This window comes from Legionella drancourtii LLAP12, assembly GCF_000162755.2.
GTDB classification, from domain to species: domain Bacteria; phylum Pseudomonadota; class Gammaproteobacteria; order Legionellales; family Legionellaceae; genus Legionella; species Legionella drancourtii.
In genome coordinates, this window is sequence record NZ_JH413849.1 from 46,205 (window position 1) to 103,875 (window position 57,671).

Genomic DNA, 57,671 nt, shown 5'->3' on the forward strand with positions numbered 1-57,671 from the left:
CCATAATTTATCGAGGATACAGCCAATTAAGGGCTGTGCTAAGGCAATACCAATCATATTCATCATATTCATGAAGCTTAAACCGGAGGCTACGTATTTTTTATTGCATAATTCTTTGGCTACAGTGAATGCGGGTAAGAAACCAGCTGAAAAAATACCAAAGGCGAAGAGTAAGATTTCCATTAAAATGGATGAGCTAATTGGTGCGAAGATGAAAAGCACAGAACAAATAAGAGCGCCAACACATCCTATGTACATTGGTGGTTTACGTAAGCCGATACGATTTGAAAAAATTCCCCATAAAGGACTGGCAATTGCCCAACCAATAAATACGAGAGAGATGTAGTTTGCTGCGGCTGCTTTTGTAAGCATCATTTTATTCATTAAGAAGGGAACGCCCCAAAGGCCACAAAAAACAGGGGTTGCCATATACATTAAACCGCCATAACAGGCGACCAGCCACAGTTGCTTGTTTTTCATTAAGGCCATTAAACTTGGCATTAATAGCTCTTCTTCTTCAGCATGATGATGTGCTTCTGGATCATAGTTTTTAGGGGTATCTTGCGCAATAAAAAACAGCAATACCGCAAGAACAAGACCAATTGCCCCCATAATCAGCATGCTTTGTCGCCAGCCAAAGCCGTCGATCAACAGGGCCAATGGGGCTTCACCACCAATCGCACCTAACATACCAATAGTAACCATCAATCCGGTAAGTAACGCGAAGCGTTGTGCAGGGAACCAGTTTGCTGCCAATTTCATGGTACCTACCGCTGCAAACGCAGAACCAAAACCGATCATTAATCGCGCAATACAAGCCATAAAAAAATTATCAGTCATACCAAAAGCAATGGTACTGCTAGCACAAACTATAGTTGCTAACGTTAACAGGCGATGGGGACCGAAATAATCCATTAATACACCGCCGGGTAATTGCATGGCTGCATAAGAATAAAAATAAACTCCCGATAAAATTCCCAGGGTTTGACTGGTTACTGAGAAGTCCCTCATTAATTCATTACTCATCACACCAGGAGAAACTTGTAATAGACACTCATAAAAATAGAATAAACAAGCCAATCCCCATACTATCCAAGGCATTAGCGATTTATCCTTTGAACCTTCCATTGTTCCAGATTGTGTATTGTAGTGTGCCATTATTTTATCGTTCTCCAGGTTTATCGTATTGCGTTGATTTAGGTAAATTAAAAACTGGAAATAGCACCGTCGTTGGGCTATAAATGCAACAATATATTTTGATTTTATTGCTGGTGCCAGAACACATGCTGGGATATTTGCTTATCCTACGCCTGTAGTGCAGTTTTTTTAATCATAAAGTCAACCGCTAAAGATAACATATTAGAACTTGAATTTCACTAAATAAAATAGTGTCAGGTTGTTTGGTAATTATCTATCGTTCTCTGGTGTCATCAGGGGCATCGACTACAACACGAGTTCCTAGCATTCCTCCACCAGGAAGATCGACAAACTCTTCATTTAGCCAGCGTGCGTCCTCAATAAACATTCGTACACAACCATGACTCGCTCTATAACCTGGTACATCATAACTGCCGTGTAAGGCATAGCCGCGGAAAAAGTGCATGCAATAAGGCATTAAGGCACCACCATTTTCACCATCTGCTCTTTGGGGAAATACAGTGGAAACACAATCGATGTCTTGTTTGCGAACAATACGAAATGAACCTGTCGGTGTGGCGCAGCCACCACGCACACCAGGACATTTACCAAGACCAGAAGAAATTGGTCCCCACCAGAGTAATTCGCCATCAACATCATAAGCCGCCCAGGCTAATTTTTTTTTGACTGACATAGATTGTTTTTTCACCAGTTGATTCAATGTACCTAGGGAAGGGAGATACGTCATAGATGGTTAGGCGGTCAATATTTTTTGGCACGGCAATCGTCATTCCGCGACGTAAAGTCACGTTCATGCGATTAATGCGTCGAACCATATCGCGTTCCTCTGCATCAGGAAAAAGGTTATCCCAACTTTCACCTGTTTTAATTTTGATGCAGAAATAATCAGGTGAGTTGCATAATGACTCCCCATACCGTGTATAGGCAAATGTAAACTGTGTGTTCAGCAGTAGATAAGCTGAGACTGCTATTGATATTATTTTTTTCATAATAACGATCTCAATTTAGGGCTTCATACGTTCTTTAGCGGCATTATGAAAAATAACTTTATTTATTCGTGGATGTCTGAAAATTAAATATTATTTAACTTTAGTTCGAGATAAGAAATACCCATCCATGAATTGGCATTATAGCCAGTGAGGAATGGATCCCCGCCTACGCGGGGACAACAGGACTCTGAGAAATTTGAAGCATAAAATCATTAACTTAATGGCAGTGGCTCCTGCCCCCGGGCTATAAGCCTTTAGTCAAAGAGGGATTTATTGATTAAAAAGGAAATTAGTTTAGTTTGCTTTTGGTTTATTGGGCGCGATTTCTTTCCATGCATCATGTATTTGCGTTAACAATGAACTTGATTGAATTAGTAGCTCTGCATCGTTTTTTAAATTAGCTTTTAAAATTAAGCGTTCAATATAATCATAGAGTTTGAATAAATTTGCCGCTATTTCGCCGCCTTCTTCTTGATTTAAACTCGATTTCAATCCAGCTATAATGCTTAATGCTTTGCTAAGATGTTCCCCTTTTTCTCGAAGCTGCTTGCGCGCCATATTACCTTGAGCTGCGGCAATATGATTTCTTGCTCCTTGCAATAATAAATTAATTAACTCATGTGGGTCTGCTGCATCAACACGAGTTTTTAATTCGATTGTTTTATACTCATTTACTACGTGGTTGTATGGATTTTTCATAAAGTAAAATCTCTTAATATTTAGTTTTTAAACTTTTAATTGAGATAAATTAGTTAATAACTGGGTAAGCATGCCGCTAGTGCTTTGTAAGTCTGAAATTAACAGATCAACCGCATTCCATTGTTTCATGTATTTTTTTGTAAGTGTATCGCTACGCGCAACGATTTGTTCTTGAGTTTTAGCTAATTGAGTCACTTTTTTATCCAACGTTTGGGTTCGTTGATCAAACTCTCCTTGTTTTCCGATGTACTTATCTAACATCTGATCCATTAAAACGGCTAGGCCATCATTAACCAGAATTTGGCCGCGATTACCGACATTACCCGCAAGAACGCTAATAGATAATGAGCTTAAATTGCCACTTCCTATTAATGTTACACCATCTGTTGATGTGGCAGGTAGACCGCCAATGCTTCCAGACATACTTACTCCTGGCGTAAACTCACTCAAGAGCACATCATAGGCTCCTGCGGATGCTTTAGTATCTACTGAATTAACTTTAATAGCAGGATCGGTTGCATTAACTGTTTTAGCAAATAGCGCGCCAATAGATGCGTAATTAGTATCGACTGCTGTGCTAAATGCCTTTTCATCGATTTCGAGCAGACATGTTTTGGTTGTATTAATCCCTATATCTGCCAGAGTGAGCAGCTCACTCGAGCTGCTGCTGGCTGATTTAAAATTAGCGATTGTTTGATACAAATTCAATTTTAGGCTTTTAATTTGACTATCACCTTGAAAATAACCAGGTGTCTTTGTTTCTTTGTTGTAATTAGTTACATTATTTAGAAATGTCATCACATCATTGTATTTTTTTACAAAGTCACGAACCGAGCTGGTTAACTGTTCTTGATTATTTTCAACAGTCAAACTTATGGTTTGATTCGTGTCAGCCTGTTTTAAATTTAGTGAAATGCCAGTGACCGCGTTGTCAAGCTGATTACTGTTTTGGTTTAAGATCATACCATTAATTTGTACCAGGCTGTTTTGTGCGGCCATAGTCTGTGTTAATGCAGTATTACTTGTTGTTGGATCATAATTTAGTGCCGCGATATCACTGGTAATTTGCATGGCATAGTTAACGCCTGTTTTGGAGGTTAGACTTAATCTTGAACCTAAACTGTCTTGCACAATGCAAGCACTCACATCCGAATCAGCGGCATTAATTGCATCACAAATTGCAGTAAGACTATCACTTCCTGAGGCAATCGTAATGCTGGCTGGCGTGGCATCAGTATTTGCAGTAAATGTACTCTTGTCACTGCTGTATGTGCCGAAGTTAATTGTAATGTGACCACTGCCTACAGTAGTAGCATTATTTGCAAAATATCCACTGGCAAGGCTTTGCGCCTGAGCTAAGGCTTGCACCTGTATTTGATAAACACCGGGGGGGGCTTGATCAGTAACGGTAGCGGAAAAATAACCTGGTTCACTAATGGAATTTTTCATCTTATAAAATTGACTGATATTTGATAGGTCAGACAGGGTCGTTTGTAAATTAGATAAAGAGCTTTTTAACTGGCCTATTGCTGAAAGGTCGGTATTTACGCTCTCCAATTTTTTATCATGGCGTAACTGTGGCTTCGCTATGTCTGCTTTTACTATAGCTTCAACCATGCCTTTAACATCTAATCCTGATCCTATACCTGGAGATGATAAACCCATAATGTCCCTTAATTTATTGATTGATGCAAAAATTAGTATTAATAAGTAATTTTTATTTAGACTCGTTTGTTAATAGAACCATTAACTATTTCATCAAGCAAGCTTAATAAATGCAAATATTCATCTGATGGTAGTTTACGCAATACTTTATCGGAAATCTTTTCTATAACGATACTTTGTAATAAACCGGTTGCATCATCCACTACTTGCTTGACATCCATATCTAAATTTTGGCTGGATGTGGCACTTTTAGTTAGTGGTTTAATATTTTTATCATTTAGTTTTACTGAATCTGTTTGAAGCAATTTATTTGCTGGAGGTATCGATTCAATTGACATTTCTTACTCCTTTTATCACTAAGGGGCGTAAGTAAAAATCGAAGTACAGCAGAAACTGTACTTCGATTTTAATACCGCAATTATCTTAATAATGAAAGAACAGATTGTGGCATGCTGTTTGCTTGCGACAACATTGCTGTTCCAGCCTGTTGCAGGATTTGGTTCTTAGTTAAGTTTGCCATTTCTGCAGCATAATCAGTATCCTGAATACGGCTGCGAGCTGCTTCAGAGTTATCTGAGATATTTTGCAGGTTTGCAATGGTTGCATCAAAACGGTTTTCCATCGCACCCATAGCAGAACGGTTTTCTGTAATGCTTGATAAAGCAGAGTCAATTCGTTGGATTGCTGTTTGAGCACCAGATTGAGTGGTAATATCAAGAGTATTGATACCAACATTATCGGTCAGAATTGTTGAAGAAGTAAAGCCTATATTAGCAATTGTTCCACCAAGAAAGACTGTGTTGTTTGCAGTGATTGTTAAATTACCATTCAGTGCAGTTCCTGATGTGAATGATCCCGCGGCGGTTAATGGTGTATCACCAGTTTCAGTTACAGTAATGTCGCGACCATCAGCTGCAGTTAACGTAATTGCAGTTGCTGTACTGTTTAAAGTTGCTACAACACCGGTCTGGCTGCTTGCAACATTGATGGTATCAGCAAGTGTAGTTGCAGTTAAAGACGTATCATCACCATTAAATATAGTAACGCCATTAATTGTTAAATCATAGGCTCCACCAGCAAAAGCAACTGTACCAGTTGTACCGCTTGTTGATGCTTGGGCGGTGAAACCAGTGATATTAGCTGCATTCAGTGCAGCAGCTTTAGCATAAGCTGAGCCAGCACCTTGTCCATTTACAGTTGTTGCATAGTTAGCGGAGGACGCAATATTTTTGGTACCTGGGGTTCCACCCATACTGACAGTAATGTCACTTGCAGTAGTCGCTGTTACAGAGCCTCCAGTTAACGATGCCAGATTACCAATGGCGCTTGCTGCAATACTGGCAATCGAGAAGGAAGTAGTTTCGTTTGCATTTGCACCAATTTGGAATGTGGTGTTTGAAAATGAACCATTAAGAATCGACTGACCATTAAATTGGGTATTGTTTGCAATATCATCTATTTCACTGATTAGCTGACTTACTTGGTCTTGTAATGCTTGTCGGTCAGCAGAGCTGTTTGTACCGTTTGCTGATTGAACAGCCAATGTCCGCATTTGTTGTAAAATGTCAGTAGCTGTACCCATACCGCCTTCAGCAATTTGTGCGAGCGAAATTGCATCATTTGCGTTTTGTGCTGCTTTATTCACACCCATAATTTGTGCTGTCATTAGGGTAACAATTGCCATGCCTGCAGCATCATCTTGTGCACTATTAATTCGATAACCAGATGATAATCTTTGAATTGATGTAGACATTGCATCGGTGGTTTTCGATAAGTTACGTTGCGCAAGTAGCGATGGTATGTTGGTATTAATAATTTGAGCCATATTATAGTCTCCTCAGACCTGATCCCTGGTTTGGGATTTTTTTCTATGTTTAATTAAGCCAAGTCACTCACTTTATATCGTGTGTTTCCCGTACCCAATGCAGTTATCGGTTAATTTGCAAAAAACTTTAGGACAAAAACAAATTTTTTTAAAAAATAAATAAAAAAATGATTAATAAAATTAATATGTTGCGTTTTATTGCACAACTTGTATCGTATAGGACGATGCATTAATTACCATTGTCAGCTTTGTATTCTTCCTATTTGTTGCAATGGATAAGCTTACTAAGCAAGCCATATTAAATCCCTGGATATTTAATATGGCTTGCTTATAGATTTAAGAAAATTTTTTTATGTGTATAATATAAGGATTCCATAATATAGGTTCCAATTTATGAGTTGGTTTAAAAAATTATTACCCTCAAGAGTGAATACTGACACCTCACAAAAAAAAGGGGTTCCTGAGGGGTTATGGCTTAAGTGTTCTGGCTGCAATGAAGTTTTGTATAGTACCGAGCTGACAAAGAATCTGATGGTTTGTCCATCCTGTAATTTTCATCACAGAATTTCTGCGCGCGTTCGTATTGGACAATTTCTTGATGAAAGTGGGCAAGAAGAAATTGCTGCATCCTTAGAACCACAAGACCGCTTAAAATTTAGAGATTCGAAAAAATATAAAGATAGAATTTCTCAGGCGCAAAAAGCGACCGGTGAAAAAGAGGCGTTAATTGTTGTTAAAGGTAGTCTGATGCAACAGCCTATTATTGTCAGTTGTTTTGAGTTTAATTTTATGGGTGGTTCCATGGGAGCTACCGTTGGTGAGAAGTTTGTACGAGCAATTGATGTGGCGACTGCAGAGCATAGACCCTATATATGCTTTACTGCCAGTGGTGGTGCTCGTATGCAAGAAGGTCTGTTTTCTTTAATGCAAATGGCAAAAACTTCCGCTGCACTCGCTAAATTTGCCGAAACTGGATTGCCCTTTATTGTTGTATTAACTGATCCTACTATGGGTGGTGTTTCTGCAAGTTTTGCCAGTTTAGGTGATGTAATTATTGCTGAGCCTAACGCCTTAATTGGTTTTGCCGGGCCAAGAGTAATTGAACAAACAGTACGACAAACCCTGCCCGAAGGTTTTCAACGCAGTGAGTTCTTATTGGAGCATGGTCATATTGATATGATCGCACAACGCAAAGAGCTTCGTTCTGTTATTTCTGAATTAGTATCTAAATTGACTCGTAAAGGCGTATAAAGAGGCTTCACTAAGGTGTTTTAACTTATTCGATCCGTTCGGGCCGAGGCGTGCTTTAGCGCTGTCTCGAAGCCTTGCTAGTCTAGAGGTGCCTCAGCCCGAACGGCTTTGGCGAACAACCAAAAGGCTTTTTCTCCTTAGCTTGACGTTTATGCGTTAAGAAGCGGGAGAGGTATTCAATACATCGGGAGAATTTGTTTGGTAAAGCCATACAATGAATGGGATTTAGCTAAGTGGTTATCTGCTCTTGAAACAAGAAACACTCAGGAAATACAACTGGGTTTAACACGTATCCAGGAAGTTGCGCAAAAGTTAAAACTACAAAATACTGAGTGTCGTGTGATTACGGTTGCAGGAACAAATGGGAAAGGCTCTACAGTAACGGCGCTTGAACACATCTATCATACAGCAGGATATAAGGTTGGTACTTATACTTCGCCGCACCTTATTCAATTTAATGAACGTATTCGTGTTGGTCTAACGCCCATTTCTGATCATGATTTATGTATGGCTTTTCGCACTATAGAGGCGGCACGTGGCCAAATTATCTTAACGTATTTTGAAATGACAACACTTGCAGCATTATTGTATTTCAAGCAAGCGTGTTTAGATCTTATTATTCTTGAAGTAGGTTTAGGTGGTCGTTTAGATGCTACGAATGTTATTGATGCCGATCTGTCAATTATTACAACGATTGATTTTGATCATCAGGATTTTCTAGGTACTACTTTGGATGCAATCGGCTATGAAAAGGCAGGAATTTTGCGCCAGAGAAAACCATTTATTTATGCCGATGTGAATCCACCTGCAACAATTGTTGATGTCGCTAGCAAGCTTTTTTGTCCGACTTATTTTTTTAACCAAGAGTATTCTTTTGCAGAGCAAAAGGCTAGCTGGAGTATTTATTGCGGTGATCATCAATTAAATAATTTACCGAAGCCATCAATACAACTTAAATCTGCAGCAGCAGCGATTATGGCTGTCTTTTTATTAGCGCGTGATTTACCTGTAGCTTTTGAACAGGTACAGGCTGCCATGCGGCAAATTTTTATTCCTGGCCGCTTGCAGTTACAAAAAGGGCCAGTAAGTATCTTGTATGATGTGTCGCACAATGCACAATCCGCAAAATTGTTGGCTGATACATTGTATTCATTAGACAGTAAGGGACGAATTCACGCTGTTTTTTCGGCACTAAAAGATAAAGATATTTTGGGTTTAATTGAACCATTGAAGAACTGTGTTGATCGTTGGTATCCTGCACAATTAGGCGTGAAACGTGCCGTTAGTGCAAATTTATTACTTTCATATTTCAAGAAAGCAGAAATTTATGTGGAAATTTGTTATAATAACCCACTTCTAGCCTTTGAAACGGCGTTAAATCAAGCTGAGCCAGGTGATTTAATCGTTGTTTATGGGTCATTTTTTACTGTGGGTCATGTACTGGCTGCAAAGCCTAATAGGAGATTCGATGAAACTAGTAATAGATGAAAAATTAAAACATCGATTAGTTGGTGTGTCTGTTATTTTATCATTAGGCGCGATTTTTCTTCCAGCTATGATGAAAAAATCCAGTCAACGTCTGGATGGCCATTTTAGTGTTAATGTACAGTTGCCTCCTAAACCGGTTGCGCCTAATGTTGCTGTAGTTGATGAAGAACAAATGTTTAAAACCATTAAAGTAGCTAGAGTACAACTTCCTGCAGCATCTCCAGCTCAAGCAACAACAAATCAGACTAAAGAAGACTTCATCGCTGCAGCCCCTGTTAAAGAGGATCTTGTTATTCCTGTTGCGAAGGCAGAACCAAGTCTTGAGATCGAAAGACCAATTGAATTGGCTTTGTTAAATAATGCAGCGCAAAATGCGGTTAAGCACCGAATTAAAGTTGCGGCAAATAAACCGGTTATTAAACCAATTAAAGCACCAGTTATTGTAGCGAAAGCCAGTGGGACGCCCTCAGTTTCTAAGCAAGTAGTTGCGAAGGCAGCTGCTAAACCTGCGATTAAAAGAGATATTTATGCTGTGCAACTGGCTTCCTTTTCACAGTTAGCTAATGCGCAGGCGTTAGTAACAAAATTACAGCAAAAGGGATATAAAGCGAATTACACTCGTATTGCTGGTAGAAATGGTGCTATTTATAAAGTTTATGTAGGGCATTCACCAATTAAGGACAACGTAGTGAAGTTAAAAACTCAATTGGCAAGCGCAATGCGATTAAATGGATTTGTAGTTAATACTGGAGTTAGCTAGTCATGCAATTTCAAATTGTCGATTTGGTTATTATCGGAGTTATTGGTCTATCTTCTTTAACAGGGCTATTTAGAGGTGTTGTTAAAGAAGTAATTGCTTTAGGTATATGGATAGTGGCTATATGGATGGGCTATAACCATGCGCAAAGTTTGACACCATGGTTACAATCCTACATACAAAGTCCAACTGCATGCTCGGCAATTGCATTTCTTCTTATTGTTCTTGGCGTTTTATTGGCTGGTGGTATCTTAAATTTCATATTGGGTCTTATGCTAAGACGTACTGGCTTAAGCAGTATGGATAAGATATTGGGTATGTGCTTTGGTTTTGCGCGCGGTGTTTTCATTGTGTCATTAATATTGGCCGTTTTAAGTATGACTTCATTGCCTTATCAACCCTACACGCAAAGTTCTATGATTTGTGCCAAACTTCAGCCCGTGGTTAATTGGATTTCAGGGTACTTTCCTATGGTTCTGAATCATCTAAAGTCAGTTGATACAAATGTCAGTGGCACTATAGGAAATATTATTAATACAGTCCCTCGTCCTTAATGTATTGGCAGACTTCTCTAGGAAGTTTGAGACTTACATCTTTTTTTAGCCTTATTTCTTCACGAATCGCTGTTGAAGAAATGACATAATGGCCGGCATCGAATAAAAATACGGTGCCTGCCTGATGTTTTAATATGGCTTTCTGATTATTACTTTGATGTGTTTTCAAAAAGGTTTTCATGATTTCATGTATTTCTTGTTTCGCAAACTCATCACGATTAATCACCAATATATTGGCTAAAGTAATTAATTTTTCCCATTGATACCAATGCGGTAATGAAATGAAGGAATCATAGCCCATAATTAACGTGATTGCTGCTTCTGGATACTCTAATCTAAAGCTTTCTAGTGTTTCTACCATATAAGATGGGGTATTACGCTCAATTTCACGTAAATCGATTTTCAATGTGGGGTAATCTTTTATTGCCAACTCAATCATTTTTACTCTTTGTTGATTGTTGGCAAAAGCAGGGGGTTTTATCGTAGGGATTTTGCATGGCAGAAATATATAAGTATCGAACTGAAAATGAGCCTGGATATTTAAACTGGTTTGCAGATGACCATTATGAATGGGATCAAAGGTGCCGCCAAAAATCGCTATACTGTGCATGCATACCTACTAATTGTCCTAAACAAAGGGAAAGGGCAAGATTCTCCAGTGAGTTCCATACCTGTGTGCTAAAGTTTGATTTAATGCGCTCATCAATGCTGTAGCAGTATTGATGTAGTTGTTGTAATACATTGTTATTTAAGCGTTTACAGCTTGCCTGGTAGAGCACGATACGTTGAGGCCATATTTTTAATTGAGCAGAGGCATTTTTTATGTCTATTTGCTGTTGCAGTAAATTTGTAAGTTGCAATATAGTTCTTACTTCCTGGGTCAACATCCATAATACTAAAGTGGGCTCTGTTTTATCACTGGCTGCATGCCTTAATATCTGAATAGCCTTATCTCCTTGTCCTTGTAAACAGGCATCAATTAATTCAAATAGATTATGGTCGCATTGATCGGATAAGTGTTCTTGTGCTTGTTGTATGCTAATTTTGCTGTCTGGAGCGCAAGATAGCGCAATCTTTTCGATAACCTGGGCGCAAGCTAACATATTTCCCTGAGTATATTGATGAATCACATCTGGAACTTGCTGATCATAATTGAGCGCATTCTTTCTTAACTCTATAGCAATCCAGTTTTTCATCGCGGTAGCATTTAAAGGGTAGGCTACTGAAACTACAGCGTGTTCGTGCGCAGTTAGCCATTGTAATTGTTTTGCGGGGACATTGGGTGCTCTAATAACAATAAAACATCGAGAGTTAATTGACCCTAGATATTCAGTCAGAATTTTTTTCCCGGCAGCATCTATTGATTTCTTATCAAAGAAAATATTCAAAAATACCCGATCAGAAAATAATGAGTAACTATTGGCTTCTTCACGGAGGTTATTCCAATCTTCGGTTGTTTGGACAGTGAGAACCCGTTCATCACAATCATGATCTTTCTTTATTGCAGATTTTATTGTTGCTAATGATTCATCAAGGAGGTAATTGTCTTGGCCTACCAGAATGTACAGAGGTGCTATTTTTCTTTGTACCTGTTGAGCCAGCATTTGTTGTTTAATTTGCATGGTGTTTTATTATTCGGTTGATGGAGTGAGATCAATTTATATTTGCAATTACGAAGTTAATTCTGCAACTGCTGCATCGCGATGACTGAGCTGATTAATGATTTGAATCACCGCGTCCTGTTTCATTTCACCAAGCAAAATATTTTCTTCATCAGAAGATCCAAGTATTCTGTCGTTATTTATTGTGAGTTGACGCGTAACACTGACTGTTTTGGGTGTTTTTATTATTGTTCCTTTACGCGTTTGCAGCATAAATTCAATCGTTAATATTAACGTATATTGTCTGGGATTGGTACTTGCACCTACGCTAATAATTTGTTGCTGGATGAGTACTTGATTAATTATGAGCCAATATTTTGCAAGCGCAGGGTCTGGATTAACTTGGATCTTATACCCTTCTAATTGAGCATTAAGTATGGAGCTTAGTTGTTTATCATCATTTTTAACAATAATCGCAATATTATTTAGCCAGGTAGGAATGTTGATCATACCACGTAAATGAAAGCCACATGCAGATAAAAGCAGAGTTAACATTAGTGGTATGAACAGTTTCTTCATTAGCCTGCAACCAAATTGATTAATTGTCTGTGTGCTACAACAATGGCTTTTTTAACAGTCAGATCAACTAGAAAATCATGAGCATGTTTTTTTGCTGCTTCAACTAATACATCCTCAGTTGCATCAGCACTGGCAGTAAATTGCGCTCTTAACTTACCATTGACTTGAACTACATAGTCTACTTCCTCTGTTTTTAAAGCACCTTTATCGACTCGCGGCCAATTGGCATCAATGATTGCCTTTTCAAAGCCTAATTGTTGCCATAAATGATGAGCAATGTGTGGAGTAATTGGCGCTAATAGGCGCAGTAAGATACTCATACTGGAATGAATAAAGAATTTATCGTCTTCTGTTTCCATCGAGTAGCTTGACATTTCGTTGAACAATTTCATACAGCCTGAGACTACTGTATTAAATTGATTGCGATCATAGTCATGGGTTGCCTGCGCTAAAATTTGATGGACCACGTGGCGTGACTTTTTCAAACGAGCGTCTACTTGCTGCCAATTAACATGCCCATTACCACTAAGAATGATATCATTAATATCAGTAAACATACTGAGGTGCTGATAGGCAAAAGCCCAGACGCGTTTTAAGAAGCGATGTGCACCTTCTACGCCTGCATCGGACCACTCTAATGATTGTTCTGGTGGTGATGCGAACATCACGAATAAACGTGCGGTATCAGCACCATAAGTATCAATGAGATGATTCGGATCGACGACATTACCTACTGATTTAGACATTTTGTGGCCGTCTTTTAATACCATTCCCTGGGTCAATAATGCTTTAAACGGCTCATCAGAGTTAACTAAGCCTTCGTCACGCATGAGTTTATGGAAAAAGCGAGCATACAGCAAATGCATTACCGCATGCTCAATTCCACCGATGTATTGATCGACAGGAGTCCAATATTTTGCTCGGTCATCCAGCATGGCATTTTCTTGTCCTTTGCAAGCAAAGCGAGCATAGTACCAAGATGATTCAACAAAGGTATCAAATGTATCCGTTTCTCGACATGCATCCTGTCCGCATTTAGGACAAGTTACATCAACGAACTCTTTGCATTGAGCAAGTGGAGAGCCTGAGCCTGTAATCGCTACATTTTCTGGTAATAGAACAGGTAAATCTTCATCTGGGACCGGTACTGTGCCACATTGTTCACACAGGATCATCGGAATTGGGGCACCCCAATAGCGTTGTCGGGAAACACCCCAATCGCGTAATCTGTAGTTAATGGTGGCTTTACCCGCATCATGTTCTTCAAGGAAATCTGTGATTAACTCCATCGCATTCGATGAATTAATCCCATCAAATTGAGCTGAGTGTATTAGCATGCCTTCGCCAGTATAGGCTGATTGTTTAAGGTCATGATTTTTATCATCAACAGGTTTAATTACTTGCTTAATTGGCAGGTTGTATTTGTGCGCAAATTCCCAATCTCTTTGATCATGGGCTGGTACCGACATGACGGCCCCAGAACCATATTGCATGAGTACAAAGTTTGCTATCCAGATTGGTAGTTCTTCACCAGTGATCGGATGAACTGCTGTCATGCCTGTGGCAACGCCACGTTTTTCCATAGTTGCTAATTCTGCCTCTGCCATTTTAGTACCCTGGCAGCTGGCAATAAAGTCAGCAACTTCTTGACTGTGTATTGCTGCTTCTTTAGCAATAGGGTGGTCACTGGCAACAGCAAGGTAAGTCACGCCCATTAATGTATCAGGACGCGTAGTGTAAATTTTTAAGCGTTTGTGATAGTTACTGACGTTGAAATAGATCTCAGTTCCGCTGGAACGACCTATCCAGTTACGTTGCATTTGTTTTACTTGTGCAGGCCATTCATCCAAGGTATCTAATGAGCTTAAAAGTTCATCAGCATACGCTGTAATCTTAATAAACCATTGAGAAATTTCTTTGCGCTCTACTAAAGCGCCAGAACGCCAACCGCGTCCATCAACGACTTGTTCGTTCGCTAAAACAGTTTGGTCCACAGGATCCCAGTTCACGACGGCATTTTTTTTGTAGACTAAACCTTTTTCAAATAAGCGGATGAAAAACCATTGCTCCCAACGATAGTATTCAGGAGCACAGGTACAGATTTCACGTCGCCAATCGTATGCATTACCCAGACGTAAAAATTGTTTTTTCATCGATTCAATATTTTTCTTGGTCCATTCAGCAGGAGGAATGCCATTTTTGATCGCCGCATTTTCGGCAGGTAGACCAAAAGCATCCCAACCAATTGGTTGTAATACGTTTTTGCCTAGGGCGCGCTGATAACGCGCAATTACATCACCAATAGTGTAATTACGAACATGCCCCATGTGTAATGTTCCACTCGGGTAGGGAAACATGGATAAACAATAGAATTTCTCTTTGTTTAAATCTTCTGAAACATTAAAAGATTGTTTTTTGTGCCAATATTGTTGAGCTTGTTCCTCAACCTCTTGTGGTATGTAGGTATTATCCATGGTCCAATTTATTAAAAAGTGACTTTAAAGATCGCTAAGGATAACTCCTCTTGTGCTTGCCAGCAATAGATAATCCTAAATTCAGCAGTTCAGTGGTACAGAAAAATTTCTTGACTTTGTTTTAACTTAGCTGGAGTGAGGGTATTAACTTCGTGAATAAAGTTAATTATATCTAGTTCTTATTCGCATGTAATTGGTTCGATTGTTTATCATATAAGGAGGAAGTAACGCGCTCCCCAATAGTGGCAGCGCGAATTTTTATTTGGTGGTCTTTCTGTGTAATTGAACAATCAATGTAAAAATAAGAAACAAGGCACAAAAAATTAATGCGGGGTATTCATTCCAAATTATCCAAGGAGTAGTTCCTTCCGCGGGGTAAATGCTACTTTGTAGAATACCTGCACTAAATGGAGGAAGAATATCGACTATATCTCCCTTGGTGTTAATTACCGAAGATAAACCATCATTATTCACCACAACTTGGTAACGGCTGGTAAGCAGTGAAAGAACCTGTGCCATTTGCAGTTGCTGGTAACTTGCAAGCGAATGACCAAACCATCCGTTATCACTGATGGAAACAATCCATTGTGCTTTGGGCATTTGCTCTCTCAAAATATTAGGATAAGCAATCTCATAGCAAATAAGGCTTGCAATTGGATGGTTCGTAATTTTAATTAATGATTGGCGTTTTTTTCCTGGTACAAGATTGGGTTCAGGTAAATTAAGCCAGCGATTAATTGCTACCAAAGATTTGGGAATATATTCGCCAAAAGGGACCAGTTGCCGCTTGAGTTTTTTCCCTTTTCCCTGACCGAGGGTAATAACGGAATTATAATAATTTACTTCACTATCATTTGTTGGTTGTAGTATCCCTAACATGATGGTGCTGTTTGCTTTTTGTGCTTTATCATTTAACTTGTGCAAGTATTTATCCAGGTAACTTGCTGGAAGAGGGATGGCCGACTCAGGTAATATAATTAATTGTTTTCCCAGCAGTTTATTAATCGCATTTTCATAATATTTTAATAAATTCCAAAATAAGGTTTCATCCCATTTATCACGCATGGATAAATTAGCCTGTACTGCGCCAACAGTGATAGGTTCTTTTTGCATTTGTGTCCAATTGATGTTTTTGCAGATAGCGGGGCCAATAATAATTAGGATAAAATTATGGCATAAACATAACGTTTCGTAGAATTATCATGGACAACCTGGGGCAGGAATGCGGAAACAAATGCACAAAGTAAACTTAATCCATAAATCCCCAAGAGTGGAGTGAGATAGCGGATAGGCGTATCAATCAATGTAGTACCAACGAACAACCACGGAAAACCACCGAATAAAGTAGCGCGTAGATATTCGCTAATGCACCATAGGACACTAAATAGGATAATGGAACGGAATTTATGTTGTTTGAATTCCAGTACTTTAAAAAAGTAAGCCGTTAAAGCAGGGAAGAGTGCTAAATACATCACAAAAATTAGCGTCACTAAGGCCGACAATACATAATTTAATTGGCCATAATCATGGATACTGACAATAACCCAGGATACCCCAAATCCAAAATAGCCTATTCCATAAAAAAATCCCAAATAGAAACTTTGTTTTCGTGAACAATTGTTAAGATTGGCATATAAAAAAGCCAGGCTTAAAATCATAAGTCCTGGCATATGAAAGGGCGCAAAGCCTAAGGGGGCGCATAGTCCGGCAATGAATATTACTAAATAGTTTAGGTAGCCAACGCGGATGGAGGCAAATGGGATGGAGTTGGCTAAAGCAGTTTGCTTCATATGCTGTCATAAATTTGTAAAACGATAAGATAAATGAGTACTGTAATCAGGTCAAGAAATATAACTATACTCCTGCATGCTCTTACTTTGCAATTTGCAATATTTTGTGTAGGATTATCGCGTCTTACAATGGAGAGGGATTTATATGTATAATGTAATGATTACAGGCGCAGGGAAAATAGGTAGTCTAATTGCTTGCTTATTAATGGATAGTGGTTCCTATCAAGTTCATTTAGTCGATGTTGATTTTAATGGCTCAGATGTAAAACGACTACTCAATGCATTACCTAAAGTGAAAACAATTGCTTTAGATGTCAAAGATGTACAATCCACACAAAGTTATATGGAAAAACACGGCATTGTCGCTGTTATTTCCAGTCTTCCTTATTTTTTGAATACTTATGTCGCAGAGGCCGCAAAAGCAGCTAAAGCACATTATTTTGATTTAACAGAAGATACTTCAGTTACTGAGGCGGTGAAAGCAATTGCCGCTGACGCAGAGACCGCTTTTGTGCCACAGTGCGGACTTGCCCCAGGATTTATTAGTATCGCTGCAAATAGTCTGATGCAAGAATTTGACGAGTCTCATCATGTACGATTGCGTGTGGGTGCTTTACCACAAAATGCAAATAATGCACTGCAATATTCATTAACCTGGTCTACTGATGGAATTATTAATGAATACGGTAATCCTTGCTACGGGATTAAATACGGTAATGCGGTTACTTTAGCGCCATTAGAAGGTTTGGAGTCTATTCAAATCGATGGTTGTGAGTATGAAGCTTTTAATACTTCTGGTGGTTTGGGGAGCCTTGCTGATTTGCATACGGGTAAAGTACAAACCATGAATTACAAAACCATGCGTTATCCAGGGCACTGTCAGAAAATGCGTTTCTTGATGAATGACTTACGCTTAAATCAAGACAGACCTACGTTAAAGCGTATTTTAGAAAATGCTGTACCTAAAACCTATCAAGACATTGTCATCGTTTATGTTACGGTCGAAGGATTAAAACGTGGCGAGCTGATTGAAAAAAACTATGTGAAGAAAATATACCCAGAAGTTATTTGTAGTTTGGAATGGTCGGCAATTCAAGTCAGTACCGCCTCAGGAGTTTGTGCGGTAGTTGATTTAGTATTAGGGCAAGCGAATGAATATAAGGGATTAGTCTTGCAAGAAAAATTCCATTTATCCGCTGTATTAGAAAATCGTTTTGGTCGTTATTACGCTTAATCGCAAATAGAATCTCTTCTCCTATTGCGGATATAGCGTGTCAAGCTAGGCACTATTTCTTCGTTTCGTAGCTTGTCCGCGGAATCCTGGGATCTCGTCTTTGTGCAAGATCTTGCTCTCGCGGACAAGCGGCGGGAAATAGGTAGAGGATTTTTTCTTGCTTGACTCATATGTTCATGCGGAAGAAGGGAGTTTTGGCGGATAGGTTGAATATTTAAATCTACCTTTTCTCTAACTTGCTTAATTGAAGAGAGGATTTCAAGGAGTTATTTGTGGAATTATTAAAACAATTACAAATTCAGGACATTAATGCCGGTGCCTTTAGTGGCCAAGGCTGGCACAGTGACGTTCACAAGCGTACCTTTGTTTCGTTTAGTCCAACTAATGGTGAAAAACTTGCAGAGGTAGCGCCTTGCTCTGTGGATGATTATGAGCAGGTAATGGTCCGTGCGCAAAATGCAGCGCAAGCCTGGCGGATGGTTCCTGCTCCAAAACGAGGAGAAATCATCAGACAAATTGGTCAAGTATTGCGTGAAAAGAAAGACTTGCTCGGTAGTTTAGTTTCCTTGGAAATGGGCAAGTCCAAACAAGAAGGTGATGGCGAAGTTCAGGAAATGATTGATATTGCTGATTTTGCTGTTGGTCAATCACGAATGCTCTATGGTAACTCCATGCATTCAGAGCGTCCGAATCACCGCATGTATGAGCAATGGCATCCCTATGGAGTTATTGGTGTTATTTCAGCATTTAATTTCCCCGTTGCTGTTTGGGCATGGAATGCCTTTTTAGCGGCAATTTGTGGCAATGTTACTTTATGGAAGCCATCAGAAAAGGCACCGTTATGTGCTATTGCTGTTCAGCATCTTTGCAACCAAGTTCTGAAACAAAATGATTGCCCTGAAATTTTTAGTTTAATTATTCCTCAACAGCATGAGGTAATTGATGCCATGGTTAATGATAAACGCATACCACTGATATCCTTTACGGGTTCAACAGCTATAGGCAAGCAGGTTGCGGCAAAAGTGGCTGCACGCTTAGGCAAGACGATTCTTGAATTGGGAGGCAATAACGCCATTATTCTTGATGCGTCTGCTGATCTACATTTAGCCATTCCGGCAATTGTTTTTGGTGCAGTAGGCACTGCTGGGCAAAGATGTACGACTACACGTCGTTTATTTGTTCATGAATCACATTATGATTTTGTGATTGAGAAATTGCGTTTTGCTTATGAGCAAATAACTATTGGTGATCCTTTAGATACTCATAATTTAATGGGACCATTAATCGATCAACATGCAGTCGAGCAATTTAAAGAAACCATTACGCGTATTAAAGATGCGGGTGGCAAAATCATTTCTGGGGGAGATGTCTTAAATCAAGCCGGTTTTTTTGTGCAACCTACTTTAGTCGGTAATGTAAAAAATGATTGGGATGTTGTGCAAAAAGAGACTTTTGCTCCTATCTTATATGTGATGTCCTATCGTACTCTGGATGAGGCTATTGAATTGCACAATGGTGTTCCTCAGGGGTTGTCGTCGGCACTATTTACACAAAATTTAAAAAATGCCGAACGCTTTTTAAGTGCTTGGGGCAGTGATTGCGGTATTGCAAATATCAATATTGGCACTTCAGGGGCTGAAATTGGTGGTGCATTTGGCGGTGAAAAAGAAACAGGTGGTGGACGTGAATCGGGTTCTGATTCATGGAAAGCCTACATGCGTCGACAAACGAATACCATCAACTGGGGTGATGAGTTGCCTTTAGCTCAAGGGATTCGATTTAATTTATCTTAATGGTTTGTGGCTTCTCTTTTTCCCTGGGTGGAATGAAGGGAAGCTAAAGTATAAACATTTATTTACAATAAAGAGGGAAATATGATGCAGGAACCTTTTTTCATAAAGAAAGTCGCGATTCTCGGGGCCGGGGTTATGGGTGCCCAAATAGCAGCACACTGTGTTAATGCAGGAATAGAAACTTTATTGTTTGATTTGGTATCAAAGGACGGCAATCCGAATGCATTAATTGATAAGGCGATTGCAAACTTAGGAAAGTTAAAACCCGCTCCGTTGGCAACCCCGCAAACAGCTGCTTTATTGCAGGCACGTAATTACGCGCATAATTTAGCTGATTTAACATCCTGTGATTTAATTATTGAAGCAATTGCTGAGCGCTTGGATTGGAAAGAGGATCTTTATAAACGTATTTCCCCATATTTAACGGACCGTTCTATTTTAGTGAGTAATACTTCTGGTCTAAGCATTAATTCTTTATGCTCTGTTTTACCTGAGGCACACCGACACAATTTCTGTGGTGTCCATTTTTTTAATCCGCCTCGTTACATGCATCTTGCTGAACTGATTCCTGCAAAAACTACAGATAAAAAATTAGTCGACAACCTGGAAGCATGGCTAACCAGCTATTTGGGGAAAGGGGTCGTCAGAGCGAAAGACACACCTAATTTCATTGCAAATCGTGTCGGTGTATTTTCATTACTAACAACCTTACATCATGCTGCGGCTATGGATATGGGCTTAGATGAAGTTGATGCCTTAACTGGTCCTTTACTTGGCCGGCCAAAATCAGCAACGTTCCGTACTATGGATGTTGTTGGTTTGGATACTATGATGCATGTGGTTCATACCATGCAACAGCAATTGAAGGATGATCCTTGGCATCCTGGTTTTAAATTACCTGAATGGTTGACTGACTTAATTAAAGATGGGCATTTGGGACAAAAAACTGGTCAGGGTATTTATCGAAAAAATGGTAAAGTTATTGAAGTTTATGATGTTCATTCTGGAGCATATCGTCCGTCAAAATCTGAGGTCAGCGATGAGTTAAAAGCAATCATGGGGAATCCAGATCCAGTTGCACGTATGCAAGGACTAATGACCTCTGATAACAAACAAGCTCAATTTTTGGCAGCATGCTTTAGAGATTTATTCCATTATTGTGCGTATCATTTGGAAGGAATTGCGGACAATGCAAGAGATGTCGATTTAGCCATTCGTTGGGGGTTTGGCTGGATGCAGGGTCCATTTGAAACGTGGCAATTGGCCGATTTGACTCAAGTGACTCAATTTATTAGCCGTGCGATTAAAGAGAAAAAAGCACTTAGTACTGCAGAATTACCAGGATGGTTATTAGATCTGAAGGCATTTTATACACCTGATGGAGCTTATGCGCCGCAACAGAATAAATATCAGCCTAGAAGTGATTTACCCGTTTACACGCATCAATTTTTCCCTGACCGCGTTATCAAAGAAACAGTGCATCCCGCTCCTGTTATTTATGAAAATGAAGGTGTACGTTTATGGCATTTGCACGATGATGTTGCTGTACTTAGCTTTAAAAGCAAAGCAAATACTGTGGGGCAATCTGTTCTTGATGGATTGGAAGCCGCACTGGAAACAGCTGAAAAACAATGTCGTGGCTTAATTGTATATCAACAAGATGCATCTAATTTTAGTTCGGGTGCTGACTTACGTGGGATTTCAAAATTAATTCAAAGCAATAACAATGACTTACATGCTTTGGAAGCTATGATTGCACAATTCCAACAGGCGGCTTTGCGTTTAAAATACAGTACCATTCCAACAGTTGCTGCATTAAGAGGGCGCGCTTTAGGTGGTGGTTGTGAATTTATGATGCATTGTGGTGCTGTAGTCGCTGCTTTTGAATCTTATCCTGGTTTAGTTGAAGCTGGAGTTGGGGTTATTCCTGCAGGTGGCGGTTGTAAAGAAATGGCTATGCGTGCTGCAAGCTTGCCGCATGCTGATTTAATGACCGTGATTCAAAGTTATTTCCAACAAATTGCGATGGCACAAGTAGCCGGCTCGGCTGCTGAGGCAAAGCAAATGGGTTATTTACGCAGCACGGATACTTTTGTAATGCATGCTGATGAAGTTCTTTATGCAGCGTTAGCTAAAATTAAATCAATGCATGCTGAGAATTATCTGCCACCTTTACAAAAGCCTTTTAAAGTTGCTGGAATTGAAGGTCAGGCTCGATTACAAGCAGGTCTTGTTAACTGGCTAGAAGGGGGCTTTATTTCGCAACATGATTATTTTCTTGCTACTGAACTGGCCAAAGTTCTTTGTGGTGGAAACCTGAATCAAGGTGCAATTGTTGATGAGGCATGGATGTTGAAATTGGAACGCGAAGCTTTTATTACTTTGGTTTCAACACCATTAACCCAAGCACGGATTAGTCACTTACTAGAAACTGGCAAACCGTTACGTAATTAACTTCAGTAGATTAAATCGCCTTTGTTTATTCGGAATCTCTGAAAAACAAGGGCGTATAAGGAGATTTGACAAATGACCAATATATACATAGTTGATGTATTACGCACTCCAGTAGGTAAAGCACCACGTGGTGTTTTTAAGCATACGCTACCGGATAATTTATTAGCCCACGTCATTAGAACTTTAGTAAGTCGTAACCAGTCTGTTGATTGGGAAGAAATTGGTGATGTTGTCATTGGTTGTGCGATGCCTGAAGGAGAGCAGGGCATGAATGTGGCGCGTATTGCATCTTTGCTTGCTGATTTACCGCACTCAGTTCCTGCAATGACAATTAATCGTTTTTGTTCTTCAGGCGTGCAAAGTATTGCTACAGCTGCAGCCGCTATTCGTAGTGGTGAAATGCATCTTGCTCTTGCCGGCGGCGTTGAAAGTATGTCTATGGTGCCTTTGGGGGGGAATAAATATACGGCAAATCCTTCTATATTTGATAACGAGCACATTGCCATTGCCTATGGGATGGGGATTACAGCAGAAAATGTGGCAAAACAATGGGAAATTAGTCGAGAGCAACAAGATGAGTTTGCCGCTGAAAGTCATAAAAAAGCAGTAGCAGCGCAGGCACGGGGGGATTTTAAAGCAGAAATTAGTCCGGTAGAAATTACGATCAGACACGCTGATTTAACAAACGATACGACAATCATAAAGAAAAAATTGATTAGCGATGATGAAGGTCCAAGAGCAGATACTTCTTATGATGTTATTTCTAAATTAAGACCCGTATTTGCTGTGCGCGGAAGTGTTACTGCTGGAAATAGTTCCCAAACGAGCGATGGTGCAGGTATTGCCTTATTAGCAAGTGAAGAAGCTGTACGAAAATATAATTTAAAGCCGATGGGGCGCTTATTAAGTTATGCTGTAGAAGGGGTTCCACCAGAAGTTATGGGAATAGGTCCTATCAAGGCCATTCCCGTTGCGCTAAAACGTGCAGGGCTTACTTTAGATCAAATCGATTGGATTGAGCTTAATGAGGCATTTGCTGCCCAGGCATTAGCGGTAATTAAGGAGTTGGGGCTGCCACGTGATAAGGTGAATCCTTTAGGTGGTGCTATTGCTTTAGGGCATCCTTTAGGCGCAACAGGTGCAATTAGGACAGCAACACTGTTACATGGTTTGAAGAGAACTAAAGGGCGTTATGGTATGGTTACTATGTGTATTGGTACGGGCATGGGCGCAGCGGCAATCTTCGAGGCGCTATAACCTTGTTGCTGGGCTGTAAAGCCCATAGCCGTAAAGTTAAGGAAAAATTTTCCGCGTACTTCCCGCGGGATCCTTGGAGCGTGAGCAAAGATTAAAGTTCTGGATTCCGCGGACAAGCTGTAGAACTTAGGAATAGTACTTAGCTTGACGACTATGGGCCTTGCAGCCCAATCCATTATTGTGATTAGTTTTTATCGCGGAAGATGATGCGACCTTTGGATAAGTCATAGGGAGTTAACTCAACCTTGACCTTATCGCCTGTTAGAATTCTAATGTAGTTTTTACGCATACGACCAGAAATGTGGGCAGTAACGACGTGTCCATTTTCCAATTCAACCCGAAACATTGTGTTGGGCAGTGTATCTATAACAGTACCAGCCATTTCTATATGATCTTCTTTTGCCATAGGTCTCTCAGTGATGTACCAAATTGATTAATAAAGTTTTCAAAGTGAAAACAAAAGTTCAGGCAAGTATACTGCTAAAATGATAAAAATGGCAATTAACCCGCATTAAAATTTATATTAAAGGTATAAATTGCAAATTATTTATAGGATTAATCTTCGACAGTCATTTCTGTCGGCTACTGATTATTATCGAAAAATCAAAGATTAATGCGCTTTATTTTGCAATAATATGCCAAGCTTTTTGTTTCGTCGGATACTCCAATGAATGTGCTAATAAACGAAGAAATTCGTTACGCGCGACGATTTTAGCACCAAGACTTTGTAAATGAGGCGTGGGTAATTGACAATCAATAAAATTGAAATTCCAATCGGCCATAACTTGGCATAAATGATAGAAAGCAATTTTTGAGGTATCCTTTACGGTGTGGAACATCGATTCCCCAAAAAAAACACGTCCCAAGCTAACACCATATAAGCCGCCGACTAATTCTTCATCTTGCCATATTTCAAAAGAATGGGCATAGCCCATAGTGTGCAATTGTGTGTATGTTTCAATCATTTCATTTGTTATCCATGTATTGTCAAGGCGATCAGAGCATGTAGCACAGGCAATCATGACTTGGCGAAAGGCTGTATCAGTAGTAAATCGAAAAGGTTTTTTTAATGCTTTTTGTAAGCTATGTGATACTTTGAATTCTGTAGGAATTAAAATAAGTCGTGGATTTGGAGACCACCAAAGTACTGGTGAACCAGGACTATACCAGGGGAAAATTCCTTGAGAATAGGCTTGCAATACACGCTTGGGCGACAATTCGCCACCGATAAGTAATAAGCCTTGCTGGTCACTGGTTTCTGGATCTGGAAATATATCGTTTTCGTTCGAATTGATTAACATTTTAATAGAATTCTCCGCAAGTTCTGGATTTATTTGCGATGTTTTGCTTTATAAATGAATGATATATTCTACAATTATTATAAATTAGTTTGGGGAAAATCAATTGGACTATCTTTATAGTTTAGGGAATATTTTAATTCTTCTTAGCCTGAGCTGCAGGAAAGTTCTTTTGATTCGTATCTTGTTTGCGTTATCAGATGCTTCATTTTTATTATATGGCATATTGGTCCATATAGCGCCAATGGCTTATTGGGCAATTGCTTCGCTACTGGTTAATTTTGTGCAGATTGGCTTCTTGGTACGAGACATGGTACCTACAGATTTAAGTGAAGAGTTACAAGAAATCAAAAAAATATTTTTTGACAGCATGCAAACTAGTGATTTTCTCCGTCTTATTAAATTAAGCCATAAAGGTTTGGCGAGCGATACAATAGTCCTGGAAAAAGGAAAGCCAGTTTTGGCATTAATGCTGATTACTAAAGGGCAGGTTTATATTGATATTCATGGGTCTATTCTTGAGTTGGGGCATTATCATTTTATTGGTGAAATGAGTTATTTTAGTGATGGTAATGCAAGCACAACCATATATGCACGTGAACCCGTGGAATACATGTATTGGAACTACGATGATTTACGTCGTCTGCAAATTAAAAAACCACCTTTGTTTATGAAAATGATTGAGGCAATGGGGAAGGATATTATGTTAAAAATGCTAAATCGCAATAAAGAATCTGCAGCAGGGCAAGCCTAGGTTGTGACTATTTGCTCGTCAGCATGTTGGGCTTTACAGTCCATTGCTGTCAAGCTAAGGGAAAAAGAGTTTATTAATACTCTTCTAAACTGTTCGGATTAAGACAGCGCAAAGCGCTGTCTTAATCCGAACGGCTGGAGGATAAGTAAGTTTAAATTCCTTAGCTTTATTGCTAAGGGCTTTTTTGCTCCCAGCCTACAAATAATGTTACTTTAAATTCAAATCCAGGTATTGTTCTGCATCAAGCGCAGCCATACAACCAAAGCCTGCAGAAGTAATTGCTTGGCGATATACATGATCTGCAACATCCCCACAAGCAAACACGCCATGAACAGAGGTGCTGGTCGCCATACCTTCTAATCCTGATTTAATCGTGATATAGCCATCTTTCATTTTGAGCTGGCCTTCGAACAAACCGGTGTTGGGTGTATGTCCAATTGCGATAAATACACCATCAACATCAAGTTGCTGAGTTGAGCCATCCTGTAAATTACAAATTTTGGCACCAATAACTTTTTTCCCATCACCTAGAACTTCATCTAAAGCACAGTTCCAAATGATTTTGATGTTGCCAGTCTGTACTTTTTCAAATAACTTGTCTTGAAGAATTTTTTCTGCACGTAAGCTGTCACGTCGATGAATCAAAGTCACTGAAGCCGCAAGATTTGATAAATAAAGCGCCTCTTCAACAGCAGTGTTACCACCACCAATCACACAAACGGCTTTATTGCGATAAAAGAAACCATCACAGGTCGCACAAGCAGAAACCCCTTTGCCTTGATAAGCAGATTCTGATTCTAAGCCTAAATAACGTGCTGAAGCACCTGTAGCGATAATTAAAGCGTCACAAGTATATGTTTCACTGTCGCCATGAAGTGTAAATGGTGGTTTTGCTAAATCGGCTTTAACAATATGGTCGAAAATAATTTTCGTATCAAAACGTTCTGCATGTTTTTGCATCCGCTCCATGAGCGCAGGGCCTTGTAAACCTTCAATATCTCCAGGCCAATTATCCACTTCAGTTGTTGTGGTGAGTTGCCCTCCTGGTTGCATGCCAGTAATTAAAACAGGATTAAGATTTGCTCTTGCAGCATAGACTGCGGCAGTGTAACCTGCCGGTCCTGAACCTAGTATAATTAAGCGGTGGTGATTGCGTGCGGTCATCGTCTCAGCCTTCCTTAATATTTTGATATTTTGTGTTAAGATGGCGAATATTATGACATAAACAAACCTATGAAAATACCTATGGCAAAACAACAAACGGGAAGAAAGGCTGGATCCTCTAAAAAAACCATGCCAAATTTTATCGTAAAACGAATTAGTGAGGGCAGTTTTATACTGACTTTGACCGGCGCATTGTTTGTGCTTCTGTCTTTAATCACCTATCAATTTAGTGATCCAGGCTGGTCGCACGTATCACGCTCAGGGGCAACAATTGCTAATTCCGGTGGACAAGCAGGGGCGTATATTGCTGATGCGCTTTATTTTGCCTTTGGTTATCTTGCCTATTTGTTGCCTGTTACTTTTGTCTACATTGCCTGGGCCATTTTACAAGATTTACGCACATTAAAAACACTGGATATGCATGTTTTGTTGCTTCGCTCAACAGGATTTATTCTGATGATTATTGGTGGCTGTGGTTTATTAAGTTTTGAGTCACAACTCCATCAGTTGGATACCATGCATGGCCCTGGTGGACTCATTGGGCAAGCAGTTGGTAATAGTTGGTACCACGCATTGAATTTGCATGGGGCAACTTTGGTTTTATTAGCTATGTTTTTGGTGGGTACCACCTGGTTAACCGGTTTATCTTGGCTTCACGCAATAGAACTCATCGGTTTTTATACCTTATCGCTTATATGCAGAGCATCTATTGTTGTGCGAAAAGCAATTTATTTAGGTAATGCTGGGATAGAAAATTATAAAGCACGTCAACCAGCAGTCGATGAGAAACCTGTTGCAGAAAAAACTATGCCTAAATTATTTAAGGCAAAAGTTGAGCGTGAGAAAGAGAACGTGCAGGAGAAAGAAAAATCTCCTCCTATTTTAATGAATAACGAAGTAAGACCTCAAGCAGTAGCCAAACCTGCACCTGTAGTGGTTGCGCCTCCTGCACGCGAAATCAAAGAAATTCGCGCGCCTAAGCTGCATAATCCAGGCTCTTTACCTGCTTTAGACTTATTGGATAAAGGCCAGCCAGGAAAACCTATGGGGGGATACACCCATCAGGAATTAGAAAATGTATCGCGTGATGTAGAACAACATTTATTAGACTTTGGGATTCAGGCCGATGTAGTTGCGGTACATCCTGGTCCAGTAGTTACTCGTTTTGAATTGCAATTAGCGGCGGGGGTTAAAGTCAGCAAGTTGACTGCGTTAGCTAAAGATTTAGCGCGTTCTTTATCTGTTATTTCCGTTCGTGTTGTCGAAGTAATCCCAGGCAAAACAGTGGTGGGCTTGGAATTACCGAACCATTCACGTGAAATGGTGCGTTTATCTGATGTTTTATCTGCTGATGTGTATCTGCAGGCACACTCGCCAATAACTTTAGCTCTTGGGGTTGATATTGCAGGTCATCCTGTAGTTGTTGATTTGGCAAAAATGCCTCATTTATTGGTTGCAGGAACTACTGGTTCAGGTAAATCAGTGGGTATTAACGCCATGATTTTAAGTATCTTGTTTAAGGCTACTCCGGATCAAGTGCGTTTAATTATGGTTGATCCGAAAATGCTGGAATTGTCTGTTTATGATGGCATCCCGCATTTATTAACTCCTGTTGTTACAGACATGAAAGAAGCGGCGAGCGCTCTACGCTGGTGTGTCGAGGAGATGGAGCGTCGTTACAAATTAATGGCTTCTTTAGGTGTAAGAAACTTGGCAGGATTCAATGCTAAGGTACTTGAGGCTATTGCGAATGGTGAGCCTTTAAATAATCCATTATGGAAACCCGTAGATTCCATGGATGTAACCGCACCAAAATTAGAAGCACTGCCTTATGTCGTGGTTGTGATTGACGAGCTTGCCGATATGATGATGGTAGTAGGCAAGAAAGTAGAGCAATTAATTGCGCGAATTGCGCAAAAAGCACGTGCAGCAGGAATTCATATGATTCTTGCAACTCAACGGCCTTCTGTTGATGTATTAACCGGGTTGATTAAATCAAATATTCCTACTCGGATGTCCTTTCAAGTTTCATCAAAAATTGATTCTCGTACTATACTTGATCAGCAAGGTGCCGAGCAATTATTGGGACACGGCGATATGTTGTATTTGGCTCCAGGAAATGGTGCTCCTCTACGTGTTCATGGTGCTTTTGTTGATGATAAGGAAGTACATCGTATTGCTGATGATTGGCGTGCCCGTGGTGAGCCTGATTATATTGACGATATCTTAAAAATGACAAGCGATGGCAGTGAAGGCGGAGGGGATGAAGATGGGCAAGCCGAAGATGATGATCCGTTGTATGATCAAGCGGTGGAGTTTGTAATTCAAACACGCAAAGCGAGTATTTCTTCTGTACAACGACGATTGAAAGTTGGTTATAACCGCGCAGCCAGAATGGTTGAAGAAATGGAACGTACGGGAATTGTTGGTCCATTAGATGGCGGTTATCGGGACGTTTTAGTGAACTCAGTGACTGAGGATTAACCATGAAAAAAATATTATTAGCTGTACTTTTCTGTTTTTCTACAGGCGCCTTCAGTGAAACGCCGGAACAAGTATTACAGGTTAAGCTGAATTCGATTCGTTCAATGACGGCCAGCTTCAAGCAAGTCGTTAAGGCAAGCTCACGTGTAGTTTCGCGTTCATCCGGGACTATGGCCTTAGAAAGACCAGGACGCTTCCGCTGGCAAACCAAAGAGCCTATGGCGCAATTGATGATTGCAGATGGTCAGCGCATTTGGGTTTACGATACGGATTTAGAACAAGTAACCGTTAAAAAACAACAAAAAGGTTTAGGTGGCACTGCTGCTTTATTTTTAAGTGGTTATGATGATACGGTCACTCGAGATTTTACAGTAAGTCAAAGCGGTTCAGGAAATGAGCTTTCTTTTGATTTGAAATCAAAGTCAGCCAAAGCTAATTTTCAGCGGATTAGATTAATGTTTCGTCAAAATCTGTTAGTAGGTTTGGAATTATTTGACCAATTAGGACAAGTCACTACAGTGCAATTATCACAGGCTAAGTTAAATCCTAAATTAGCGGCTGCTTTATTTCAGTTTAAACCGCCAAAAGGGGTTGATGTGGTACAGCAATGAGTGAATCCAAGAAAACACCATCTCCGCCTTTAGCGGAGCTTTTACGACCTAAACACATTGATGATGTTATTGGACAGAGCCATTTATTAGGTGATGGTAAGCCTTTGCGGCTAAGTTTTCTTGGCCGCAAACTCCATTCTATGATTTTATGGGGGCCTCCTGGCGTTGGTAAAACAACCATTGCCCACATCACGGCCGCAGCATTTGAATGTGAATGGATTGCACTTTCTGCTGTTTTTTCTGGAGTGAAAGACATTCGTGCTGCCATGGAGCGAGCGCAAGAAAATCTAGCTCAAGGCAAACACACCATCTTATTTATTGATGAAATCCATCGCTTTAATAAAGCACAGCAAGATGCATTATTGCCTTATACCGAATCAGGCTTGGTTACCTTCATTGGTGCTACAACAGAAAACCCCTCTTTTGAAGTCAATTCAGCCTTACTTTCACGAGCACAAGTGTATGTATTAAAGCCGTTGACTAATGAAGAGCTAAAGCAATTATTCCAAAAAGCACATCAGGCTGTTTTATCTCATATTTCCTTTGATGATGCAGCAGTAGCAATTGTTATTGATTATGCTGATGGCGATGCCCGAAGATTATTAAATTGCGTTGAACAATTACAAACTGCATGCACGGCCATGAATATTAATCAGGTTGATAAAGAATTTGTTATCAATTCGTTGGCTCAGAATACAAGACGTTTTGATAAGGGCGGAGAAAACTTTTACGATCAAATTTCTGCTTTGCATAAATCCGTTCGTGGCTCGGATCCCGATGCTGCACTTTATTGGCTATGTCGTATGTTGGATGGTGGTGTAGATCCCCATTATTTAGCGCGCCGTATTGTGCGAATGGCATGGGAGGATATTGGCTTGGCCGATCCACGTGCCATCCAACTTGCCAATGACGCAGCAACAACTTACGAACGTTTAGGCTCACCTGAGGGAAATTTGGCTTTAGGGCAGGCAGTTATTTATCTTTCAGTCGCGGCTAAAAGTAATGCAGGCTATAAAGCTTTTAATCAAGCCATGGCCTTTGTCAAACAGGACAAATCTCGCGAAGTGCCTATTCATTTGCGTAATGCTCCTACGCGATTAATGAAACAATTGGGTTATGGCCATGAATACCGCTATGCCCATGATGAGCCCCATGCTTATGCGGCTGGTGAACATTATTTTCCAGATGGAATGAACGAGCCTACGTGGTATCAACCTGTGCCTCGTGGTTTGGAGATCAAAATTGCTGAAAAACTGGTCTTTTTACGAAAATTAGATGAGCGTGCTGATAAGTAAATTAGGACTCATAATCTGATTAAGCAAGTATGACGTAATAAATAATTGTAATATTTTAGGCATCGTGAATTTTATTAAAACGTTTATTGGCGAAAAGTGCCTGGTGTTTTAACGATTCGCCTTATAAATGATTTATCAATAGGTATTTAAAACTAATTGACTGATTTTAAAAGCATTTTCATTTCTTAAAAAAATTTGTTACAGTCATTGATATCCGTGTAATCATAACGTCCAGTATGCATTATTCAAATTATCAAACATGTGCAGTAAGGCCACATATCTCTTTATCTGAATGGGATATTTTGTCCAGTTTGCCTACCGCATTAGTTATTATCAATTCTCAAGGGCGCATTGTTTGGCTTAACCCTAGCGCTGAGGCGATGTTAGGTTATGGTTTGCTTGATTCTTTATGGTTAGATGTTCTTTTACGTGCTTTTGTCCCCCGTGCCGATGATGGGCATGAGGTTTCCTTGGCTGATGGGCGCCGTGTTCATATAGCCATTGCTACTTTAGACAGTTTACCTGGGATTTTAATTAGTCTAACCGATATTACGGCTACTCGTGATTATGAGAAAGCAAAAGAAAATGAAAAACGTTTGGTCTCTATAGGAACGATGACTGCGCAGCTAGCACATCAAATCAGAACCCCATTAGCATCGGCAATGTTATACACGGAGCATCTAAATAATTTGCCTGCTATGGAAACTCGTACACAAAACTGGATTTACAGGCTGCAAGAATGCCATACCAGTATTGAACAACAAATTCAGGATTTATTGCTGTTTGCTCGAGGCACCACAATTGAACCAACGCATATGGATATGGATTATTGGTGTTCGCAATTAATCCAACGAGCTCATCCATATGTCACATTAAACTCAGTATTATTTCAGGTCAATAATCAGCTAATTACCCGCGAAGGTATGATCCATGGTGAATCGTTAATTGGCGCTGTTTTAAATTTAGTGATAAATGCAATACAGTCTGAAGCTACAGAGGTTTATTTAACGCTTGCATCAATGGATAATTCCGGTATACAAATATTAGTTGAAGATAATGGGAAGGGAATGTCGGAAGAGGTGAAAAATCATGCGTTCTCACCATTTTATACCACAAAAGCCCAGGGTACTGGTTTGGGTTTAGCAGTTGTTTATGCTGTAGTCAAAGCGCACGGAGGTCAAGTGAGCTTAGAGTCGACGGAAGGGGTTGGTACGCAGGTCAATCTGTATTTGCCATAATACATTAGCCAAATGATAACATTGGTAGGGTCTGTTGATATTTCGCTAGCCAAGATAGTAGAAATATCAACTAAGCCTCTATAGAAAAGGGACTTTAATATGAGTCATGTTCTAATTGTTGAAGATGATCCAGTATTGAGAGAAGCATTAGCAGAAACAATGACTATTGCAGGCCATACCTATATTACTGCTAAAGACGGTAAGGAAGCATTGGCTTTGCTTGAATTGCATAATCCGGCAGTTGTGTTATCTGATATTAGGATGGATGAATTAGATGGCAACCAGCTATTAGATCAAATTCAGCGAAAGCGCCCAGGTTTGCCCGTTATTTTGATGACGGCTTATGGTTCAGTACAAGATGCTGTTATTGCTATGCGTCGCGGAGCAGTTGACTACTTGCAGAAACCATTTAGTGCCCAAGTGCTTATTGAGAAAATTAATCAATTTATTAAAGTTGAGTTTGATGCGGATACTGGTGAGCCTATTGCTCAAGATCCTAAAAGCCAGGCCTTGTTGTCTATGGCATTGAAAGTTGCTCAATCTGATGTCGGTGTTATGATTAGTGGTGAAAGTGGTACTGGTAAAGAGGTTTTAGCTCATTTCATTCACGATCATTCTCCACGCAGAAAACAACCGTTTATTGCAATCAATTGTGCTGCTATTCCTGAGCAAATGTTAGAGGCAACATTATTTGGTTATGAAAAAGGTTCTTTTACTGGCGCTTATAAATCTACTCCTGGTAAGTTTGAGCAAGCGCAACACGGTACCTTACTCCTTGATGAGGTAAGTGAAATGCCCTTAAGTTTGCAGGCTAAACTTCTACGTGTACTCCAAGAGAAGGAAGTGGAGCGAATTGGTGCCAATAAAATGATTAGTCTGGACGTTCGTATTCTTGCTACAACCAATAGACAACTTAAAGATGAAGTTCAAGCTGGGCGTTTTCGAGAGGATTTATTTTATCGTTTGAATGTTTTTCCCTTGCAATGGCATCCTTTGCGGGAACGGAAAAATGATATTATTCCCTTAGCCAACTACCTTATTCGTAAACATTGTCAGCATAGGCAGCCTATTGTTCCGGTAATTAGTACTACCGCACAAAAACTAATGTTTGCCTATCCTTGGCCTGGAAATGCGCGTGAGCTTGATAATGTGATTCAGCGCGCTTTGGTTTTACAAACGCAAGGTATTATTGAAGCGGAACATTTACAATTGTCATTGACTGCAACGATGGCTCCAGAAATAAATTCTGCTGCCAGCAGTAAAAATCTGCAAGTTCATGAATTTGAATTAATTGAGAAAACTTTGTTGGAAAATGAGGGGAATCGACAAAAAGTTGCTGCTTTACTTGGAGTAAGTGAGAGAACTTTACGTTATAAGCTAGCAAAAATGCGTGAAGAAGGGTATGTTGTATAGCGTGTGATTTTAAATGGGCGAATAGTGAGCGATAGGGACTAAGTGCGTTCATTGTTCGAAGTTTTTTAGCAAGATAAAAAATAAGAAAAGTATTATTTATGTAGAGGAAGAATAAGGATATGAGTGATATTAATACCGTTAACCTGTTTAACCAAATGCAATCAATGGCAGCCAAAGCGGAAGGCTCGATCGTTGACACACAAGCGAATCAATCTCCTTTTAGCGCTGTTTTCCAGAAAGCAATGAATCAGGTTAGTAATCTCAATGAAAAAGCGGATTCTTTAAAAACTCGTTATGAACTCGGAGATTCCAAAGTAAGCATTGGTGAGGTGATGATTGCCACTCAAAAATCGAACATCGGACTAGAAGCTGCAATACGAGTTAGAAATAAATTTTTGCAAGCATATCAAGACATTATGGGCATGCCAGTATAGACAAATAGTAACTCCCAAGTTATTTTACAGGGCAGATTTCACAGGAGTTTAATATGGCATTGGCTGATAATGCTTCAATGGTAGCAGCAAAGTTTGCAAGCTTATCTATTCCGCGTCAGATTGGTTTATTAATTGGCTTGGCGGCAAGTGTTGCCGTCGGCTTAGCTGTGGTTTTATGGTCACGTGACCCCAATTATGTTCCTTTATATACTCAAATGAATACACGTGATGCTGCTGAAGTCGTATCCGCACTTGAGCGTAATGGAATTGAGTTTAAAATTGATAATAACAACAGCACTATTTTGATTCCGTCAGCAAATTTACAAAGTACGCGGCTTAAATTAGCGGCGGAAGGGCTACCGCGAGATCCTGTTGCTTCTGAAGAGTTGTTTTCTAGTGGTAATGCTTTTAATAGCAGCCAATTTATGGAAAATGCTCGCTATAAGCAAGCGTTAGAAGCGGAATTAGCGCGTACTATTAGTAAATTTAATGATATTAAAGCAGCCCGTGTTCATTTAGCTATTCCACGCGAATCAGCTTTTGTCCGTGATATTCATCAGCCAAGTGCCTCGGTTTTTATCGACGTATATTCTGGTTTAGAACTAAAAAAACACACGGTTTCAGCCATTGTTAATTTAGTTGCCTCCAGTATTCCAAATTTGTCAGCCAGTCGCGTTACTGTCGTTGATCAGGATGGCCAATTACTCAATGAAGGTAGTGGTCAAACTTTATTCACAGATACTGAACGCTTCTTAGACTATAGACAAAATCTGGAACAGCAATACGCACAAAAAATTCAAGATATTTTGACACCTTTATTAGGTTATGGTCGTGTAAGGGCAAAAGTGTCTGCTGATATTGATTTTACCAGTTATGAGCAAACACAAGAAATGTTTAATCCTGAGCTTCCTTCGTTGCGTAGCGAGCAAACAATGCAAGAAAAGCATAATGCAGCCAGTGATGCGATTGGTGTTCCAGGAACTTTGTCGAATACGCCACAGCCTAATCCTTCGCTTAATAATAAAAATCCAGCGGCTCCTAATGCACAGCAGCAACAACAACCTGCGCAGTCATCTTCGGATGCGAACCAATCGAGTGATACGCGAACTCAAAGTACTAAAAACTTTGAGTTAGATAAAACCATAAGTCACACGAAGAATCAGCCAGGAACAATTAAGCGCTTATCAGTTGCTGTATTGGTAGATAATCCAGCCATTATGGATACAAAAACCAAGACGATGATTAAGAAAGCATTAACCGCAAAAGAAATAGACCAAATTAAACTGCTTGTTGCCGATGCAATTGGTTTAAATTCTCAACGCGGCGATAGCTTGAATGTAATCAATAGTGATTTTGTTAAGCCAGATCCAATCGCGCCTATTCCCGAGGAACGCTTTTGGCAGAAGGATATTTTCTGGTCTATAGTCAAGCAAGTGGCTGGCGCATTATTTGTCTTAGCAATGATCTTTGGGGTGTTAAGGCCCATGCTTAAAACCCTGGCTAGTAATAAAGGTGTTGGTGAAGGGGCTTATCTTGAAGATACTGATGAGCCTCAAGGAGATCTCACTTATGATGGAACAATAGCGATTAAAGATGCTAATGATTACGAATCTCAATTAAATTTATTACGCCAAGTTGTGGATAAAGAACCCAAGCGCGTTGCGCAGGTAGTTAAAACTTGGGTTGATCGGGGGTAGAAATGGATGGAATAGAGCGTGCAGCCATATTGTTATTAAGTATGGGTGAAAAAAATGCTGCGGAAGTATTAAAGCATTTAGAGCCTCGGCAGGTACAAAAAGTTGGTATGGCTATGGCGGCATTGAGTACTGTAACAAAGGCAAAAATGCAAAATGTTTTAGTTGATTTTACCAATGCTATTGGGGATCAAACCAGCTTAGCCGTAGATACAGAGCATTATTTGCGAACGGTACTGATCGAAGCCTTAGGATTGGAAAAAGCAACGCCATTTATTGATAGGATTTTAGTATCCGATAAAGACAGTGGTCTTAATCGATTAAAATGGTTGGATGGACGCTTAATCGCTGATGTTATTCGAAATGAACACCCACAAATTATCGCCACGATATTAATACATCTTGATAGTGAACAAGCCGCTGAAGTTGTTAGCTACTTTAGTGTGGAAAAACGCTCTGAAGTCTTATTGCGGATGTGCAATATCGATACGGTAAAACCAGAGGCGATTTCTGAACTTGGTCAAGTTATTGAAAAGCAGCTCAGTGGTCAAAAGGTGAGTAAATCAGCATCTATTGGTGGAATTAAAAGTGTTGCGGACGTAATTAACTATTTTGATGGCTCCATGGAAGAGGAAGTTCTCAATAAGATTAAGGATTGGGATTCGGATTTAAGTGATAAAATCCGCGATAAAATGTTTGTCTTTGAAAACTTAGTTGATATGGATGATCGAAGCGTGCAAACCTTATTGCGCGATGTCTCTCCTGAGTTATTGAAATTGGCTTTAAAAGGGACTACTGAGCCTACTAAAGAAAAAATATTTATGAATATGTCCAAACGTGCTGCTGATTTGTTACGTGAAGATATTGATCTGCAAGGGCCGGTTAAAGTTGTTGATGTGGAAAAAGCACAGCGTGATATTTTAGCTATTGCAAAGAGTCTTGCTGAAGAAGGCAAGATTGCACTAGGTGCTAAGGGCGGAGATGAAATGATTTAATCATCGTGCCTACGTTCCGCGGATAAGCGACGGAACGTAGGGATGAAGATAGGCCTTATGGCGCAATGAGTATTGTTAGGTAAAGGACGTTACATGCCAAATAAATTTGAGCCTTATAACAAGAAGCAAGGCACTAATAATGAGTTTAGTGTTTGGGAATATCAACCGACTAAAAATAATGTTGAAGAACCTGTTGTTATTGATGAAAAGGAAGCCTTTCTTGCTGAATGCGAGCTGTTGCGTCAGGAGGCAATTAAAAAAGGATATGAGCAGGGCTTGCAACAGGCGCAAGTAGAACTGAATGAAAAAAAGAAAGAATTTGCTCGCTGGTTTGATTTAATTCAAAATCCAGTAAAACTTTTAGATGAACACGTTACCCAGGAAATACTGCAAACAATTCTTTGGTTAAGTCAGCATTGCATTGCGGTAGAATTATCAGTTAATCCGGATAAGCTACGTGATTTGCTTAATGAAATTAAAACGGAATTGCCTACCCTAAATAATCATCGAATGCTTGCGATGCACCCCCTTGATGTTGCTTGGATTCAAACAGAAATTGGCGAAAATGAAATCCCTGGTTTACATGAAATTTTAATTGCAGATCCTGCTCTGAATCGAGGTGATTTTTATCTTAAAGGAGAGCATAGTGAACTGGATGGTCGCATCCACACGCGTTTTGCTACATTGTTTGCAAAGTACATCACGAAAAATGATCTGATTGTACCGATGCAGGTACAGGATTAAGTAATGAGTATTTATGAGTCTCGATTAATTAAAATCATGTCAGAAATGCGTGTTGAAGAGCATTCTGGATTATTGCATTGTGGTCGTGTCAGTCGCGCTGTAGGTCTTACTTTGGAGGCCCAAGGGTTTAATCAAGCCGTCGGCGCTCATTGCTTTATTAATGTTAATGAATCCCATTCTATTGAGGCGGAAGTCGTTGGTTTTGGCAATGAACGTGTTTATTTAATGTCTATAGGTAATATCCAAGGTCTTGCACCGGGCATGATTATTACACCAACAGGGCGAGTTGCTCAGGTCGAAATAGGATGGTCTTTATTAGGACGAATTGTTAATGGTTCAGGCACTCTTATTGATGATGGCCCCCCCATTGAGCTTAGCGAAACCTACCCATTAGAATGCGCCGCGATAAATCCTTTAAAAAGAGCCGCAATAGATACTTATTTAGACGTAGGAATCCGAGCAATTAATGGTTTAATCACGATTGGTCGCGGCCAACGTATTGGATTATTTGCAGGGAGTGGTGTGGGTAAATCAGTCCTCTTGGGTATGATGACTCGTTTTACCAAAGCAGACGTGGTTGTTGTTGGCTTAATCGGTGAGCGTGGACGTGAGGTTAAAGAGTTTATCGAATGCAGTTTAGGCGAAGAAGGTTTAAAACGAGCCGTAGTGGTTGCAGCGCCTGCAGATGAAAGTCCGTTAAGACGATTGCATGGTGCTAAAGTTGCGACCAGCATCGCTGAGTATTTTCGTGATCAGGGTAAACATGTCCTATTGTTGATGGATTCTTTAACCCGTTTTGCACAAGCGCAACGTGAGATAGCTTTATCTATTGGTGAAGCCCCGGCGACCAAAGGCTATCCGCCTTCTGTATTTGCAAAACTGCCTAAACTTGTTGAGCGCGCAGGTAATGGCGCGCTTGGAAGTGGTTCAATTACGGCATTTTATACGGTTTTAACTGAAGGTGATGACTTACAAGATCCTATTGCTGATGCTGCACGTGCTATTTTGGATGGCCATATTGTTTTAAGTCGATCGTTAGCTGAAGAAGGACAATACCCGGCTATTGATTTGGAGGCATCGATCAGTCGGGTGATGCAAACAGTGGTACCTGAGCAGCAAATGAATGATATGTTATTGTTTAAAAAATACTTATCTCTTTATGAAAAAAATAAGGATTTTATCTTGTTGGGGGCCTACGTCAAAGGTTCCGATCCTAATTTAGATAAGGCCATTCTGGCAAGGGATAAAATTAGAAAATACATGGAACAGGGAATGAATGAACAGTTTAATTACAATGACAGTGTGAGTTTATTATCCCAGTTAGCATCATCATTTAGGAGTTAATTAATGAATCAGCGATTGGACCGCTTGATGCAATTGTTGGAAATAAAAAAAGAAATAACAAAAACCGCGTACCAACAGCTGTTAAATGCACAAGAACAGTTTAAAAAGAATAAATTAAAGCATGAGCAATTAATCGGTTATCGCCAAGACTATTTACAACAATTAGAATCTCTAGGTGAAAAAGGAACTTATGTTGGGCGTTTGCGCAATCGCATTGATTTTATTACTCATCTTGATACGGCATTAGTACAGATGAATGGCCACTTAGCATATTTGGCTAAAATACGTGCAAAAGCTGAATTTACGTACAAACAGGCAAAAACTTCTGAGAAAGGTGTCAATTTATTAATCGAACGTGTTAAAAAAAGCCAACAATTTAAATTGCAGCGTATGGAACAGAAAGAAAATGATGAGTATGCACAAAAGCAGTGGTATAGTAATAAAATTAATGAGTAATTAAAGCGGATACAGTGAAGAAGGTATTTAAAAAATTATGGATGACCGTAGCTGTCCTCATTATTCTTATGGCGGTTTTTTCCAGTATTTTTCGTTCTCTAACTCCTTGGGCAAAACAATATAAAGGTGATGTCGAACAGCATCTGTCTTTACTTCTGGGGCAACCAGTAACTATTCAAACCATGGAAACCGGTTGGTACTGGTTTCAACCTGTTCTTAAATTAAAACAAGTGACGTTGGGTGATGATTCAAAAAATGTATTTCGTTTAAATAAGTTATTAGTTGGTATCAATTTATTTAAGTCGTTATGGAATTGGCAGATAAAATCTGGTGTTTTGTATATTGACGATATGCATTTAACACTGAGAGAAAAACAGGGGCATTGGACTATTGATGGTATTAGTACGGATACTATTAATGCTGAAGATATGACACCTGAAAAGTCAAAACAAATTCTAATTTGGTTATCTCAACAAGAGCGTTTAATTATCAAACGGGTTTCTGCGCATTTTTATTTTAGTGATGGAGGCATTATTCCTGTGGATGGACTTAATGTCTCAATTTTGAATAATGGCGGACATTATAAGTTAAAAGGGAATGCCCGACTCGAACAAACCAACAGTACTGATTTTCAATTGTTGGGTGATGGGTATTTTGACGCTGATCATTTTGAAGACATTGACGGGAAATTTTATTTTTCTGCTCAAAATGTAATGCCTGCTCAATGGCAAAGTTTATTTCCTAAAGCTACTGAGCATCTGGAGGGAGGGAAAGGTGATATTCAACTCTGGATGGATATTCATCAAGGGACTATAGCATCAGTACAGGCTCAGATTAAATTAGAACGATTAGCATGGCGTTTACTTAATAATCAACACAGCCAATTGATTCAATCTTTTTTTGCTAATTTATCCTGGAAACCAAATAGTACAGGATGGCAATTGCATGGGGATAACATTCAATTGCGTGTTGCTGGTTTGAGTTGGCCTGACAATAAAATCATAGTGACCTACAATAATGAACAACAAAGTTATCAATTTTTTGTTAAAACACTCATTATAGAATCTTTATTGTCAGATGCGATTAACTGGCCTCAAAGCATTCAAGCGATATTGCAAATGAAACCGCGGGGGGTGTTACAGGATACGCAGGTTTTAATGAAGGCAAGTGATGATTCTTTCAGTATTCCACTGGTTCCATTGCTGCCGTCGGCTGTTGCAACTAATGGGGATGTTACGGCAGACCAATCATTGGTAAATACAACGAACATATGGACACAGAAAAATGAAATTACTTACGTTCTTACACGTTTTGAGCAAATAAGCTGGAATGGAGATACTAAAAAGAATATTCCTGCGGTAAAAAATCTTTCCGGGGTTGTCAATTGGCAACCAGATGAAGGGCGTTTAGAATTGGATTCAGAAAATACCACGATCGCTGTAAAAGGTTATCCTGCGCAAAATTTAACCTTGCTTAATGGTTCATTTGATTGGAAAGAGTTAAATGATGGTTTGCGCATAAGCATGGACCGTTTTGTTTTAAGTAAGCCCGATTTAACTTTGAGTGCACAAGGAGCAATCGATCAGGTCACACGGCAATCTGTCGGCACTATTCGTCTTGGTGCTGAGTTTTCTGGTAAAAATATACAGCAATGGACCGCATTCCTACCAAAGAAAAATATGAAGCCCAAATTGTATCATTGGTTAACAACTGATCTGAAACGTATTAAGAATCTAAGTGGAAAAATCACATTAAATGGATTAGTCAAAGATTTTCCTTTTGATGATCATAATGGTGAATTTACTATTACCAGCCATGCGAGTGGGGGGGAGTTATTCATCAATCCCAAATGGAAAATCATTAAGGAAATCGAGGGAAATATTCATCTTAAAAATCGTAATTTGAATATAGATATCTTGAATGCTGATTTTCAAGGTGTTCCGGTAAAACAGATGAACTTGCGTATTGATGATATAGGCAAAAATAAAGAAAATCTGCTTATTAGTGGGAGCATTTACGCACCCGTGCAAAAAATGGTGAACTATGTCATGGCTTCGCCCTTACAAGCAAGACTAACTCTTTTAAAGCAATTGTCGATAAAAGGAGCAGCACAGTTAAGTTTAAATTTGGAAGTTCCTTTATATCCTGAAAACGATACAGTATTGGCTAAAGGTGATTTAACTTTTAAAAATAATTCAATTGTGGTTAAGCATGAGTTCGTTAAATTTACCCTTGAAGAGGTAAGTGGCGAGTTATTCTTTAATGAGGATGGTGTTAATGACAGCTCTTTAGTCGCAACCGCATTAGATCATCCTTTGAATATTAAAATACAATCGGTTAAAGCTCCTAAACCAGCTACAACTATTAGTGTTGATGGGACGTGGACCGTTGATTCCTTAAGAAGTAAGTTTAATTTAGCTATTTTTTCGTTAATGAAAGGCTCATTTCCGGTGAATGCTATCTTAAAATTAGCCAACAAACCTACTGAAGCCGACAGCATTAATTTTAATTCCTCATTGTATGGATTGACTGTTAATTTACCGGCGCCTTTAGGTAAAAAACGTCAAGATAAAGCCTCATTAAAAGTTAATCTTGATTTGAATCCTGATAAATCAATTCACTTAAAGTCTAATTATGATAATCGTGTTAGCTCCGACCTTTTGTTTAAGACAACGAATGGTGTGTTTGATTTTGATTCAGGACAAATACGATTAGGTAGTGCAAATGCTGTTAATCAGAAATTACCAGGCTTAGCGGTAGTTGGTTCATTAAAGGGGTTTGATTTAAGTGAATGGAAGGATATATATACCCAATTTTCTACTGCGCCAACAAATAGCACGTTAATGAGCCGATTAAGAATAATTAATGTTACGTTGGATAAATTAAGTTTTATGAAACAACAATTTGATGCAATGGTTGTTAAAGCAAAATTATTGCCTAATAAGAGTTGGTCGTTTAGTTTGAAGCAAAAAAATATTGTTGGTGATTTACTGTATCATATGGCAACTAATGAATTGAGTGGGCATATTCAACGCTTGCATTTAGCTAAAATAGATATGGATCAGCTTGATTCTTCTTCTGAGTCATCAGCTAAAGTACACCCAGATCAAATTCCTAATCTTAATTTGCGTGTTGATAATGTGTCTGTAGGGCAGGTACAAATTGGTGATGTGACGTTTAAAAGTCAATCTACAGCGGAGCGCTGGGCCCTGAATTATTGTCGAATTGATTCGCCTGTGTATCATTTTAATATTAATGGCGAATGGACCCAAAAAAAGAATGTAAATAAAACCAGCGTTCATGTGAAATTAGACATCACTAATTTATCCAAAACTCTTGAACGCTGGAGTTTTAATCCTGTTGTGGATGCAAAAAAGGGGTATGTCGAGTTTAAAGGTGGATGGAATAAGAGTTTATATAATTTTTCAATGGCCTCTTTAAATGGTGCTATGTATTTACAGCTTAAAAATGGCAGAATCACGCATTTAAGCCATGAAACGGAAGAAAAACTAGATCTAGGTAAGTTATTAAGTATTTTAAGTTTACAAACTATTCCTAGACGTTTACAGCTTGATTTTAGTGATTTAGCACACCAAGGGTATAGTTTTGATGTGTTTCAAGGAAACTTTGATATAAATAAAGGCATCATGAGCACGCAAGACAGCTACCTAGATGGGCCTGTTGCTTATGCAAGTATGAAAGGTGATCTTGATTTGGTAAAACACATTTATGATTTGAATTTGAAGATATCGCCACATATCACGGCAAGTTTACCCATTGTTGCCACGATCGCGGGGGGGCCTGTTGCGGGCGTAGCTACATGGGTAGCGACTAAAATTATTAATCAAGGTATGCAAAAAATTTCGGCTTACAGTTACAAAATTTCAGGGCCATGGAGTCAGCCAGTGGTACAACAACTGAGCATTATTAAGAAAAAAAATAACACCATTCCCGTGGGGCAAGGGGCAATAAAAATTCAATCTAATCAAGATTAGACTACACTATTAAGAATAAGGAACAAAGAGGTAACCAGTGGTTAAAATTAAAAATAAATTCGGTAACGTCTTAATAAGTTAGGGAAACGTCATCCCGAACAACGTGAAGGATCTTCAAAAAATGACACTGTGTCAGCATCAGGAGATCGTTCACGTTGTTCGGGATAACGTGATTCCCGCAGATTTATTGAGAAATTACTAAATTCGCGGGTTACCTATAAAAAAATGAAGGTTTATATGATCCGTCTTGTATTGGAGCGTTACTGGGATATATGTTTATTAAAAGAAAGTCCTGAAAACACACCTTATTCCATTATTCGAGTTTTTTTGAGTGGTGTTTTTTTAGCTTTAATAATGGTGATTGAATGGAATTTTTCTTATTTTACCTCCACCATTGATATGGGCAATAATTTGTTTGTGGCAGCTTGTTTGATTCTTTCTTATGTTTTATACACCTATATTATTTTATTTTTAAGAGGGCTGGCATCAAGGTTGGTACAAACGGTAACTGCACTATTTTATACAAGTATTATCATCCATATTTTGGTTGCACCTTTGTTATTCCTTGCTCCATACTTATCACAAATCCATTTAAAAAATCCGTTATTATTATTTTTGGGCGTCCTTTATTTATTCCTAAGCATTGGTTTATCTGTTTGGCAATTTGTGATTACAGCGCATATTTATAAATATGCGCTGAATACAACGCCCATTCAATCGGTACTTGCTGCTTTTGGTTTAATTGCGGTCAATATTTTAACTGTTTCTTCATTACAATGAGTGAATTATGCATTTACATATTTTAGGAATAAGTGGCACTTTTATGAGCGCATTAGCGCTACTTGCGCGTGACTTAGGTTATACAGTGACGGGAAGTGATGCAAATTGTTATCCACCAATTAGTGATTTACTCACTGCCAAGGGAATTTCCTGGACTGATGGCTATGAAGATGCCAGTTTGGCATTAAAAGCGGATGTGGTGATTGTTGGCAATGCAATTAAAAGAGGAATGCCGGTTCTTGAAGCAGTGATTGAGGCGGGTAAAAGTTATACTTCAGGGCCTCAATGGCTTGCAGAAAATATTCTCTCTAAATATCAGGTCATTGCCATTTCTGGAACTCATGGCAAAACGACAACTACATCTATGGTCTCTTGGATTTTGGATCAAGCCGGATTAAATCCAGGATTTTTAATCGGTGGTGTGTCCTCTGATTTTAAAACCAGTGCCCGTTTAGGTGGTGGCAAATGGTTTGTAATTGAAGCCGATGAATATGATAGTGCATTTTTTGATAAACGCCCGAAATTTATGCATTACCGCCCAAGAATTGCTATTTTAAATAATCTAGAATTTGATCATGCTGATATTTACCCTAACTTAGAAGCGATTCAGATGCAATTCCATTATTTATTGAGAACCATTCCTGCAAGCGGTGTTGCCATTAAACCTCGTGATGATAAGGCATTAAATGAAGTCATTGCTCGTGGTCAATATTCGCGAATTGAAGAAATTGCTTTAGCCGGGGACGCTCAATGGTCCGTAACGTTTATTGAAGATAATGGTTCTGCATTTAAAGTACTACATTATGGTGAAGAGATTGCAGAAGTACATTGGTCATTGATCGGCCGTTTTAATGTGGAAAATGGTTTAGCGGCGATTGCAGCCAGTGTGAATGCCGGGGTAAGCCCTAAAGTTGCCGCAGAAGCCTTAGAACGTTTTACCCCTGTAAAACGTCGTTTAGAGGTGAAATCGAATAAACATGGCATCACAGTTTATGATGATTTTGCGCATCATCCTACCGCTATCACACGGACAATTGATGCGCTAAAGCGAAGCAATAGACATCGACGTATTTTTGCTGTTTTGGAGTTTGCCTCGTATACCATGCGCACTGGTATACATGCTGCTGAGATGGCCGAAGCTTTGGCTCCAGTTAATGGTGCATATATTCTGGAGCCAAATGATTTTAATCTCAAAGAAACCGTGAATAATTGGACTTGTCCTTATCAAATTTGTAAAGATACCGATGAAATTGCGAACGAAGTTGCGAGTCAGGTTCAAGACGGCGATGCAGTACTGGTAATGAGTAATAGAGGGTTTAATGGTATTCATCAACAATTAATACACTCCATTGATGCGCGTTATGGCGAATAAAATTGTTACGAAATAACGCATAATTTTTTACCCTCTTCTGAAAATAGGAGAGGGACTGCCTGGTTTTTCTCGGTTTCTCTTTAGTAAAAATTATAAAAGAACGATCAATCCTTTTTATGCTCAATTAGTTAAATTAATAGTTGCAATATTTTTTAGGGGTTGTTATAAAAAAATAGATACATCAATTTAGGGAACGACGCGTTGCAGTTTGCGGGTCAATACTTAGGGGAGATAAGTAATGACAATATTTGACGAACTTCAACTCAAGGCAAAAAATATATCAAAGCGTTTATTAAAAGCCTATGCAGGGTATGCTGGCTGTGCAACTTTTTTTACAATGCTAATACCAGGCGATGATGCAATGATGAATGATGCAGCTATTGTGGCTGAGTTAGCTTTTAGTTTAGATCCACAATATGATGGGGATCTAAAGGATTATTTTGAGGGGGTAATCGAAGATCTTGATGTATTTAAAGAGCAAGTTCTTATTGGAATATATTTACTAAAATGGTTTAAATATAACACCGCTATCAGTAGCTATTGGTATGGCGCTTTATTGAATTTATTTCGAGATGATTTAAAACTATCTGCTCTTGAGAATATAGGTCAAGAAAAATATAAACTGTGTTTAGATTCATTAAGCAAATATTGTTCTTATGTGTTTTACAATGACAAAAAGGGCCTTAACCCTACGTTAATCATTAAATTAGATAAAAAAATCCAATTAGATATTTATACTGCATCTAAAATGTCGTTTTCGAGCGCGCCATCATCGTACAGCGATATTTATAAGGGAATAATATGTTCTATAGGAAATAAGGGATGAATCAATAGGAGGTTGTATGTATTTCTTTAATAATTATGATGATACGATAAAAAATATTAGTGAAAAATTAAATACATCTTATTCTAATTTACTAGGACGATTTTCTGTACTTGATAATTTAGGTGATGATTCTTCCCCTTCACAACAAAATAGTCTTGAGGTGCTCATCGCACGGGTAAATAAAGAAATAATTCAGTGTACTACCGATAAAGAGAGTGAGCGCGATGCCCTTAGTCTATTAACTACGGAGCTTCGAGTTTTTATTGAAGACAGCGTTCCTGAGATGAAACACGCTACTTTATTTTTATTAGGAGGACTAATCCATCGATTTTATCGAATAGAAATTCAATATAGAAATTATAATGAATCTTCTTTTAATCCTTTTTCCTATTTCCAAAAAACATTATGGAATGTAAACGATTGTAGATTATACATTGCCATTAAAAATGCACTGCAATTAGATAAACGACCTCTTGATGAGGTTACTATTGTAACTTCATTAACTGTATTTCAGCAAAATATGCTGAAGACTGTTTCTATCAAAGAAGCGAAGTCCGATAAGGTGATTGAGGACAAGAAATATAAGACTTACCCTCATTTGTCTACAGATGCAAATTTTGAGAGAAATTTGGACTCTTTGATTAAAGAGCATTCTAAGAAGGGGGCGTATGAGCTGCAACAGTTTAGAGCAATTTATTTTATGGAAACCTTAGCCATGCGACTTGAGGAGTCGCGAATACTGCTTGAAAAAGAAGTAAGCGAATGGAGTCAAAGCCTAAGTAAAGCTCATAAAGAGTTTAAGCAGCTCAATGAGGATTTGGTCTTGAATCATCTTAATAATTATATTAAAGGAAAAATTGACAGCCTCCCTAATAAAGCCAACATTAAAGATAAAAAGGAAGTTACTGCTATTGAGAATAAAACACTATTATTAGAATCTATTAAAGAGCAAACTCTGGCTTTACTTTTTAATGTTGATCTTGATACGTTAGAAGGCTATCCGAAGCTTATAGCGCAAATGTTTCAAGATAATATTAATCGAAATCGTTGCCTTCTGTGTGGCGGATATTCTTTATTAGCTCATAATGGCGACAAAGTAGATGAACGATTACTAGGGCAAATGAAAACGGCCTTAGGATTAGATGGTGAATTAAATGCCGAAGAAGAGCTGGTTTGTATCCAGCGTTTACTTTTATATGTTAACAAAGTACCGTCTCCAATTTTGAATTGTGAATTTTTCAATGGAAGGGGGAATATGGTTACAGCCGTGACGCAATTGGCATCGAATTTAGAGTTAGCTAAAAAGCAAAGAGAGTCTAAGGCAAAAGCAGTCGAGAATAAAGAAAAAGACCCATACAGTCCCATTATCCTGTCGTTGGTCTAAGGTTCTCTGCGTCCTGCGAGTAATTTGCAGGACGTAGAAATTGAGGGATACTTTTTATTTAACAGTAAATTGCATTAATCCTTCTTTGTAACCGACTTTTATGGTTTCTCCAGATTTAAATTTCCCTGCTAATATTGCTTGAGCTAGTGGATTTTCAAGTTGTTGTTGAATAGTCCGTTTTAATGGTCTTGCCCCATATACAGGATCAAACCCAGCCTCTGCCAAATGTACTAATGCTTCGGGAGTCACATCAAGATCAATATCTTGTTGTTTAAGGCGTTTGTGCAAGTACTCGATTTGTATATTGGCAATTTTGGCAATTTGTTCTTTTGCCAAAGAGTGAAAAACCACCGTATCATCGATGCGGTTAATGAATTCAGGTCTGAAATGCTGGCCTACCAGCTCCATTACCGCCGCTTTAACTTCCTCGTAACTAACTTTCGTCCCCATTTCTTGAATGACATGAGAGCCTAAGTTCGATGTCATCACAATAATGGTATTGCGAAAATCAACGGTACGTCCTTGGCCATCAGTTAGGCGTCCATCATCCATTACTTGCAAGAGAATATTGAACACATCAGTATGTGCTTTTTCAACCTCATCCAGCAAGATTACGGAGTAGGGTCTACGTCTTACGGCCTCAGTTAAATAACCGCCTTCTTCATAACCTACATACCCAGGAGGTGCACCAATTAAGCGTGCAACAGAGTGTTTTTCCATAAATTCAGACATATCAATACGAATCATCGCCTCTTCAGTATCAAAGAGGTAGGCGGCTAAGGCTTTACATAATTCAGTTTTACCTACACCTGTTGGGCCAAGAAATAAAAAGGAGCCTATAGGACGATTGGGATCGGATAAACCGGCTCGCGAACGGCGAATGGCGTTGGATACGGCATCAATCGCTTCATTTTGACCAATGAGACGGTTGTGGAGTACTTCTTCCATTTTCAGAAGTTTTTCTTTCTCACCTTCCATCATTTTGGCCACAGGTATGCCTGTCCATTTAGAGACGACTTCGGCAATTTCATCCTCAGTTACTTTATTACGGACTAATTTATTTTCATGCTCTTCACCAATAGCAACTTGGGACAGACGTTTTTCCAGTTCGGGAATACGTCCATACTGTAATTCAGACATGCGACTAAGATCGCCGGCGCGTCTTGCTGTTTCCATTTCTTGTTTGGCTTGCTCCAGAGCTTCTTTAATTTGCGTTGCTCCTTGCATGGTGGCTTTTTCTGCTTTCCAAACTTCCTCTAAATCAGAATAGTTTTGCTCTAGTTCATTAATGCTATGCTGCAAGTCCTCCAATCTTTTCTTAGAGGCTTCATCATGTTCTTTTTTAAGAGCCTCGCGTTCAATTTTTTAATTGAATTAAACGACGTTCCAGTTTATCCATACTCTCCGGTTTCGAATCGATTTCCATGCGAATCAGACTACCGGCCTCGTCAATCAAATCAATTGCTTTGTCGGGTAATTGGCGGTCACTAATGTAACGGTGGGATAACGTCGCTGCCGCAACGATTGCTGGGTCCGTGATTTCCACACCATGATGGACTTCATAACGTTCTTTTAAACCACGTAGAATCGCAATGGTGTCTTCAACACTAGGCTCATTAACTAAAACCTTCTGGAAACGGCGTTCTAAGGCAGCATCTTTTTCAATGTATTGGCGGTATTCATCCAATGTGGTTGCACCAATACAATGTAATTCGCCGCGCGCCAAGGCAGGTTTTAACATGTTTCCTGCGTCCATAGCTCCCTCGGCTTTACCGGCTCCAACCATCGTATGAATTTCATCGATAAAAAGAATAATTTGGCCTTCTTGTTTTGCTAAATCATTAAGTACCGCTTTTAGCCGCTCTTCAAATTCACCGCGAAATTTGGCGCCTGCAATTAATGCGCCCATATCTAGAGAAAGTAAGCGCTTGCTTTTTAAGCCTTCAGGAACTTCACCATTAATGATCCTTTGCGCCAAACCTTCAACAATTGCCGTTTTACCGACACCGGGTTCACCAATTAATACCGGGTTATTCTTAGTTCGTCGTTGCAACACTTGAATAGTGCGGCGAATTTCATCGTCGCGACCAATAACTGGATCTAATTTGCCTTGTTCGGCACGTTCCGTTAAATCTAAAGTATATTTTTCCAGCGCTTGACGTTGTTCTTCGGCATTCGCATCATTTACGTTTTCACCGCCACGTAAATCATCAATTGCTTTTCCAATTGCTTTTGTTTCTCCTCCTGCTTGTTTTAACAAGCGGGCAAGAGAACCACCTTCTTCATTAACTGCAGCCAAAACAAATAACTCGCTGGAAATGAAATTATCCTTTTTTTGCTGTGCAAGTTTATCGGTGAGGTTTAAGAGTCGATTTAATGAATTAGAAATATGAACGTCACCACCAACTCCAGAAACCTTGGGGAGTTTGTCCAATGCCTGGTCTAAAAGCGTTCTTAATAAAGGAATATTAACTCCAGCTTTGCTCAGCAGGGGACGGCTACTACCGCCTTGTTGATCCAGCAGCGCTTTCATTAAGTGCTCGGGCTCAATAAAGTTATTATCTCTTCCCAGCGCCATAGATTGAGCATCCGCTAAAGCCATTTGAAACTTCGATGTCAGTTTATCCATTCTCATAATTTGTGACCTTATTTTATGGGTGTTAATTCGCTCTTATCTACCGTAGAATGGGGTTTAATTTAATTATTTCAAGTGGCCAATATGACTAATGAACTTTCTTCTAATTCTAATCCGGATTCGCAAGCTTTGCTTAATCAGATTATTATAGATTATATAAAAGAACAAAAAAGAAAGCGTAGATGGCGTTGGTTAATACGAGTTATTTATTTGTTAATCATCGGTTTTGCTGCCTATCAATTCTTTGGCGGGGGGGTTGATGAATCGGGTTCAAATACGAAGCCTCATGTGGGATTAATCGATCTAAGTGGTGAAATATTTGATGCCAAGCCAGCTAATGCAGATGATTTTGCTAAAGGAATGGAATCCGCCTATAAAAATTCAGGATTAAAAGCGGTGGTTGTGCGTATTAATAGTCCAGGCGGAAGCCCTGTACAAGCAGAATACATGTATAACACAATTAAATATTACCGAGCGAAGCATCCTGAGATTAAAGTATATTCAGTGTGTGTGGACTTATGTGCCTCTGCAGCCTATTACGTTGCTGTTGCTGCTGATGATATTTATGCAAGTCCAGCGAGTATGGTTGGTTCTATTGGTGTTATTTATAGTGGCTTTGGTTTTGTTGATGCAATAAATAAAATTGGCGTTACGCGTCGATTGCAGACTGCCGGGGCTAATAAAGGCTTTTTAGATCCATTTTCACCTGATAGTGATTCTCAAAAGCAAAAGCTACAAGTCATGCTTGATATAGTCCATGAACAATTTATCAATAAAGTAAAAGATGGACGAGGTTCTCGTTTGCACAGCGATAATGATACCTTTTCTGGACTTATATGGACCGGAGAACAAGCTTTACCTTTAGGATTAATTGATGGTTTTGCGAGCAGCGGTCAGTTAGCTCGTGATGTGATTAAAATTGATTCGATGATTGATTACACGCATAAACAGAATCTGTTTGATCGGGTAACCAAAAACTTAGGGACTGCTATGGCTGATGAGCTGCCATTAAGTCTGGGCATTAAGCCAGGATTAAGATAACTCAAAAAATTTCTTTTGTCCTGTCGGTAGAAGGTGCTGCTTGAGCACCTTCTACGATTGTTGTGCTAAAAATTAAGAAAGGGTTAAGCCGACATTTTTTACTGGAACTGGAAAATCAGAATTCTTAAGTGAGAAAAAGGACACGGTCGCTCTTATGGGCATATTCTTCTGAAGGAGCGTCCTTAATTCAGAGCAGGATGAAGGCAACTCTTTTTTCAATACCTTATTTAGCGCTTGGCACTCCGCTTTAGATAAACAGCTTAACACTGCTTTCATCGATTCAGGCTTTGATTTTATCCAGTGTAATGCACTTGCGCCTTGTTCGCCAGCTACTGTAAGGGCTTCTAGTCTTTGACTTTGGGGTAAAAGACTTAAAGCAAGACTCAATGAAGTAGGAGCTGTCTCAAGCCAGTGCAATACCGTATTACCATTTTGACCAGGAGCTGCAAGCGCTTGCAGCCGATGTTCCTCAGGGATACTTCTTAAGACGAATTCCAATAACTCAGATTTAGATGAGAGCCAATGTAATACCGTATTATTATTTTCCCCCTGAACAGTTACGGCGTTCATACGGTGCTCTTCTGATAGAGAACTCAAAAGATATTTGAATTTCTCAGGGTACGAGGTAGCCCAATGCAATGCTGTGTTCTTTTTGTTCTGCTCCGGGTTTGTAAGTACTCTTAAATGAAACTGGCTTGGAATAAGTTTATAAAATGCTTTTAAATCACTTAATGCTTGTCCTGATACTATTTCATGGAAAACCGTGCTATCACCGCATTTGCTCATGGCGGCACTCAGAAAAGGATTCTCAGGTGTAACCATCTCAGGTGGAAAGCCTAGTTCAGTCGCTTTTTGAATAGCATACTCATGCAGTCCATTTGGCTGACTTTGGGATTTTAATAAGGTTTTTGCCTCTTTAACAAAAGCCTTCTTTTGCATTTCAGACAAATAGGGCATTTGGTTTAGATAAAATTGTATTTGCATAATATCGCGATACTTATATCCTTTCTCTACGAGATAGGTAGCGATCATCTTTTTTTGACCGTTAACCACGGTTTCTTTGCTGTAGCGCGCTCTGAATAGTTTTAATGTTTCATTTTTGTGTATTACATGGTGACTTGACTCTTTATGCGCATCCAAAAATTTAGATATTTGCGATGTTTTCAATAAAGCATCGGGAAGCTTTACCTCAAATGAACTCTCACCTAGTTTTTTTGCTCTTTGCTTTAAGACAGACAAAAAATTTGGAATAAGGTATTCTCCTGTCATTTTATTACGCCTTGTAATATCACGACTAAATGCAAGAGAATCTGTAAAACACGAACGAAGGTCGGCTTGGCGATTGCCTAAGGTAGTATATACTGGCAATCCCGTGATTTTGGAAAGTTTTTGCGCAAAATCAGGAATGGTGGCATCAGGGTTTCTATTTGAGTCGCTATAAAAAAGAGCCTCTTCACCCTTTTCCCTAATATACACAAAATTAACAACATGTGCTTTTCCCGGAATCCAGGCAAAACGATAATCGCTCTGTGTTTTTCTTGCTTCAGCAATTTTTTCATTTAATAGGTGAATATTCTTTTCTACATGGGGTAGCCAATAGATATCAACTTCTGCTCGAATAATCTCGGTTGCATATTTTTGATTCAGGTATTGAACAACAAGCTGAAATCCTAAGTATGAAGGCTGGATAATGGGAAAAGGTAGTTCATTGAGCGTATGATAATATTCCCCAGGAATAAATTTCTTCATATAAGCCTCGAAAAAAGTCAGAACAAACCACTCTGCATTATAGATTAGAATATTTATTATACAGATATCTTTGCAAAAAATACATCATATTGCTCACGGGGTTATCTAATTACAGTTCTGATGTTGATATTTTATGGCGTTCAAAGTACAACACGCCAGCCTCTTTGGCTGCCATTTTCTGTTTTGTGGTAAAGTCCGCGAGCTTTCTTATATTTAAACAGTGCTATGGTTAGAACCTGTATGGATTTGGTCCACAAGGAGAAAGGGTTTTTGCCCTCCCATTTTGATTATACTAGGTGTTTTTACACCCTATGTACAGAGTTACCCACAGAATTTGTGGATAACTAATTCTTGATATTAATAATCATAAATGGTTTGAACTCCTTATGGAATAAGGGGGGAATATGCATAAAGATGAAAATTGTATTTAGTTATGCGAATTGATCCATAGCTTTATCCACAGATGAATTTGGGCTTAATGAGTAGGATACCGGTGTATCTTAACAAAGAAAAAAATAAAAAACAGTCTTGACTTAGATTTTTTTACTAAAAAAAGGGCACAAGTAGAATTATATTAAAAAGCCTCCTCTTCTGTTGCGGAAAGAGGGGCTTTTCTAGGGGCTGGTTTTTTATTTCAAAGTAGGGGATATAGTTTGCAATAAAGCTTTAAATACTTTTGGTGTTCCTGCAACAACATCACCATGTTTCAGAAAATCATCGCCACCATAAAGATCGCTAATTAAGCCACCTGCTTCTCTGATTAATAATGAACCTGCTGCAAGATCCCAAGGACGTAAACCAAGTTCCCAAAAGCCATCAAGACGACCACTGGCAACATAAGCTAAATCTAAAGCCGCTGAGCCGGTTCTGCGGACACCAGCACATTTGCCAAATAATGCTTCAAATGTAGGCAAATAACGTTGGCCAATCGTTGCGTCACGTGAAGGAAAGCCTGTTCCTAACAGAGAGGTGCTTAATTGCGTTTGTTTGGAAACACGTATTCTGCGGTCGTTTAAACGAGCACCCCGGCCCCGGCTGGCGGCAAAGCATTCGTGGCGCAATGGGTCATAAATAACACCATGTTCAATTCGTCCTTTTACTTTCAAGGCAATAGAAACGGAAAAAAAAGGAAATCCGTGTAAATAATTCGATGTTCCATCTAGAGGATCAATAATCCAAATCGATTCACCATCACCTTCTTGAAGCCCACTTTCTTCAGCAAGAATTCCATGCTCGGGGTAGGCTTTACGAATGGTATTAATAATGACTTGTTCTGCCTTAATGTCTACTTCGCTAAAATACTCAGTATTACTTTTAGCAGTGATTTTGAGACGATCTACTTGCTCCATGTGACGAATAATAATTTCCCCGGCTTGACGTGCTGCATTCACTGCAATATTTAAAAGTGGTTCCATGGATTTCTCGTTGAATTTACAAAACCGGTGATTCTATCATACTTTTCTATGATATTTGAATGTTAATCAAAAAAGAGAGTCATTAATCACACTGCGGTGAAAAAAAACAGGGTATCCAAAAGGCGCGCTAAAATGGTTCTATTTATTCCCATATTTTGCATTGGCATATTAATTGAGTTAGGAGCATGACCAGTTAAATGCTATCATATAGCTATCTTTGTGTGTTAAATTAAGTCTTTTTTATGAATTTAAATTCAATTCGTGTTGTTTTAGTAGCTACTTCGCATCCTGGTAACATTGGTTCTACAGCTAGAGCCATGAAAACCATGGGGTTAAACTCGCTTTACTTAGTCAGTCCCAAATCATTTCCTGACTATAAAGCAAGAGAAATGGCAGCAGGGGCTGATGATTTGCTGGAAACGGCTGTTGTTACGGAGACGCTAGATGAAGCTTTAGTAGGTTGTCAATTAATTTTAGCAACCAGTGCACGTCCGCGAGGACTGTCTTTGCCTGGGTTAATTCCTTCCTCAAGTGCTGAATTAGTGAGTAAACAAGCAGAGTCAACACAAATTGCGATTGTATTTGGTCGCGAACATGCCGGTCTTACTAATGAAGAACTGCTAAAATGTCATTATCACATACATATTCCAAGCAATCCTGAGTACAGTTCGCTCAATTTAGCTCAGGCAGTACAAATTGTTGCTTATGAATTACGTATGAAATTATTAGCGCCAAAAGCAGAAGTTGCTTTACGTAGCGATGAATACGCCACAGCCGATGAAATTGAACAGTTTTATGAACATCTAAAAGAAGTTTTTATTGAAATTAAATTTTTAAGAGAAGCCAATCCACGGCGATTAATGCAACGAGTAAGGCGTTTATTTAATCGCGTGAATTTGGAAAAAATGGAAGTTAGTATTTTGCGCGGAATGTTAAGCCAAGTACAAAAGTCATTGGAGTGGGCTAGCAAACGAGGTCGGAGTGAACACAACAATTAAAGTACCCATTTATTTTGATTACATGGCCACGACCCCCGTTGATCCGCGGGTCGTTGAGCGCATGATTCAATATTTAGGTCCTGATGGGGATTTTGGCAATCCTGCATCAATAACGCATGATTACGGTAGAACCGCAGCGCTTGCTGTGGATAGAGCGCGTGCGCAGATTGCTGATTCGATTCATGCTTCACCACAAGAGATTATCTTCACCTCGGGGGCAACCGAAGCTGATAATTTAGCGATAATTGGCGCGGCACATTTTTATCAGAATAAAGGAAAACATTTGATAACTATGAGCACGGAGCATAAAGCTGTGCTGGATAGTTTTAATCGCTTGGAAAAAGAGGGTTTTAAGGTTACTTATCTTGATCCTGAGCCTGATGGTTTATTGGATCTTAATAAATTAGAACAGGCATTACAGCACGATACAATTCTAGTCTCTGTTATGCACGTGAATAATGAAATTGGCGTGATTCAGGATATTGCAGCAATTGGCGAATTAGTGCGCAATAAAGGAATTATCTTCCATGTCGATGCCGCACAGAGCATTGGCAGATTGCCTGTTGATCTTACCCAGATATCTGTTGATTTGATGTCACTTTCAGCACATAAAAATTATGGTCCTAAAGGCGTTGGGGCGCTCTATGTTCGTCATAAACCAAGAATTCGTTTGCAACCGCAGACCTTTGGTGGAGGACATGAAAATGGTTTACGTTCTGGAACTTTAGCTACTCATCAAATTGTGGGTATGGGAGAGGCCTTTGCTTTGACCGAAAGTATGCGTGAAGAAGAACAGGCACGTTTTTTGAAATACCGCCAACGTTTATGGGATGGAATTAAGCATTTGCCTGGAATCCAATTAAATGGAGATGAGCAAAGACGCATTGCCGGTAATCTTAATGTAAGTTTTAAAGGATTAGATGGCGACTCCTTATTATTGGCTTTGAGTGATTTAGCTGTTTCTACAATGTCTGCGTGCAGCTCTGCTAGTATTCAACCCTCCTATGTATTACGCGCAATTGGACTAACGGATGAGCTGGCTCAAAGTTCCATAAGATTATCTATAGGTCGTTTTACTAAAGAAGAAGAGATTGAGTATGCAATTGCAGTATTCTGTACTCAAGTGACTCGGTTACATGAAATATCACCATTATGATTTATAATAATACAGTATGTGATTATTTTTTTTCGCCTCGACATGTAGGGATTATTGAGTTAAACCATGATCTTGTCGTTGTTTTTAAAAACAAGCAAAAAGGTCAGGGAACTATTGAATTCTATATGCAATGTGGGCAGGATAGACTGATTCAAAAGGTTTGTTTTAAAACCAATGGTAATCCTTATCTTATTGCCGGTTTAGAATGGCTATGCAGGCAATTAAAAGGTCGAGCTTTAGATAAGGTACCCAAAATTGATTATCAGCTGTTAATCAAAGAATTAGATATCCCTGTGACGCAATACCCATTGGCACTAAGAGTTGTGCATGTTTTTAAAGAAAGTTTGATTTTAATGAACAATAGATTGCCCGATGAAGGGCGACATTCATAGAGGTATAAGTTATGAGCGTAGAAATGCAACACGCATTGGATAAAGTGCTTCCTGAAATCAGTTTTACTGAGCCAGCGGTCAAGCATTTAGTCTCTTATTTACAGAAAAATGCGGAATACACTGGTGTGCGTTTATCTGTAAAGAAAACGGGCTGTTCTGGCTTATCTTACGTGGTTGATTATGTACTGTCTCCTCCTGAGGGGGATTTAGTTATGCCATTAAATGCAGACTATTCGGTTTGTATTGATAAGGCAAGCTACCCCTTTCTTAAAAATATGAATGTTGATTATGTGAAACAAGGATTAAATTACCGCTTTATTTTTAATAATCCAAATCAAACAGGGCAGTGTGGTTGTGGCGAGAGTTTTACTGTTGAGTAAGGCGAGTCAAGAACCTCGAACAACGTGAGGAATAACTCCTCACATTGCTTAGGATA

At 39.2% G+C, this 57,671-nt stretch carries 45 protein-coding genes and 4 pseudogenes; 30 read left to right on the plus strand and 19 right to left on the minus strand.

Annotated elements, in window-relative coordinates; all coding sequences use genetic code 11:
- The 6 genes and pseudogenes from LDG_RS17155 to LDG_RS17180 all read right to left on the minus strand — a co-directional run.
- Nucleotides 1–1,158: pseudogene (locus LDG_RS17155) on the minus strand (MFS transporter); the annotation flags it as partial.
- A 253-nt stretch (nt 1,159–1,411) separates the two neighbouring features.
- Nucleotides 1,412–2,147 (minus strand): annotated as a pseudogene (locus LDG_RS17160) (L,D-transpeptidase).
- Nucleotides 2,148–2,441: 294 nt separating this feature from the next.
- Nucleotides 2,442–2,846: a flagellar export chaperone FliS gene (fliS, locus tag LDG_RS17165; protein ID WP_006872731.1), complete on the minus strand. Its 405-nt coding sequence runs from the start codon at nt 2,844–2,846 to the stop codon at nt 2,442–2,444.
- 27 nt (nt 2,847–2,873) lie between these two features.
- Nucleotides 2,874–4,511 carry a flagellar filament capping protein FliD gene (fliD, locus tag LDG_RS17170; RefSeq protein ID WP_040536494.1) on the minus strand — a complete coding sequence of 546 codons (1,638 nt, stop codon included), beginning with the start codon at nt 4,509–4,511 and terminating at the stop codon, nt 2,874–2,876.
- Nucleotides 4,512–4,567: 56 nt separating this feature from the next.
- Nucleotides 4,568–4,849, minus strand: coding sequence for a hypothetical protein (locus LDG_RS17175; protein WP_006872734.1), 282 nt, complete (start codon nt 4,847–4,849; stop codon nt 4,568–4,570).
- An 80-nt stretch (nt 4,850–4,929) separates the two neighbouring features.
- Entirely contained in the window at nt 4,930–6,336 is a 1,407-nt protein-coding gene (locus tag LDG_RS17180; RefSeq protein WP_006872735.1) for a flagellin N-terminal helical domain-containing protein, read from the minus strand.
- A gap of 393 nt (nt 6,337–6,729) precedes the next feature.
- Between LDG_RS17180 and accD the strand changes: the two genes are divergently transcribed.
- The 4 genes from accD to LDG_RS17200 all read left to right on the plus strand — a co-directional run bounded on the left by accD (nt 6,730) and on the right by LDG_RS17200 (nt 10,386).
- Nucleotides 6,730–7,587 carry an acetyl-CoA carboxylase, carboxyltransferase subunit beta gene (gene accD, locus LDG_RS17185; RefSeq protein WP_006872737.1) on the plus strand — a complete coding sequence of 286 codons (858 nt, stop codon included), beginning with the start codon at nt 6,730–6,732 and terminating at the stop codon, nt 7,585–7,587.
- 198 nt (nt 7,588–7,785) lie between these two features.
- Nucleotides 7,786–9,075 carry a bifunctional tetrahydrofolate synthase/dihydrofolate synthase gene (folC, locus tag LDG_RS17190; RefSeq protein ID WP_006872738.1) on the plus strand — a complete coding sequence of 430 codons (1,290 nt, stop codon included), beginning with the start codon at nt 7,786–7,788 and terminating at the stop codon, nt 9,073–9,075.
- Nucleotides 9,056–9,835, plus strand: coding sequence for an SPOR domain-containing protein (locus LDG_RS17195; RefSeq protein WP_006872739.1), 780 nt, complete (start codon nt 9,056–9,058; stop codon nt 9,833–9,835). The genes folC and LDG_RS17195 overlap by 20 nt, the downstream gene beginning before the upstream one ends.
- Before the next feature lie 2 nt (nt 9,836–9,837).
- Nucleotides 9,838–10,386: a CvpA family protein gene (locus tag LDG_RS17200; protein ID WP_006872740.1), complete on the plus strand. Its 549-nt coding sequence runs from the start codon at nt 9,838–9,840 to the stop codon at nt 10,384–10,386.
- Here LDG_RS17200 and nadD read toward each other — a convergent pair.
- The 6 genes from nadD to LDG_RS20445 form a co-directional block, all read right to left on the minus strand.
- Nucleotides 10,364–10,996 carry a nicotinate-nucleotide adenylyltransferase gene (gene nadD, locus LDG_RS17205; protein WP_006872741.1) on the minus strand — a complete coding sequence of 211 codons (633 nt, stop codon included), beginning with the start codon at nt 10,994–10,996 and terminating at the stop codon, nt 10,364–10,366. The genes LDG_RS17200 and nadD overlap by 23 nt on opposite strands.
- Nucleotides 10,962–12,008: a DNA polymerase III subunit delta gene (gene holA, locus LDG_RS17210; protein ID WP_006872742.1), complete on the minus strand. Its 1,047-nt coding sequence runs from the start codon at nt 12,006–12,008 to the stop codon at nt 10,962–10,964. The genes nadD and holA overlap by 35 nt, the downstream gene beginning before the upstream one ends.
- A 48-nt stretch (nt 12,009–12,056) precedes the next feature.
- Nucleotides 12,057–12,566, minus strand: a complete 510-nt coding sequence (locus LDG_RS17215) for an LPS-assembly lipoprotein LptE (RefSeq protein ID WP_050805593.1) — start codon at nt 12,564–12,566, stop codon at nt 12,057–12,059.
- Nucleotides 12,566–15,040 (minus strand): leucine--tRNA ligase, encoded by a 2,475-nt coding sequence (gene leuS, locus LDG_RS17220; protein ID WP_006872744.1) that lies wholly within the window; start codon nt 15,038–15,040, stop codon nt 12,566–12,568. Before leuS ends, LDG_RS17215 begins: the two co-directional genes overlap by 1 nt.
- A 258-nt stretch (nt 15,041–15,298) precedes the next feature.
- On the minus strand, nt 15,299–16,204 hold the full coding sequence (gene lnt / locus LDG_RS20440; protein ID WP_324602971.1) for an apolipoprotein N-acyltransferase: 906 nt from the start codon (nt 16,202–16,204) through the stop codon (nt 15,299–15,301).
- Complete coding sequence (locus LDG_RS20445; RefSeq protein WP_006872746.1) at nt 16,198–16,830, minus strand: hypothetical protein; 633 nt, start codon at nt 16,828–16,830, stop codon at nt 16,198–16,200. Before LDG_RS20445 ends, lnt begins: the two co-directional genes overlap by 7 nt.
- Before the next feature lie 145 nt (nt 16,831–16,975).
- Here LDG_RS20445 and LDG_RS17230 point away from each other — a divergent pair, with 145 nt between their 5' ends.
- The 4 genes from LDG_RS17230 to LDG_RS17245 all read left to right on the plus strand — a co-directional run bounded on the left by LDG_RS17230 (nt 16,976) and on the right by LDG_RS17245 (nt 23,568).
- Nucleotides 16,976–18,064 (plus strand): saccharopine dehydrogenase family protein, encoded by a 1,089-nt coding sequence (locus tag LDG_RS17230; RefSeq protein WP_006872747.1) that lies wholly within the window; start codon nt 16,976–16,978, stop codon nt 18,062–18,064.
- A gap of 272 nt (nt 18,065–18,336) precedes the next feature.
- A complete protein-coding gene (gene amaB / locus LDG_RS17235) occupies nt 18,337–19,857 on the plus strand; it encodes an L-piperidine-6-carboxylate dehydrogenase (protein ID WP_006872748.1) in 1,521 nt (506 codons plus the stop codon).
- 84 nt (nt 19,858–19,941) lie between these two features.
- Nucleotides 19,942–22,311 (plus strand): 3-hydroxyacyl-CoA dehydrogenase/enoyl-CoA hydratase family protein, encoded by a 2,370-nt coding sequence (locus tag LDG_RS17240; protein ID WP_006872749.1) that lies wholly within the window; start codon nt 19,942–19,944, stop codon nt 22,309–22,311.
- Between the two features lie 72 nt (nt 22,312–22,383).
- The gene (locus tag LDG_RS17245; RefSeq protein WP_006872750.1) at nt 22,384–23,568 is read left to right on the plus strand and encodes an acetyl-CoA C-acyltransferase; all 1,185 of its coding nucleotides are present in this window, start codon (nt 22,384–22,386) and stop codon (nt 23,566–23,568) included.
- Nucleotides 23,569–23,752: 184 nt separating this feature from the next.
- Here LDG_RS17245 and infA read toward each other — a convergent pair whose 3' ends face one another.
- Nucleotides 23,753–23,974, minus strand: coding sequence for a translation initiation factor IF-1 (gene infA, locus LDG_RS17250; protein WP_006872751.1), 222 nt, complete (start codon nt 23,972–23,974; stop codon nt 23,753–23,755).
- Nucleotides 23,975–24,188: 214 nt separating this feature from the next.
- Entirely contained in the window at nt 24,189–24,869 is a 681-nt protein-coding gene (aat, locus tag LDG_RS17255; protein ID WP_006872752.1) for a leucyl/phenylalanyl-tRNA--protein transferase, read from the minus strand.
- A gap of 169 nt (nt 24,870–25,038) precedes the next feature.
- Between aat and LDG_RS17260 the strand changes: the two genes are divergently transcribed.
- Nucleotides 25,039–25,620 carry a cyclic nucleotide-binding domain-containing protein gene (locus LDG_RS17260; protein WP_006872753.1) on the plus strand — a complete coding sequence of 194 codons (582 nt, stop codon included), beginning with the start codon at nt 25,039–25,041 and terminating at the stop codon, nt 25,618–25,620.
- Between the two features lie 207 nt (nt 25,621–25,827).
- Here the strand turns inward: LDG_RS17260 and trxB are convergent, their stop codons facing one another.
- The gene (trxB, locus tag LDG_RS17265; RefSeq protein WP_006872754.1) at nt 25,828–26,784 is read right to left on the minus strand and encodes a thioredoxin-disulfide reductase; all 957 of its coding nucleotides are present in this window, start codon (nt 26,782–26,784) and stop codon (nt 25,828–25,830) included.
- A gap of 81 nt (nt 26,785–26,865) precedes the next feature.
- On the opposite strand from trxB, the gene LDG_RS17270 reads away from it, so the two are divergent.
- The 16 genes from LDG_RS17270 to LDG_RS17345 all read left to right on the plus strand — a co-directional run bounded on the left by LDG_RS17270 (nt 26,866) and on the right by LDG_RS17345 (nt 47,849).
- Nucleotides 26,866–29,268, plus strand: a complete 2,403-nt coding sequence (locus LDG_RS17270; RefSeq protein WP_006872755.1) for a DNA translocase FtsK — start codon at nt 26,866–26,868, stop codon at nt 29,266–29,268.
- A gap of 2 nt (nt 29,269–29,270) precedes the next feature.
- Nucleotides 29,271–29,879: an outer membrane lipoprotein chaperone LolA gene (gene lolA / locus LDG_RS17275; RefSeq protein WP_006872756.1), complete on the plus strand. Its 609-nt coding sequence runs from the start codon at nt 29,271–29,273 to the stop codon at nt 29,877–29,879.
- Nucleotides 29,876–31,174, plus strand: a complete 1,299-nt coding sequence (locus LDG_RS17280) for a replication-associated recombination protein A (protein ID WP_006872757.1) — start codon at nt 29,876–29,878, stop codon at nt 31,172–31,174. Before lolA ends, LDG_RS17280 begins: the two co-directional genes overlap by 4 nt.
- A gap of 236 nt (nt 31,175–31,410) precedes the next feature.
- Entirely contained in the window at nt 31,411–32,412 is a 1,002-nt protein-coding gene (locus LDG_RS17285) for a sensor histidine kinase (protein WP_040536499.1), read from the plus strand.
- Nucleotides 32,413–32,511: 99 nt separating this feature from the next.
- Nucleotides 32,512–33,825: a sigma-54-dependent transcriptional regulator gene (locus LDG_RS17290; protein ID WP_006872759.1), complete on the plus strand. Its 1,314-nt coding sequence runs from the start codon at nt 32,512–32,514 to the stop codon at nt 33,823–33,825.
- A gap of 119 nt (nt 33,826–33,944) precedes the next feature.
- Entirely contained in the window at nt 33,945–34,259 is a 315-nt protein-coding gene (gene fliE, locus LDG_RS17295; protein WP_040536503.1) for a flagellar hook-basal body complex protein FliE, read from the plus strand.
- A gap of 53 nt (nt 34,260–34,312) precedes the next feature.
- A complete protein-coding gene (gene fliF, locus LDG_RS17300) occupies nt 34,313–35,956 on the plus strand; it encodes a flagellar basal-body MS-ring/collar protein FliF (protein ID WP_006872761.1) in 1,644 nt (547 codons plus the stop codon).
- Between the two features lie 2 nt (nt 35,957–35,958).
- The gene (fliG, locus tag LDG_RS17305) at nt 35,959–36,948 is read left to right on the plus strand and encodes a flagellar motor switch protein FliG (protein WP_006872762.1); all 990 of its coding nucleotides are present in this window, start codon (nt 35,959–35,961) and stop codon (nt 36,946–36,948) included.
- 93 nt (nt 36,949–37,041) lie between these two features.
- Nucleotides 37,042–37,692 (plus strand): flagellar assembly protein FliH, encoded by a 651-nt coding sequence (locus LDG_RS17310; protein WP_006872763.1) that lies wholly within the window; start codon nt 37,042–37,044, stop codon nt 37,690–37,692.
- A gap of 3 nt (nt 37,693–37,695) precedes the next feature.
- Nucleotides 37,696–39,036, plus strand: coding sequence for a flagellar protein export ATPase FliI (gene fliI / locus LDG_RS17315; RefSeq protein ID WP_006872764.1), 1,341 nt, complete (start codon nt 37,696–37,698; stop codon nt 39,034–39,036).
- A gap of 3 nt (nt 39,037–39,039) precedes the next feature.
- A complete protein-coding gene (fliJ, locus tag LDG_RS17320) occupies nt 39,040–39,492 on the plus strand; it encodes a flagellar export protein FliJ (RefSeq protein ID WP_006872765.1) in 453 nt (150 codons plus the stop codon).
- Between the two features lie 41 nt (nt 39,493–39,533).
- Complete coding sequence (locus LDG_RS17325; protein ID WP_050805596.1) at nt 39,534–43,487, plus strand: YhdP family protein; 3,954 nt, start codon at nt 39,534–39,536, stop codon at nt 43,485–43,487.
- A 237-nt stretch (nt 43,488–43,724) separates the two neighbouring features.
- Nucleotides 43,725–44,267 carry a hypothetical protein gene (locus LDG_RS17330; RefSeq protein ID WP_006872767.1) on the plus strand — a complete coding sequence of 181 codons (543 nt, stop codon included), beginning with the start codon at nt 43,725–43,727 and terminating at the stop codon, nt 44,265–44,267.
- A gap of 7 nt (nt 44,268–44,274) precedes the next feature.
- On the plus strand, nt 44,275–45,639 hold the full coding sequence (mpl, locus tag LDG_RS17335) for a UDP-N-acetylmuramate:L-alanyl-gamma-D-glutamyl-meso-diaminopimelate ligase (RefSeq protein WP_006872768.1): 1,365 nt from the start codon (nt 44,275–44,277) through the stop codon (nt 45,637–45,639).
- A gap of 238 nt (nt 45,640–45,877) precedes the next feature.
- The gene (locus LDG_RS17340; RefSeq protein ID WP_006872769.1) at nt 45,878–46,465 is read left to right on the plus strand and encodes a hypothetical protein; all 588 of its coding nucleotides are present in this window, start codon (nt 45,878–45,880) and stop codon (nt 46,463–46,465) included.
- 16 nt (nt 46,466–46,481) lie between these two features.
- The gene (locus LDG_RS17345) at nt 46,482–47,849 is read left to right on the plus strand and encodes a hypothetical protein (protein ID WP_006872770.1); all 1,368 of its coding nucleotides are present in this window, start codon (nt 46,482–46,484) and stop codon (nt 47,847–47,849) included.
- Nucleotides 47,850–47,903: 54 nt separating this feature from the next.
- Here the strand turns inward: LDG_RS17345 and clpB are convergent.
- Nucleotides 47,904–50,484 (minus strand): annotated as a pseudogene (gene clpB, locus LDG_RS17350) (ATP-dependent chaperone ClpB).
- Nucleotides 50,485–50,568: 84 nt separating this feature from the next.
- Between clpB and LDG_RS17355 the strand changes: the two are divergent.
- Nucleotides 50,569–51,525, plus strand: a complete 957-nt coding sequence (locus LDG_RS17355; protein WP_006872773.1) for a S49 family peptidase — start codon at nt 50,569–50,571, stop codon at nt 51,523–51,525.
- Nucleotides 51,526–51,597: 72 nt separating this feature from the next.
- On the opposite strand, the gene LDG_RS17360 is transcribed toward LDG_RS17355, so the two are convergent.
- From LDG_RS17360 to LDG_RS17365, 3 genes and pseudogenes are all read right to left on the minus strand, one after another.
- A complete protein-coding gene (locus LDG_RS17360; RefSeq protein ID WP_006872774.1) occupies nt 51,598–53,274 on the minus strand; it encodes an ankyrin repeat domain-containing protein in 1,677 nt (558 codons plus the stop codon).
- A gap of 43 nt (nt 53,275–53,317) precedes the next feature.
- Nucleotides 53,318–53,494, minus strand: a pseudogene (locus LDG_RS20780) (MltA domain-containing protein); the annotation flags it as partial.
- A 409-nt stretch (nt 53,495–53,903) separates the two neighbouring features.
- Nucleotides 53,904–54,689 carry an inositol monophosphatase family protein gene (locus tag LDG_RS17365; RefSeq protein WP_006872775.1) on the minus strand — a complete coding sequence of 262 codons (786 nt, stop codon included), beginning with the start codon at nt 54,687–54,689 and terminating at the stop codon, nt 53,904–53,906.
- A gap of 242 nt (nt 54,690–54,931) precedes the next feature.
- On the opposite strand from LDG_RS17365, the gene trmJ reads away from it, so the two are divergent.
- From trmJ to LDG_RS17385, 4 genes are read left to right on the plus strand one after another with little or no spacing between them, the layout of a single operon-like run.
- Complete coding sequence (gene trmJ, locus LDG_RS17370) at nt 54,932–55,687, plus strand: tRNA (cytosine(32)/uridine(32)-2'-O)-methyltransferase TrmJ (protein WP_006872776.1); 756 nt, start codon at nt 54,932–54,934, stop codon at nt 55,685–55,687.
- Complete coding sequence (locus LDG_RS17375; RefSeq protein ID WP_006872777.1) at nt 55,671–56,843, plus strand: IscS subfamily cysteine desulfurase; 1,173 nt, start codon at nt 55,671–55,673, stop codon at nt 56,841–56,843. The genes trmJ and LDG_RS17375 overlap by 17 nt, the downstream gene beginning before the upstream one ends.
- A complete protein-coding gene (locus LDG_RS17380) occupies nt 56,840–57,235 on the plus strand; it encodes an iron-sulfur cluster assembly scaffold protein (protein WP_006872778.1) in 396 nt (131 codons plus the stop codon). The genes LDG_RS17375 and LDG_RS17380 overlap by 4 nt, the downstream gene beginning before the upstream one ends.
- An 11-nt stretch (nt 57,236–57,246) precedes the next feature.
- Entirely contained in the window at nt 57,247–57,615 is a 369-nt protein-coding gene (locus LDG_RS17385) for a HesB/IscA family protein (RefSeq protein ID WP_006872779.1), read from the plus strand.
- Nucleotides 57,616–57,671 lie beyond the last annotated feature (56 nt).

Excerpts from the sequence above, each read along its gene's own strand:
- fliS (WP_006872731.1), bottom strand. The coding sequence starts at position 2,846 with ATGAAAAATCCATACAACCACGTAGTAAATGAGTATAAAACAATCGAA.
- fliD (WP_040536494.1), bottom strand. The coding sequence starts at position 4,511 with ATGGGTTTATCATCTCCAGGTATAGGATCAGGATTAGATGTTAAAGGC.
- LDG_RS17175 (WP_006872734.1), bottom strand. The coding sequence starts at position 4,849 with ATGTCAATTGAATCGATACCTCCAGCAAATAAATTGCTTCAAACAGAT.
- LDG_RS17180 (WP_006872735.1), bottom strand. The coding sequence starts at position 6,336 with ATGGCTCAAATTATTAATACCAACATACCATCGCTACTTGCGCAACGT.
- accD (WP_006872737.1), top strand. The coding sequence starts at position 6,730 with ATGAGTTGGTTTAAAAAATTATTACCCTCAAGAGTGAATACTGACACC.
- LDG_RS17195 (WP_006872739.1), top strand. The coding sequence starts at position 9,056 with ATGAAACTAGTAATAGATGAAAAATTAAAACATCGATTAGTTGGTGTG.
- LDG_RS17200 (WP_006872740.1), top strand. The coding sequence starts at position 9,838 with ATGCAATTTCAAATTGTCGATTTGGTTATTATCGGAGTTATTGGTCTA.
- nadD (WP_006872741.1), bottom strand. The coding sequence starts at position 10,996 with ATGCACAGTATAGCGATTTTTGGCGGCACCTTTGATCCCATTCATAAT.
- holA (WP_006872742.1), bottom strand. The coding sequence starts at position 12,008 with ATGCAAATTAAACAACAAATGCTGGCTCAACAGGTACAAAGAAAAATA.
- LDG_RS17215 (WP_050805593.1), bottom strand. The coding sequence starts at position 12,566 with ATGAAGAAACTGTTCATACCACTAATGTTAACTCTGCTTTTATCTGCA.
- leuS (WP_006872744.1), bottom strand. The coding sequence starts at position 15,040 with ATGGATAATACCTACATACCACAAGAGGTTGAGGAACAAGCTCAACAA.
- LDG_RS20445 (WP_006872746.1), bottom strand. The coding sequence starts at position 16,830 with ATGAAGCAAACTGCTTTAGCCAACTCCATCCCATTTGCCTCCATCCGC.
- LDG_RS17230 (WP_006872747.1), top strand. The coding sequence starts at position 16,976 with ATGTATAATGTAATGATTACAGGCGCAGGGAAAATAGGTAGTCTAATT.
- LDG_RS17240 (WP_006872749.1), top strand. The coding sequence starts at position 19,942 with ATGCAGGAACCTTTTTTCATAAAGAAAGTCGCGATTCTCGGGGCCGGG.
- LDG_RS17245 (WP_006872750.1), top strand. The coding sequence starts at position 22,384 with ATGACCAATATATACATAGTTGATGTATTACGCACTCCAGTAGGTAAA.
- infA (WP_006872751.1), bottom strand. The coding sequence starts at position 23,974 with ATGGCAAAAGAAGATCATATAGAAATGGCTGGTACTGTTATAGATACA.
- aat (WP_006872752.1), bottom strand. The coding sequence starts at position 24,869 with ATGTTAATCAATTCGAACGAAAACGATATATTTCCAGATCCAGAAACC.
- trxB (WP_006872754.1), bottom strand. The coding sequence starts at position 26,784 with ATGACCGCACGCAATCACCACCGCTTAATTATACTAGGTTCAGGACCG.
- LDG_RS17270 (WP_006872755.1), top strand. The coding sequence starts at position 26,866 with ATGGCAAAACAACAAACGGGAAGAAAGGCTGGATCCTCTAAAAAAACC.
- lolA (WP_006872756.1), top strand. The coding sequence starts at position 29,271 with ATGAAAAAAATATTATTAGCTGTACTTTTCTGTTTTTCTACAGGCGCC.
- LDG_RS17280 (WP_006872757.1), top strand. The coding sequence starts at position 29,876 with ATGAGTGAATCCAAGAAAACACCATCTCCGCCTTTAGCGGAGCTTTTA.
- LDG_RS17285 (WP_040536499.1), top strand. The coding sequence starts at position 31,411 with ATGCATTATTCAAATTATCAAACATGTGCAGTAAGGCCACATATCTCT.
- LDG_RS17290 (WP_006872759.1), top strand. The coding sequence starts at position 32,512 with ATGAGTCATGTTCTAATTGTTGAAGATGATCCAGTATTGAGAGAAGCA.
- fliE (WP_040536503.1), top strand. The coding sequence starts at position 33,945 with ATGAGTGATATTAATACCGTTAACCTGTTTAACCAAATGCAATCAATG.
- fliF (WP_006872761.1), top strand. The coding sequence starts at position 34,313 with ATGGCATTGGCTGATAATGCTTCAATGGTAGCAGCAAAGTTTGCAAGC.
- fliG (WP_006872762.1), top strand. The coding sequence starts at position 35,959 with ATGGATGGAATAGAGCGTGCAGCCATATTGTTATTAAGTATGGGTGAA.
- LDG_RS17310 (WP_006872763.1), top strand. The coding sequence starts at position 37,042 with ATGCCAAATAAATTTGAGCCTTATAACAAGAAGCAAGGCACTAATAAT.
- fliI (WP_006872764.1), top strand. The coding sequence starts at position 37,696 with ATGAGTATTTATGAGTCTCGATTAATTAAAATCATGTCAGAAATGCGT.
- fliJ (WP_006872765.1), top strand. The coding sequence starts at position 39,040 with ATGAATCAGCGATTGGACCGCTTGATGCAATTGTTGGAAATAAAAAAA.
- LDG_RS17325 (WP_050805596.1), top strand. The coding sequence starts at position 39,534 with ATGACCGTAGCTGTCCTCATTATTCTTATGGCGGTTTTTTCCAGTATT.
- LDG_RS17330 (WP_006872767.1), top strand. The coding sequence starts at position 43,725 with ATGATCCGTCTTGTATTGGAGCGTTACTGGGATATATGTTTATTAAAA.
- mpl (WP_006872768.1), top strand. The coding sequence starts at position 44,275 with ATGCATTTACATATTTTAGGAATAAGTGGCACTTTTATGAGCGCATTA.
- LDG_RS17340 (WP_006872769.1), top strand. The coding sequence starts at position 45,878 with ATGACAATATTTGACGAACTTCAACTCAAGGCAAAAAATATATCAAAG.
- LDG_RS17345 (WP_006872770.1), top strand. The coding sequence starts at position 46,482 with ATGTATTTCTTTAATAATTATGATGATACGATAAAAAATATTAGTGAA.
- LDG_RS17355 (WP_006872773.1), top strand. The coding sequence starts at position 50,569 with ATGACTAATGAACTTTCTTCTAATTCTAATCCGGATTCGCAAGCTTTG.
- LDG_RS17360 (WP_006872774.1), bottom strand. The coding sequence starts at position 53,274 with ATGAAGAAATTTATTCCTGGGGAATATTATCATACGCTCAATGAACTA.
- LDG_RS17365 (WP_006872775.1), bottom strand. The coding sequence starts at position 54,689 with ATGGAACCACTTTTAAATATTGCAGTGAATGCAGCACGTCAAGCCGGG.
- trmJ (WP_006872776.1), top strand. The coding sequence starts at position 54,932 with ATGAATTTAAATTCAATTCGTGTTGTTTTAGTAGCTACTTCGCATCCT.
- LDG_RS17380 (WP_006872778.1), top strand. The coding sequence starts at position 56,840 with ATGATTTATAATAATACAGTATGTGATTATTTTTTTTCGCCTCGACAT.
- LDG_RS17385 (WP_006872779.1), top strand. The coding sequence starts at position 57,247 with ATGAGCGTAGAAATGCAACACGCATTGGATAAAGTGCTTCCTGAAATC.